Genomic DNA, 56,753 nt, shown 5'->3' with positions numbered 1-56,753 from the left:
GGTTGTAGAGGTCCAGACCGAACCGGTCCATCCCGAGGATCGCGCCCGTGTCGGCCAGCCGCATGAGGTAGTCGAGGTCGTTGCTGTCGCCCGCGTGCCCGACGACGACCTTCTCCAGGTTCACGCCCTCCTTGGCGAACAGGTCGAGCGCGATCAGGCCGCTCTGCGTGAACGCGTTCGTGTGGACGGTGATCGGCGCGCCGGTGCGCACGTGGGCCTGCGCCACGGCCCGGCAGATGCGCTCGACGCCGGGCGTGAGCCCCTTGGCCTCGACCACGCACTTGAGGAAGGCCGCCTTGACGCCGGTGTCGGCGATGCCGACGGTGAGGTCGCGGACGAAGTCGTCGATCATCGGGTCGGGCAGGTCGAAGGCCAGGCCGGGGCCGCGGTGCTCGTACTGGTGGGGCAGCTCCTCGAAGGCGTAGATGCCGGTGGCGGCGATGATGTGCAGGCCGGGCACCTGTTCGGCGATCCGCTGGACGCGCGGGAGGTAGCGGCCCAGGCCCCACACCGTCGGGTCCACGATCGTGCGCACGCCCTTCGCGGCCACCGCGGCGAGCTTGGTGATCGCGTCCGCCACCCGGAACTCCTCGTCCCACCAGGCGCCCCTGCCGTAGTTGTCCAGGTGCTCGGTGGACACCACGAAGACGTGCTCGTGCATCAGCGTCTGCCCGAGCTCGTCGACGTCCACAGGTCCGCGCAGGGTCTCGACGGTGGGCATGCACGCCTCCATACCGGCTGGTCGGTGTGGCCGCAAACCTAGGCTCTCCCAGGATTCCCGTCAACAGCCACACCGTGTGCCGCGCCGGATCAGCGCGCGTGCCGGGGGAACAGCGGCTCGGGCGCGGGCAGCCGGTCGCCGGAGACCGCCGTCGCCACGCGCGCCGCCGCCGTCGGCAGGAAGGGGGCGAGCTGCGCGGCCAGCGCCCGGCACGCGTGCACCAGCGTGCCCAGCGACTCCTCCTGCCCGCTCCTGGACTGCTGCCAGGGCCGGGTGCGATCGACGTAGCGGTTGGCCTGCTCGACGATCGTCCAGACCGCCAGCGCGGCCCGCCGGAAGTCGAGCCCGGCCAGCGCCTCGGCCACCCCGCCTGCCACCCCGCCGTCCAGCGGCTCACCGGCGGGCGGCACGTGCCCGTCCAGGAAGCGGTGCTCCATGGTGACCACCCGGTTGACCAGGTTCCCCAGGCCGTTGGCCAGGTCCTCGTCCGCCCTGGCGATCAGGCGCGCCTCGGTGAAGTCGGCGTCGCCCACCCGCGGCACCTCGCGCAGCAGCCACCACCGCACGGCGTCGGCCCCGTACGCGTCCACGAGCGCCGCGGGATCGGCGGCGTTCCCCGACGACTTGCTGATCTTGCGGCCGCCGGCCGTCAGGTAGTCGTGCACGAAGATCGCCGACGGCAGCGGCAGCCCGGCGGACAACAACATCGCCGGCCAGTACACCGCGTGGAAGCGGATCACGCCCTTGCCCACCAGGTGCACCTTGTCCGGCTCCCGCACCCACCACCGCTCGTAGTCCTCACCGAGGGCGGTCACGTAGTTGGCCAGCGCGTCCCACCACACGTACACCACCTGCCCGGGATCGCCCGGCACCGGGATCCCCCAGCCCCTGGCCCGGGCGGCGGAGCGGGAGATGCTGATGTCGTCCAGCCCCGCCTCGACGAACGCCAGCACCTCGTTGCGCCGCGCGGCCGGCTCGATCCTGAGCTTTCCCGTGCGGATGAGGTCGAGGAGCGCGTCCCGGTAGCGGGAGAGCCCGAAGAACCAGTTCTCCTCCGAGACCGGTTGCAGCGGCGCTTCGTGGCCGTCCGGGCAGGGCCCCTCGGGGTAGAACTGCTCGCAGCCCACGCAGTAGAGCCCCGCGTAGTGCCGCTGGTAGAGGTCGTGCGCGGTGGCCCGCCAGATCCGCTCGACCCCGGCGCGGTGCCCCGGGTGCGTGCTGGTCCTGACGAAGGCGTCGAAGGACAGGTCCAGCGTCTCGCGCAGCGCCTCGAACGCGGCGGCGTTCCTGTCCACCAGCTCCCGTACGGGCACGCCCTCCGCCTCGGCGGCCAGCACGTTCTTCAGCGAGTTGTCGTCGGTGCCCGTCTGGAACCGCACGGGCTCGCCCCGCCGCCTGTGGTGCCTGGCCAGCACGTCGGCCTGGACGAGCTCCAGCGCGTGGCCGAGGTGCGGCCTGGCGTTGACGTAGGGGATGGTCGTCGTGATGTACATCGGGTGCCTCCCGAGGGGCCCCGGACACGACGCGAGGCCCCGGCTAGCAGGGCCTCAACGTGGACGCGCCGATGAACCCCCTAGGGGGCCGTCATCACCGGGCACGCCGTCATGCCGCCATGGTACGCCCTACCGGCCGGCGCGCGCTCGCCGTACCGCGTAGATCGCCAGCCCGGCCGCGAACACCGCCAGGCCCGCCACCACCGAGGCCAGGGGCAGCGTGGCCGCCAGCGCCAGGCACAGCGCCAGCCCCAGCACGGGCACGGCGCGGTGCGGCGCGCCCTCGTCGCGGCGGAGCGTGAACGCGCAGGCGTTGGCCACGGCGTAGTAGACGAGCACGCCGAACGAGGAGAACCCGATCGCCTCCCGCAGGTCGGCCACGAGCAGCAGCACGATCACCGCGCCGCCGACCGCCAGCTCGGCCCGCCTCGGCACCTGCCGCACCGGGTCCACGGCGGCCAGCGCGCCGGGCAGGTCGCGCTCGCGCGCCATCGCCAGCACCGTACGCGAGACGCCCAGCAGCAGCGCCAGCAGCGCGCCCAGCGCCGCCACCGCCGCCCCCGCGCCCACCACGGGCGCCAGCCATCCGAACCCGGCCTGTCTGACCACCTCGGCCAGCGGCGCGGCGGACGTGGCCAGCAGCTCCGGCTGCAGGGTGCGCAGCGCGGCCACGGCGACCAGCGTGTAGACGGCCAGCGTGATGCCCAGCGCGATGCCGACGGCCCGTGGGATGGTGCGGGCGGGATCGCGCACCTCCTCGCCGAGGGTGGCGATCCTGGCGTATCCGGCGAACGCGAAGAACAGCAGCCCGGCTCCCTGCATCACCCCCCAGCCGTCGGCCTGGTACGGGCCGGCCGCGTTGCGCAGGAACACCTCGGTCTCCGGCGTGCGGGCGAACCAGCCGAAGGTGGCCGAGTCGTCGCCGGTCAGCCCGGCCAGGATCACGACGGCCAGCACCGCCAGCACGAACGCCACGATGATCCGGGCCACGCCCGCCGAGCGCTGCACGCCGAACAGGTTGAGCAGGGTCAGCACGGCCACCGCGGCGATCGCGAGCGGCCGTTCGAGGCCGGGCAGCACGTAGGAGCCGAAGGTGAGCGCCATGGCCGCGCAGGAGGCGGTCTTGCCGATCGTGAAGCCCCAGCCCGCCAGGTAGCCCCACAGGGGGCCGAGGCGGCGCCGGCCGTAGACGTAGGTGCCGCCCGACTCGGGATAGAGGGCGGCCAGGCGGGCCGAGGAGGTGGCGTTGCAGTAGGCGACGACGGCGGCCAGCGCCAGCGAGGCGAGCAGCCAGTGGCCGGCCGCCGCGGCCGCCGGGGCGAAGGCGGCGAACACGCCCGCGCCGATCATCGCGCTCAGCCCCACGACGACCGCGTCGGTGGTGCCCAGCCGCCTTGCCAGCTCCTCCGGCACGCCCGGCCTCCTCTCACGTTCTCAGGAGGCACCCACTCTGCCGCACCGCACCGGCGTCCCGCGCCAACGCCCGGGTGAACGCCTTGAGGCGACCTGTCGCCGCAGGTGGCGCCGGGGTCAGCCGCCCTTGCCGTTCGGGCCGGGGACCACCAGCACCGGCCGGTGCGCGTGGTGCAGCACCCGGTCCGAGGTGCTGCCCAGCAGCAGCGACCGCACCCCGCCCAGCCCTCTGGTGCCGGTCACGATGAGCTGGGCGTCGATCTCGTCCGCCACGTCCACGATGGTCGACCAGATGGCCACGGAGTCCGCGTCGCACCGCGGCGTCGCGTCCAGCCCCGCCTGGCGGGCCAGCTCGGCCCCCTGCCCGGCCAGCTCGCTCATCGCCTGCCCGATGGCCTCGTCCTCGACCCCTGACTGGTCGAGGGCCACCATGAGCCCGGCAGACGCCCTGGCCGAGGTCATCGCCAGCCGCTCCCACACCGTCAGCACGACCGCCTGCTGGCCGCGGAACAGCTCGCCGGCGAAGGCGATGGCGGCCTTGGAGTCGTCGGATCCGTCGTACGCGATCAAAATCGTCATCTCAGCCACTCCTGGAAAGAGGTCGGGGACCTTCCTCTTTCCAGAGCGGCGCAGTTCAAGCGTGGTGCGGCCTCACGCCATGACCGCCGACACCGCGCGCCGGGCCGACGGCTTGAGCAGCGCCAGCCCGGCCAGTGCCAGCACGGCGAGCTCGGTCACGACCACGAACCTCTGGGTCAGCCCCGCCGGGATGTCGTCGTTGCTCAGCGGGATGCCGAACATGCGCACCACGTACGGGATCACGACCAGCACCAGCGCGCCCAGGGCCAGCCCGCTGAGCAACCGCATCGCCCCGGCGTAGCGGATCCTCGCCCTGGCCAGCAACATCCCGGCCACCGGCATCACCAGGAAGGCGGCGAAGGCGGCGTAGCGATGGATGCCGCCCGACAGCGACAGCGGCACGCCGGGCCTGTCGGTCGGGAAGGCCCCGATCAGGAACATGCTCGCCCCCCACGCCAGCAGCAGCGCGACGATCCAGCGGCTCATGCCGGCCCGCCGCACCGCCTCGGCGATCAGCGCGGCGCCCGCGGCGAACAACGTCAGCGAGGCGGGCAGCAGCCAGCCGGCCGACTGCCACACGTACTCGCTGATCACGCTGTGGAACGGGTCCAGGTCGGAGCCGGCGTGCAGGCTCAGCATCGCGCCGCTCCCGGCGCCGATGGCCGCGAAACCACTGACAAGCAATCCCTTCATGCCTCCAAGCTCGTGGAACGCGGACTTTGCGAACATCGGAGATCGGCCCGAACCGGCCCTGAAGTACCCCCTAATACCTTGGTCTGACCGACCCCTAGATGGGGCCGATGACCTGCCCGTACGTGACCCCCGGTAGGGGCAGCCCCCTCAGGGTGGCGGCGGCTGCCCTGACGGCGATTTGACTTCGAGTGCGCTCTAAGGTCCACCCTGGACGCATGACGATCCAGCCTGTACGTCAGGGGGCAACCGGCATGAACAAGCGCACTCTCGGCAGGGAGGGCCTCCAGGTCTCCGCGCTCGGGCTCGGCTGCATGGGCATGTCCGAGTTCTACGGCCAGGGCGACGAGAAGGAGTCGATCGCGGTCATTCACCGCGCTCTTGACCTTGGCATGAATTTTCTGGACACCGCCGACATGTACGGCAGCGGCGCCAACGAGGAGCTGGTCGGCCGCGCCATCAGGGACCGGCGCGACGAGGTCGTGCTGGCCACCAAGTTCGGCATCAGGCGCGACGGCGCCACCCGCACGGTCGAGAACAACCCGGAGTACATCAGGGCCGCGTGCGACGCCTCGCTCCGGCGCCTCGGCGTCGACCACATCGACCTGTACTACATGCACCGCCGCAACCCCGGCGTCCCCGTGGAGGAGTCGGTCGGCGCCATGGCCGAGCTGGTCCGGCAGGGCAAGGTGCGCCATCTCGGCCTGTCGGAGGTGAGCGCCGACACCCTGCGCAAGGCCGACGCCGTGCATCCGATCGCGGCCCTGCAGAGCGAGTACTCCCTGTTCACCAGAGGGCTGGAGGCGGAGATCCTGCCGGCGGCCAGGGAGCTGGGGGTCGGGCTGGTGGCGTACTCGCCGATCAGCCGCGGCCTGCTGTCGGCCACGCTGCCGAGCGCCGACGAGCTGCCCGCCGACGACTTCCGCCGCCACCTCCCGCGCAACACCGGCGAGAACGCCGAGCACAACCGGGCGCTGGCGGCCGGGGTGAAGCGGATCGCGGACGCGGCCGGGGTCACGGCCGCCCAGCTCTCCCTGGCCTGGCTGCTCGCGCAGGGCGCGGACATCGTGCCGATCCCCGGCACCAAGCGGCTGAAGTACCTGGAGGAGAACGCCGCCGCGGCGGACCTCACGCTCACCCCCGAACAGCTCGGCGCGCTGGCCGCCGCCGTGCCCGCGGACGCCGTGCGCGGCACCCGCTACCCGAGCATGGGGGAGATCGAGCTCTAGGGCAGGTCGAAGTAGACGCGTACGGCGGTCGCGCCCGCGCGGGTGTGCACGCGTACGAGGTCGCCGAGGAGGTTGACGATGAGCAGGCCGCGCGAGCCCGCCTCACGCGGGTCGACCGGCCTGCGGCCCACCAGCGGGTCGGTGATGTGCCCCGCGTCGCTGACCTCGCACACCAGCCGGTCGTCCTCGGTCCACACCCGCAGCAGGCCGGAGCCGCCGCCGTGGTCGAGGCTGTTGGCGCCGAGCTCGGCCACCGCGAGCCGGATGTCGTCGAGCCTGTCTCCCCCGAAGCCCAGGGCGGCGGCCTCCCTGGCTGCCAGCGCCCGCACCGCCGACAGGTCGGTGTGGTCGAAGCGCAGCGAGACGGCCTTCTCCGGCTCGCGCAGCGGCCGGTTGTGCCCGTCGACGACCAGCTCGGGCGCGTAGTCGCCGCTGGCCCACTCCCCCGTCGCGTCACGCAGCACGGGGTGGGTGCGTTCGGCCTCGCGGATGACCTCGCCGGTCAGCCCCTCCAGGTCGTACGGGCACAGGATCGTCACCCTGCGCCCCGTGAACGCCAGGTTGATCAGCGCCTCGTGCTGGGCGCAGGCCGGATACTCCGTCTCGGAGCGCCCCGCCCAGATCGGCTCGCCGATGATCCGCACGTGGTGGTCGGGATGCCGGTCGGCGAAGGCCCGCAGCACGCCGGGGATGATCCGCCCGGGATTGCGCCCGGCCCGCGTCATGTCGAGCAGGAGCACGTCCCCGGCCTGCGTGCCGAGCTCCGCCTCGATCAGCGCGAGATTCCACGGCGGGACGGCCACGGCGACGGGCTCTCCGGCTGCCAGCCCCTCCCGGATGAAGGTCGTCGTGGCAGACACGTACTCACCGGCGCCCCGATAGAAGAGCGCCGGATGCACGAAAGGTTCCGGCCACATCAGAACCACGCTACCTAACGTTGATGACTTCACGGCAATCCGTTGGGTACCTATTGAGATGTGAAGAGAGTCCAGCTCATCCGCCGTCCCCGCCCCGAACGCCGTCCCGACCCCCTCGACCTCCGCACCCCTTCCGGACGACGCCTCCCGTTCTGACCCCGCCACGCCTATGCTCGGGACATGTCGGAATTGCAGATGCGGGTCTCCGACGAGGACCGGGAGCGCACCGCGCAGCAGCTCCAGCAGGCGTTCTCCGAGGGCCGGCTGACCCGGGCCGAGCTCGAGGACCGGCTGGAGGCGGCGCTGTCGGCGAAGACCTACGGCGACCTGCTCGACCTGATCACCGATCTGCCGAGCACACAGCCGCAGGTCGACGACGTGGTGGAGCTGGGCTCCAAGAACGGCAACGTCAGGCGCTCGGGCGACTGGGCCGTGCCGCGCCGGCTGCGGATCGCCTCCAAGTACGGCAGCGTCGAGCTCGACTTCACCGAGGCCGTCGTCCCCCACCAGGTCGTGGACATCGAGCTGGACCTCACGTACGGATCGGCCAGGATCATCCTGCCCGAGGGCGCGGTGGCCGACGTGGACGGCTTCCAGAGCGACTGGGGGCAGCCGACGTCCAAGGTGGCCGGCAGGCCCCGCCCCGGCGTGCTGTGCGTGGTCATAACCGGCCGGGCCAAGTACGGCGGCCTCACGGTGCGCTATCCGCGCAGGCGCTGGTTCACCCACTGATGGAACAGGGCGATGTGGTGCTCGCTCGGCACGAGCACCCCGCCCTCCCGGTACGCCCGTGACGACATGCCGGGCTGGGTGCGCTCGCAGGCGTCGAAGTCCTGCTCGTTGACCCGGTGGAAGAGCTCCACCGACCGCGTCAGGTCGGCCCCGGAGGCCACGACGTCGGGGTGGTAGAGCCAGTCGCACTCCACCACCGTGCGGTCCGCGGCCATGGGGAACATGCGGTGCAGGATCACGTGGTCGGGCACCAGGTTCACGAACACCTGCGGCCTGACGGTGATCGCGTAGTAGCGGCGGTCCTGCTCCTGCGACACGTCGGGCAGTTTGCCGAAGCCGGGGCCGCCGTCCACCGTGAACCCCTCGGCCCGCTCGGCGAACTCGGCGCCGTGCCCCACGTAGTACTGCGCCGCGTACCCGCCGGCGAACTCGGGCAGCACCGCGGTCAGCTCGGGGTGGATGGTGGCGCAGTGGTAGCACTCCATGAAGTTCTCGACCAGGAGCTTCCAGTTGGCCTTGACGTCGTAGACGATGCGGCGGCCGAGCGCGAGCCGGTCCACGTGGTAGTGCTCGATGGCGGCGGGGTCGCCGAGGCGCTCGGTGGCCGCGTACGTCACGCCCTCCTCGAACGAGGGCGGCTCGGCTGCCAGGCACACCCACGCGTACCCGAGCCATTCACGCAGGTGCACGGGCGCCAGCCCGTACGCGACGCGGTCGATGTCGGGCATCCTCGCCAGGTTGGGCGCGGCGGCCAGCCGGCCGTCGAGGTCGTAGGACCAGGCGTGGTAGGCGCATCTGATCGTCCGCCTGACCTCGCCCGACTCCTCCAGGCACAGGCGGGCGCCGCGGTGGCGGCAGACGTTGAGGAAGGCGCGCAGCAGGCCGTCGCGCCCGCGCACCACGATCACGCTCTCGCGGCCGACCTGGACCGTCCTGAACGCGCCCGGGCCCGGCAGGTCGCCGGATCTGACGGCGCAGAACCAGAGGCTCTCGAAGATCCTGGCCTGTTCCTCGGCGAAGATCTCGGGGTCGGTGTAGGCGCGGCCGGGAAGCGTGGAGATCAAGCTCGACGTGGTGGTCAACCGACACCCCTTGTTGCGTATTACGCACCGAGTTGCTCTATATGCGACATCGTCAGACGGCCTCAGGAGGCTGTCAAGAGGTAGTTGCTGTAGCCGCGCAGCATCGAGGCGTACACCTTCGTCGCGAGCCCGTCGGGGATGAACCGCACGATCGGCCCCTGCCTGTCGGTGAGCTCCGTGCCCGCCATCCTGGCGGGCCTGCGCACCACCTTCGACCTGGCCCGCTCGTACGCGCGCAGGTCACCGAGCGAACGGGCGAGCAGCCAGGCGTCCTCCAGCGCCTGGTTGGCGCCCTGGGCCATGGTGGGCGGCATGGTGTGCGCGGAGTCGCCGGCCAGCGTGGTCGGGCCCCTGCCCCACACGCCGGGGATCGGCTGCTTGTGATGGGGGAAGAAGTCGACGTCGGTCATCGTGCCGAGGATGCCGGGCACCGGGTCCACCCAGCCGCGGAACCGCTCCCGCAGCCGCTCCACCACGTGCGGGTCGTCGGCCCAGAACGGCTCGCCGGGCGCCGACCTGACGTCGAACCACCACAGCAGCCGCCCGCGCCCCGCCGGGATCAGCCCGCACAGCCCCTGCCTGCCCGCGATCATCACCGCCCGGTGGTCCTCCGTCAGCGCGGTCGGCCTGGTGGTGAACCCCTGCCAGGTGACCCAGCCGCTCAGCTTCGCCCGGTCGTCGCCCATCAGGGCCTCGCGCACCACCGAGCGGCGGCCGTCGGCGCCCACCAGCACGTCGCCGCGCACCGTGCGGCCGTCGGACAGCCGCACCTCGGCCCGCTCGGGCACCACGTGCTCGACCCGCGCGCCGTACGTCACCGGCATGCCGTCGGAGAGCAGCTCGACCAGCTCGCGCCGGGCCACGTGCACGACGGGGTGGCCGTAGCGGCGCTCGGGCACGGTGAGGTCGACGGTGAGCAGGCGTCGCCCGTCGGGGGCCCACGACTCCAGGGTCTCCAGCCGCCGGCCGACGCCGGCGTAGTCGGCCTTCAGCTCCTCCAGGATGGCCGTGCTGCCCGGCCAGAGCGTGACGGAGCCGCCCGCGGTGCGCAGCTCGGGGGCCTCCTCGTACACCTCCGCCTCGTGCCCGGCGTTGAGCAGGCCGCGCGCCAGGGCGAGCCCCGCGACGCCCGCGCCGACGACGATTACCCTCATTACGTCTCCCCATACTGAGACTCTGAATATCAGATACTAGGAGTATCACAATGTCTGCGCGCGGCCGCAAGCCCGACCCCACGGTCGACCATCGCATCAGGCAGGCCGCGGCCGGGCTGGTGCTCTCCCACGGCCTCGACTTCACCATGGACGACGTCGCGACGGCGGCAGGCGTGGGCAGGGCGAGCGTGTTCCGGCGCTACGGCTCCAAGCGCGACATGCTGCTCGAAACCCTCACCGGCCTCATGAACGCGCACGTCGCCATCCCCGACACCGGCTCGCTGGAGGGCGACCTGCGCGTGGTGGTCGCCGACACGCTCGGCCTGTGGCACCAGCCGGGCGTCGCCCGCATGGCCAGGCAGGTGTACGGCGAGGCGGGCCGCGACCCGGCGGTGGCCGAGCTCATCCGCACCTCGATGCGCACCCGGATGGAGCGGTCGTGGGTCGTGTACGAACGCGCGATCGAACGCGGCGAGCTGCCCCCGAACGCCGACCTGTGGCTGATGACGGACCTGTTCACCGGCCTCGTCGCCTACCGGGGACTGCTGGATCTTCCGCTGCCCGAGCCGGAGGAGATCGTCCACGTCCTGCTGCACGGCTTTACACCCGCTTGACACCCCTGGTGTTAGTGGGGTGCAAGCGGCGATCAAGTTTGGCCCCATAATGTTCCCTTCGTTCGCTAAACCTACGAAGGGCACGGAACATGACTCCCCCTCGTCGTCGCCTCGCCGTCGCGGCCGCGACGCTGACTCTTGCCGCCCTCACCACCGCCTGTGGTGCGATCGGCCAGGCGGTGGACTGCACGCAGGCCACCCAGGAGATCAACAAGATCACCACTGAGTACAGCAGCTCGCTGAGCAGCGCCGCCACCGACCCGAAGGCCATCGAGAAGGCGAGCCAGGAGACCGCCGACAAGCTCAAGACGCTCGCGAGCAAGTACGACGGGGACCTCGCCAGCGCGGTCAACGACATGGCGGCCGTCTTCGAGAGCATCAAGGTCGACGACATGTCCGGAGCCACCGAGGCGCTGGGCAAGCTCCCCGAGATCCAGGCCAAGGCCACCGCGGCCTGCGGCTGATCGGCTCGCGGCCGTCGCGCGACCGCCTGTGGGGGGCAGGTCGGAGTGGACGGCCGCGTCGTGGCGGGCGGGACGGCAGCGGCGCGCATGGGGGGCGCCATCGCCGAGGTCGTGGCGCAGCTTGGGGGAGAGCGCCACCTCCTCCCCCGCCACAGGCTCACCGGCCACCGCGTGCGAGCGTCGCGCTCGCCGCGGTGGCCGTCCGCGTTTCCGGACAGCCGGGCCCGGGCTGTCGCGCGCCTGCCGGCCGTGGTGGCGCTAGCGCTTCCCCGAGGGGCCCCGACGGCCGCGCGCCAGCTCGGACGCCTGCTCGTACGCCCGCTCGAACCCTTCCAGCACGGTGGGCCACGAACCGGCGGCCGGCACGGTCGCCCGGTTGTGCGCGGCGATCGACTCGCGCAGCCCCGCGTCGGTGCACAGCCGCGCCACCGCCCGGGCCAGCTCGCCGAGCGTACGCCCGAGCAGCCCCTCGGTGCCGTCCTTGACGAAGTCGGCCACCCCGCTCTGCGCCCTGGCGACCACCGGCACCCCCGCGGCCCGCGCCTCCAGCGCCGCGATGCCGAACGACTCGCGTGGCGCAGGCGCCACGAACACGTCGGCCGACTCCAGCACCTTCGCGATCTCCTCGCGGGTGTGCCGCCCCGGCAGGGAGACCCAGCCGGCCATGCCGTGCCGATCGAGAAAGCGCGCCATCTGGCCCCGAGCCGGCCCGTCGCCGACGATCGTGGCCCGCATGGGGATCCGGGACGGCACGCGCGCGCGGGCCGCCTGGAGCAGCTTCAGCAGGCGCACCGGCTGCTTGCGCGGCGCCAGCCGGCCCACGGCCACGATGTGCACGCCGTCGCGGGGGCCGGAGGCCGGGCTGCCGGGAGGCGGCGCCCAGCCCGACAGGTCGAGCCCGTTGGAGACCACCCGCACCGGCACGTCCGGCCCTGCCACGGCCCTGATGGGAGCCGCCGCCGCGGTGCTGACCGTGGTGGCCACCAGCCGCCACCGCTGCCAGCCGTACACCAGCCGCAGCAGCCGGTACATCGCCCGCGTCACCGGATCCCACATGCTGTGGACGGTCACCACGCACGGCACCCCCGCCCGGAACGCGGCGCGCACGCCCATCCACGCGAACGGCGAGACCGCCCCCGCGTGCACGTGCACCACGTCGGGACGCGCCGAGGTGATGCGGCGTGTGAGATGACCCACGCCGAACGGGTGCACGGGCAGGTCGAACGGCATCTTCGCGACGATCCTGTGCACCCCGGGCAGCGGCTCGCCCCTGGTCGCGGTGGCCACCGACACCTCGTGCCCCGCCTCCCGCTGCACCCGCACGAGATCGGCGACCTGGACCTCGATCCCTCCGAGTCGCGGCAGGTAACAGTCACTCACGTGAAAGATCCGCACCCCTCCCAGACTAATCTGGGCGTGTGCCTCCACGTACCGCTGTGTTCTTCCATGCCCATCCCGACGACGAGGCCTTGCTGACCGCCGGCACCATGGCGATGCTCGCGGCCGAGGGACACCGCGTCGTGCTCGTGGTGGCCACGGCGGGCGAGCGCGGCCTGGCCGAGATGGAGCCGGGCGAGGCGCTGGGCGAGACCCGGCTCAAGGAGCTGTACAAGTCGGCCGCGCTGCTCGGCTGCGCCCGCGTCGAATGCCTCGGCTACGGCGACTCCGGGCTCAGCCCCAAGGGCGGCAGCGCCGAGGAGCGGCCCGACAACGCCTTCATCGACGCCGACACCGAGGCGGCGGCCAAGGCGCTGGCCGCGATCCTCCAGGAGGAGCGGGCCGACCTGCTGGCGATCTACGATCCGGCGGGCGGCTACGGGCACCCCGACCACGTCCAGGTGCACCGGGTCGGCAAACGGGCGGCGAAGATCGCGGGAACGGAGATCGTCCTGGAGGCGACGGTCAACCGCGACCCGCTGCTGTGGCTGCTGCGGGTGGCGGGCCGGTTCTACAAGTTCCCGCCGGAGTTCGACGTACGGACGTTCGAGAGCGCGTACTCGCCCGGCGAGGCCATCACCCACCGCGTCAACGTCCGCAGGTACACCAGGCAGAAGCGCTCGTCCATGGCCGCGCACGCCTCCCAGGCCAGCGGCGGCGACAGCGACCGCACGCTGGCTGTCATGCTGAAGGTCCCCCGCCCCCTCTACCGCTTCGTCTTCGGCACCGAGTGGTACGTCCGCCGCGACCTGCCCCCGGGCGCCCGCCTCACTCATCCCTTCGACCGGTGGCCCACCTAGTACTTCAGAACGACGAGGCCGCCCGCCGCCACCCGGCAGACTGGACCCCGATGAAGAACAAGTGGCTACAGATCGCCCTGTCCGTGCTGTCGCTCGGCCTGGCCGTGCTGCTGGTGGTCTACCTCCCCCAGATCGTGCAGGCGCTCACCGGCAAGCCGGTCTCCTGGGCGGAGATCGGCAGGGTGTTCGGCACGCTCGACGCGGGCGAGATCGCGCTGATGGCCGCGCTGTGGCTGCTGAGCCTGCTGTCGTACACGTTCGTGCTGACCAACTCCCTGCCCGGGCTGAACAACCTCCAGGGCCTGACGCTCAACGCGGCGGGCAGCGCGGTCAGCAACCTGCTGCCGTTCGGCGGCGCGCTGGGCGTGGCGCTGTCGTGGGCGATGACCAAGGGCTGGGGGTTCACCAGCCGCGCCTTCGTGGTCATGACGCTGGTCAGCGGCGTGTGGAACACGTTGTTCAGGTTCATCCTGCCCGCCGTCGGGATCATCGCGCTGCTCATCGCCGGGCAGGCGCCGAACGCGACGGTCGCCAACGCCGGCTGGACGGGCGCGATCTCGATCATCGTGCTCTGCGTGGTCGTGGCGGCGGCGCTCTACTGGGAGCGCGCGGCCGTCTGGCTCGGCAAGGGCCTCGACGGGGTGACCCGGCTGCTGCGGCTGAAGATCCACGCGTCCGAGGCGTTCCACCGGCTGCGCGCCGACACGGCGGGCATCGTACGCGGGCGGTGGCCGGGGCTGTCGCTCGGCATGATCTTCTTCCTCGGCTTCCAGTGGGCGATCATGGCGGTCTGCATGCAGATGACCGGCGCCTGGCCCGGCCTGGCGCAGTCGATCGCCGTCTTCGCCCTGTCGCGCGTGCTCACCAGCGCCCTGATCACGCCCAGCGGGGCGGGGATCATGGAGGGCGGAGTGGTGCTGCTGCTGACCTCCGCCTTCGGCGTGGCGGCCGCTCCGGCGACCGCGACCGCACTGCTCTTCGGCTTCTGGACTTACACTATCGAGATCCCGTTCGGCGGCCTGGCACTGGGCGCATGGGCGCTGCTGCGCAGGCGCAACGGCCGGAACGCCGGCGCGGAGCCCCCGTCCGCGATCTCGAAGGCCACCCAGTGACAATCCCAAACCCATCGCGTGCTAATCGACCACGGGCCTTGTGCGTGATTCGCAGGCCCGCATAGCGTGGCGGCTGACATGGTGGCGTTCCGAGTTCTGGGGCCAGTCGAGGCGTACGAACACGACGACGAACTCGACCTCGGCGGGTTGCGGCAGCGGGCCGTCCTCGCCCGACTTCTCGTGGCCAGAGGTCAGGTCGTGCCGGTTGACACGCTTCTTTACGATCTGTGGGACGACGACGCGGCCAAGGGCGCTCAGTCGGGCCTGCAGGTCTACATCTCACGCCTGCGCCGGGTGCTGGAGCCCGGCCGCCCGCGCGGCGGGCCCAACCGGCTGCTGGTGACGGTCGCCTCCGGCTACGCGCTGCGCGTGGCGCCCGACCAGGTCGACGCGCTGCGGTTCGAGCAGCTCGTCCGGGCGGCCGGCGAGCACCTCGAAGAGGGCGACCCGCAGTCCGCGCGCGACCGCCTGGAGAAGGCGCTGGGGTTGTGGCGCGGCACCCCCTATTCCGACTTCGCCGACCAGGCGTGGGCCGAGGCCGAGGTCAACCGGCTCACGGAGCTGCGCCTGGTGTCCAGGGAGCGGCACGCGGACACGGGGCTGCGGCTCGGCCTGCACGCCGAGACCGTGCCCGACCTGGAGGCGCTGACCACCGAGCATCCGCTGCGCGAGGAGGGCTGGCGGCTGCTGGCGCTCGGCCTCTACCGCTGCGGCCGGCAGGGCGACGCGCTGGCCGCGCTGCGCCGCGCCAGGAACATCCTGGCCGACGAGCTGGGCATCGACCCGGGCCCGGCGCTGCGCAAGCTGGAGTCCGACATCCTGGCCCAGGCGCCCGAGCTGGAGCTGGCGCCCCCTCCCGCGCGGGCCCCGCGCCCCGCCGCGCCGGTCAGCGACACCTGGCCGCCGCGCCCCGCCGCGCCGATCGAGCCGCCGCCGCTGGAGCCCGAGCCGTTCGTCGGCCGCGACGCCGAGCTGACCAGGCTGACCACGGCCGCCTCGCGCACCGGCCGGTTCCAGGTCGCGATCGTGACCGGGGTCGCCGGCGCGGGCAAGACCACGCTGCTGCGCCAGCTCGAGAGCAGGCTGGGCGCCGACGGCTGGACCACCGCCTCCGGCGCCTGCCCCGACTCCAGCGCCACCCCGCCCGGCTGGGCCTGGGTGGAGATCCTGCGCACGCTCATCGAGGTGACGGGGCCGGGCGAGTACGCCCAGCTCCTCGCCCCGCTGCTCGACGACGCCGCCCCCGACCCCGACGAGGACGAGGCGTCCGGCGGGTTCCGGCTGCACCGCGCGGTCGGCGGCTACCTGGCGGGCGTCGCCCGGCGCAACCCCGTCCTGCTGACGCTCGAGGACCTGCACTGGGCCGACGACCAGACCCTCGCCCTGCTGCGCGCGCTGCCGAGCCTGCTGGCGACCAGCCGGGTGCTGCTCGTGGTGACGTGCAGGGAGAGCGAGCTCGACGACCGCCAGTCCGACGTGCTGGCCGCCCTGGCCAGGCTGGGCCCGTTGCGGGTGGGCCTGTCGGGGCTCGACCCGAAGGCCGTGGCCGAGCTGGTCAAGGCCACCTGCGTACGCGAGATCGACGAGGACGCGGTCGAGTCGATCGTCGAGCGCACGGGCGGCAACCCGTTCTTCGTCCGCGAGACCGTGCGGCTGCTCGACTCCGAGGGCGCGGCCGACCGGGCCAGCGCCACCGAGGTGCTCTCGCAGGTGCCGTCGGGCGTGCGTGACGTGCTGCGCCGGCGCATCTCGCGGCTGCCCGCCGGGGCGCAGCAGATCCTGCTGCAGGCCGCGGTGATCGGCCGCGACGTCGACCTCGACGTGCTGGTCGCGGTGGCCGTGGACGAGGAGTCGGTGATCGAGGCCGTCGAGGCGGCGCTGCTGGCCGGGCTGGTGACCGAGCCGGGCCCCGGGCTGCTGCGCTTCGACCACGACCTGGTGCGCGACACGATCTACTCCGACGCCTCCAGGCTGCGCCGCACCCGGTTGCACGCGGAGGTGGCGTCGGTCATCGAGCGGCGCACGCCGTCCGACGTGGCGGCGCTGGCCCACCACTACTTCCTGGCCGACGCCGCCGACAAGGCCGTCCACTACGCGGGCCTGGCGGCCGAGCAGGCCGAGCGGCGCTTCGCGCACCGCGAGGCGGCCACCCTGTGGGAGCAGGCCATCGCGGCCTTCGACCGCTCCCGCAGCGACGAGCAGGGCGGCGAACGGGGCGGCGAGCAGCGGCCCGAGCGGGCCAAGGAGCGGCTGCGGCTGATGCTGCGCCAGATCAGGGCCCTGGCGCTGTGCGGCGACATGCACGCCGCGCGGCTGCTGCGGCGCCAGGCCATGGACGCCGCGCTGCCGCTGGGCGACCTGGAGATCACCGCGAAGGTGGCGGCGTCGCTGGCCGTGCCGCACAAGGGCATGGCGCGCGACTTCACCCGCACCGCGTGGGAGATCGTGGACGTCACCGAGAAGGCGCTCATGGAGCTGCCGGCGGGCGAGCAGCGGCTGCGGGCGAGCCTGCTGACCACGCTGGCCCTGGAGCTGGAGGGCTCCTCCTCGCCCGAGCGGGGGCGGCAGGCGTCGCTGGAGGCGCTGGAGCTGGCCCGTCAGAGCGGCGATCCCGTGCTGATCGCGGCGGCGCTGAGCGGGCGGCTGCGACAGTCGTACGACATCCCTGCGGTCGACTCCCGCGAGAGCATCGGCAGGGAGCTGCTGGAGGTCGCCCAGCGCTCGGGGCAGATGGCCACGCAGGCGCTGGCCCACCTGGTGCTGCTGGAGTGCGCGGCGGCGCGCGGCGAGTTCGCCGTGGCCGACGAGCACGCCGCGGCGGCCGACCGCCTGGCCAAGCAGTATGACCTGTCGGCGCCCACCGCGGTCGTCGTCTGGTACCGGGGGCAGCGGCTGATGATCGCCGGCGACTACGAGGGCGCCGAGCGGGCCTACTCGGAGGCGGCCAGGATGACCGCGCGGGCGGGCATGCTGGAGGGCCGCCAGGACCTGCCGCTGATCACCAGGTTCTGCCTGCACCTGGTGGCCGGCCGGGCGGCCGACATGGTCGACCCGCTGGCCGAGGCGCACATGCGGGGCGCCAAGTGGACACTCGACGCGTACGCGCTGGCCCTGGCCTCGGCCGGGCACCAGAAGGACGCCAGAGCCGTGGCCGCGACCCGGCCGCCGGTGCGTCCCGACTTCCTGTACGAGCTGGCGATGACCTGGCGGGCGCTGGCCGGGATGCTGCTCGACGACCGGGAGCGGATGGTCGACTGCTACGACAAGCTCAAGCCGTTCTCCGACCGGGTGGCGGGCGCGGGGACCGGTGTGGTGGCGCTGTGGCCGGTGGCGCTGACGCTCGGCGACCTGGCCATCCGGTTGGGGCAGCCCGACGCCGCGCGGGAGCACTACGCGAAGGCTCTGGAGGTGGCCGAGCGGGTGGGGGTGCCGCGATGGGTGGAGGCCGCGCGGCAGTCGGTCGGCAGCTCGCTCGGAAACGGCCGCTCCTGATCGGTGAGCTCACTCGGGGCGGTCGCTTCGGATCGGTCAGCAGCTTGCCTGGAAGCGGTCGCTCCTGATCGGCTCGGCGCCTTCGATCGTCAGCTCGACGCGGTACCACCCCGGGTTGCCCGAGACCTGGGGGCGCCACTCGACCGTGCGCTCCGGGGCGGCGAAGCCGTCGTGGTCGGCCAGGTACGTGCGCCACGCCTTGGCCGACGGGCTCCAGCGGGCCAGTCTCCAGTGGTAGGAGACGGGCGCGGCCGGGTCCGGGTTGGCCACGAGGCTGCGGGCGACGTACGACTTGGCGCAGCCGGCGCCGCCGTCGGTCAGCACGCTCACGGTCACCTTGCCCGCCGTGGCGAGCTCCTCGGCCGGGGCGCTGATGGGCAGCTCGCGGGCCGACAGGGTGACCTGGGTGGTGGGCTCGGGTGTGGAGCTGGCGTTACTGTAGGCGGAGAGGCCGACGTACGCGCTGGTGAACGCCAGGGCCGCCACGAACAGCTTGGCGGCGGTGGTGGTCCCGCTGGTCAGGACGGCTGCGCTTCTCGTCGGCATCTTCAACACCCCTCTTGGCTCACCCCTAGAGTGGGGCCGGGCGGTTGAGCGCTGGTTGTCGGCGGGTTGCACCTTTTGCGGGAGGCTTGCACCCGGTGTGGCCTTCGCTTGCATCCGAGGGGTAAGGTAAGCCTGGCCTAAGGCTTGTGGAGGGGTGGTGGGTCCGGACATGTGGCATGCAGCGATCGCCGTCCCCGCGCCGACCTCCTCGTACTGGCTGGGGCTGCCGTACTGGCTGGTGGGGGCCATTCTGATCCTGGCGCTGTTCGGAGCGTTCCAGGTGTACTACTGGGTCGGGCGCAGGCTCGGCGAGAGGCTGTACGAGTCGCGCATCGGCGTCAAGGTGGGGCGCGAGCGGATCCAGAAGATCGAGGGCGTCGTCGAGCGCTGGGGGGCGCTGGCCGTCTACGGCTGCTTCTGGGTGCCGATGTTGCGGCACACGCTGCCGTGGGTGGCGGGGGCGCTGCGCGTGTCCTACCCCTGGTACGTCGTCGCCAGCGCGCTGGGCTGCCTGACGTGGGCGCCGCTGTGGTGGTTCGGCGGCACGGCGGCCGTGTTCGGGTGGCTGGAGCTGGCCAGGCGGTCACCGGTCATGGCGGCGGTCGTGGCCGTGGTCGTGGTGGGGCTCGTCGCCTGGTTCGTGATCCGGCGCAGGCTGAAGCGACGTCGCGCCGCCGACGACCAGGCCCTGACCTCCTGAACCCCCGCCCTCGCCGCCGACGACCGAGCCCTGGCCTCTTGAGCGCACCGGGCTTCTTCGTTGACGGCCCGTTCCCGCATCCCAGCGGGCCCGCTCCTGATCCCGAGGGGCCGCACCGCGTGCGGCGGGAAGGAGCGGGCGGGCGGGCCGGTCAGGCGCCGACGTAGTCGGCCAGGTGCTCCCCGGTGAGGGTGGAACGGGCGGCGACCAGGTCGGACGGGGTGCCTTCGAAGACGACCCGGCCACCGTCGTGCCCGGCCCCCGGCCCCAGGTCGATGATCCAGTCGGCGTGCGCCATGACCGCCTGGTGATGCTCGATCACGATGACCGACTTCCCGGCCTCCACGAGCCGGTCCAGCAGCCCGAGCAGCTGCTCCACGTCCGCGAGGTGCAGGCCGTTGGTCGGCTCGTCGAGGACGTAGACGCCGCCCTTGTCCGCCATGTGGGTGGCCAGCTTGAGCCGCTGCCGCTCGCCGCCCGACAGCGTGGTGAGCGGCTGTCCGATGGTGAGGTAGCCGAGCCCGACGTCGGCGAGCCGCTGGAGGATGACGTGCGCGGCCGGCGTGCGCGCCTCGCCCGCGCCGAAGAACTCCTCTGCCTCGGTCACCGGCATCGCGAGCACCTCGCTGATGTCGCGCCCGCCGAGCTTGTAGTCCAGCACCGCGGCCTGGAACCGCTTGCCCTCGCACTCCTCGCAGGTGCTGGACACGCTGGCCATGATCCCGAGGTCGGTGTAGACGACGCCGGCGCCGTTGCAGCCGGGGCAGGCGCCCTCGGAGTTGGCGCTGAACAGCGCCGGCTTGACGCCGTTGGCCTTGGCGAACGCCTTGCGGATGGGCTCCAGCAGCCCTGTGTACGTGGCCGGGTTGCTGCGCCGGGAGCCGCGGATCGGGCTCTGGTCTACCGACACCACGCCCGCGCCCTTGGGGATGGACCCGTGCACGAGCGAGCTCTTGCCCGAGCCGGCGACGCCGGTGATGACGGCGAGCACCCCGAGCGGGATGTCGACGTCCACCTCCCGCAGGTTGTGCGTCGTCGCGCCGCGGATCTCCAGCGTGCCGGTGCGCTCGCGCACCTCCTGCTTCAGCTTGGCGCGGTCGTCGAGGTGGCGCCCGGTGATGGTGCCGGCGGCGCGCAGGCCCTCGACGGTGCCCTCGAAGCAGACGGTGCCGCCCGCCGTGCCGGCGCCGGGGCCGAGGTCGACGACGTGGTCGGCGATCGCGATCACCTCGGGCTTGTGCTCGACGACGAGCACGGTGTTGCCCTTGTCCCGCAGTCGCAGCAGCAGGGTGTTCATGCGCTGGATGTCGTGGGGGTGCAGGCCGGCGGTGGGCTCGTCGAAGACGTAGGTGACGTCGGTGAGCGAGGAGCCGAGGTGGCGGATCATCTTGGTGCGCTGGGCCTCGCCGCCCGACAGCGTGCCGGCCGGCCGGTCGAGCGACAGGTAGCCCAGCCCGATCTCCACGAACGACTCCAGGGTCCGCAGCAGCGCGGTGAGCAGCGGCCGCACCGACGGCTCCTCCAGGCCGCGGACCCAGTCGACCAGGTCGGTGATCTGCATGGCGCAGGCGTCGGCGATGTTGATCCCGGCGATCCGCGACGACCTGGCAGCCTCGCTGAGCCGCGTGCCCTCGCACTCGGGGCAGGTGGTGAAGGTGACCGCCCGGTCCACGAACTCGCGGATGTGCGGCTGCATGCCCTCGCGGTCCTTGGACAGGAACGACTTCTGGATCCTCGGGATCAGCCCCTCGTAGGTGAGGGTCGAGCCCTCGACCTTCACCTTGGTCGGCTCCCGGTACAGGAAGTCCTGCATCTCCTGCTTGGTGAAGTCGCGGATGGGCTTGTTCGGGTCGAGGAAGCCCGACGCGGCGTAGGTCCGTACCGTCCACCAGCTGTCCGACTTCCAGCCGGGGATGGTGAACGCGCCCTCGGCGATCGACTTGGAGTCGTCGTAGAGCTGGGTGAGGTCGATGTCGGAGACCGTGCCGCGGCCCTCGCAGCGCGGGCACATGCCGCCCAGCCGGGTGTACGTCGCCCGCTCGGCCTTCTTGTTGCCGCGCTCGACGGTGATCGCGCCACTGGCCCGCACCGTGGGGACGTTGAAGGAGAACGCGTTGGGCGAGCCGATGTGCGGCTGCCCCAGCCGGCTGAAGAGGATGCGCAGCATCGCGTTGACGTCGGTGGCGGTGCCGACCGTGGAGCGCGGGTCGGCGCCCATCCGCTGCTGGTCGACGATGATCGCGGTCGTCAGCCCGTCGAGCACGTCGACCTCGGGCCGTGCCAGCGCCGGCATGAATCCCTGCACGAAGGCGCTGTAGGTCTCGTTGATCATCCGCTGCGACTCGGCCGCGATCGTGTTGAACACCAGCGAGCTCTTGCCCGAGCCGGACACGCCGGTGAACACCGTCAGCCTGCGCTTCGGGATCTCGATGCTGACGTCCTTGAGGTTGTTCTCGCGCGCGCCGTGCACGCGGATCAAGCCGTGGCTGTCGGCAACGTGCTGCGCGCTCCGCTGGGTGTCCGTCGTCGTATCCATGCTCATCGTGTCTCCATCCATCGGGCCCGGCTGGGAGGCGGGGCCGCTTTCACGGGCGCTCAGCGGTCCTGGTGCACACCGAGGACGTTGCCGTCGGGGTCGGTGAAGGTGGCCACCACGCGGCCGCCGCCCACCTCCCTGGGCTTGTCCTTGATCGTGGCGCCGGCGGCGGTCACCTCGGCCAGCTTCGCCTCGATGTCCTCCACCTGCCAGTACGCCACCGGCGCGGTCATGCCCTGTGCCGCGCCGCCCGGGACCAGGCCGATGTGCTGACCCTCGGCCTCGAACCCGACATAGTAGGACTCATCGGTCTGGGGCGGGAAGCCGAGGAGGGCGGTGTAGACCGCCTTGGCCGCCTCCAGGTCGGAGACGGGGTGCAGCACGGTCTTGATGCCCTGGGTGGATGAGTTCGCCATGGTTCGCTCCTGCAGTCGGGGGTCGGTTCGACCCGATGTGCGCCGCCGGGCCGCGAAGACCCGAACGTCGATGTATCTGCAGGTTAGGTGGGCCGCGGCGCGTGGCGCTTCTCGATTCCTGATCGGGTTCGCGGCCGGCGGAGAAGAGCTCGCGATCAGTCCGGTTCCGGGCCGCTCCGGTCGTCGATGGAGGCTTCGGGGGCGTTCCTGCGCACGGTCTCGATGCCGTTCACGCATGCCAGCTTGTTCGGGAACCCCTCGCCGACCGCCAGCGTCTGCCCGTTGTTCGCGACGAGCGCGAAACGGTAGCCACCCTGGCCGTCCTCGCTGATGATGAATCTTCCTGCCATGGCCCGCCGCCCCCCGCCATATCGGATCTATCAATGATTTACCCCCATCTGAGGGCGACGCGTGGCCCAGTCAGGCAAACGCAGCGTCCGGCTCTGTCAACATGATGGGCATGCGTATCGGGCGTTTGATGGGCTCTGTCGTGATCGCCTTGGTCGTGGGGGTCTCCTCCCCCGCCATGGCCGCCGACGAGCCGACCGTGGGGGCCAAGGCGGCGTACGTCATCGACTCCGCAGGAACGATCCACTTCGGCAAGCGGGAGACGAAGCGGGTGCCGGTGGCCAGCCTGGTCAAGATCATGACCGCGTACGTCGTGCTCAGCGAGGGCCGGCTGAGCGACACGATCACGATCACCGCGGCCGACGTCAAGTACGCCGCCAAGGGCGGCGCCGCCACGGCGGGGCTGCGCAAGGGCGAGCGCTTCACGACCAGGGACCTGCTGTACGCGCTCATGCTGCCGTCCGGCGCCGACGCGGCCAACGCCCTGGCCCGCCACTACGGGCCGGGCAAGACGGCCTTCATCGCCAAGATGAACCGCACGGCCCACACCCTCGGCCTCGCCGACACCCGCTACACGAACGCGGACGGCATGCCCACCCTGGCCGGCGGCTACTCCACGGCCGTCGACCAGGCCAGGCTGGCGCAGCACGCGTTGCGGAGCAGCGTCTTCACCACCGTGGTCGGCAGCACGGCGCACAAGGTGACCAAGAGCAAGGTGCACCGGGCGCACACGTGGCGGAACACGAACAAGCTGCTCACGCAGGCCGACGACGTGCTGGGCGTGAAGACCGGCTACACGGACGCGGCGGGCTACTGCCTGCTGTTCGCCGCCGAGCGCAACGGGCTCCAGGTCGTGGGCGTGCTGCTGGACGACCAGAACGAGCGCCGCTTCTCCACCGCGGAGAAGCTGCTGAACTACGCCGGCGACCAGATCGGCCTCGGCTGACGGCGCGCGAGGCCACGTCAGCCGAACACGATGCGGCCGCTGCCCGGCAGGGTGGCCATGCCCCGGGTGGCGCAGCCGAGGAGGGCGGTGGCGGGGCTGATGCCGCCGCTGACCCGCTCCTTGGCGAGCCGGCCCGCCGCGACGGTGCCGGTGAGCAGGGTGTCGGCCGGGCGCTGGGCCACCAGCCGGTCGGCCCTGACGCGCAGCCTCGAGGTGCCGACGGGGCGCCCGTTCACCCCGAACCAGGTGATCACCGCGCTGCCGCGCACCTGACGGGCACTGGTGCACGACGCCTGGGCGGTGGCTCGCACGCTGCCCCACCCCGAGCGCAGATACGTGGCCGTGCCGTCGGGCGAGGTGCACCCGGTGAGCTCCAGGTGCCCGCGCGCCTGGACGTGGCGGGGCGTGAGCCCGACCTCGGGCTCGAACACCAGCGGCCGCGCCGTGGGAGTGGCGACGGCGCAGCTCAGCGCGGCGGGCGCCGCGGTGCTTCCGGCGCCCGCCGCCGAGCTCAAGGACCCCGCTGTGGCGGTCAACGCGATGATCCAGGCCACGTTCATGGAGCCCCCGCTGCTGCACGTGTTTCTGTAATCGATCGCTCACATTGTGCATCATCGGGCCGCCCGCCACGCCGAATACAGCCGCCCAACCGGCACGAGAAGGGCGTCCTGCCCCTCTGACCTGGGGACCCATCCCCACGAGACGAACTAACCGGGAAATCCCCGCGAAATCCGGCCTCCCCCTCGTTTCCGCAGGTAGGGTGAGGTCCATACCTCTCCACTAAGGACAACTCATGGCGGAATTCGTCGAGGTCCGCATGACGATCGGGAGTCACGAGAGGGCGGCCGAGCTCGCGCACGGCATCCTCCTCGCGGGCCTGGCCACGTCGATCGACATCGCAGAAGCCCCCGACCAGGCCCTTCTCCGCGATGAGCTCGCCTGGCAGCTCACGCTCATCACGACGGACGAGCAGGTCCCGGCGCTGGAGCGGCACGTCAGGGACGCCGGCGCAGAGGGCCCCGTCGACTGCCGGCCGGTGATCCACGACTTCGAGGGACACCCCGACTGGCTCACGGGCGACCAGCAGTGACGGCGCCCCGGCTCAGTGGCCCCGGTGCTGGAAGGTCTGCGCGCCGGCGCGGTGCACGGCGGCCTTGACCAGCCCGAAGATCGCTCCTTGCAGGGCGGCGGCGACGAGGACCTCGGTCCAGCCGCGTTCGAGGTCGTCGGCGTCCGGGGCGTCGTCCTGACCTGACGCCACCTTCCAGGCCCGCTTGAACAGCGCGGACGCGAGCACGCCGCCCAGCAGACCCATTCCCAGCGACGTGGCTTTCTCTACCGGTTGCATGGCATCTCCTTACCGTGACGTGGTGTCTGCCAGTGCCCCGTGCCAGCCGCTTAAACCCTGATCACCCGACTCGGCGCATCAGGCCATGGCAGGCGATGGCCGCGGCGGCCACCACGTTCAGCGAGTCGACCCCGGCGGCCATGGCCTGCGCGCTCATCGGGATGCACACCGCCTGGTCCGCCTCCTCCAGCCAGTGGGACGACAGGCCGTCGCCCTCCGCGCCGAGCAGCAGCGCCACCCGGTCGCCCAGCTCGACGCCGTCGATGGGGGCGGCGCTCTGGTCGGGGGTGAGGGCCAGGGTGCGGTAGCCGGCCGCGCGCAACCGGTCGAGGCCGGTGAACCAGTCGTCCATCCGCGCGTACGGGATCGAGAAGACCGCGCCCATCGAGACCTTCACCGCCCGCCGGTAGAGCGGGTCGGCGCACCGGGGCGACAGGATGACGGCGTCCACCCCGAGCGCGGCGGCGGACCGGAAGATCGCGCCGACGTTGCTGTGGTCGACCAGGTCCTCCAGGACCAGCAGGCGGCCGGTGCCGCTCTTCACCAGCGACTCCATGGGAGGCAGCGGCAGGCGCTCCATCGAGGCCAGCGCTCCCCTGTGCACCTGGAAGCCCGCGATGCCCGACATGATCTCGTCGCTCACGACGTAGACGGCGGCCTCGCCGAGGACGTCCTCCAGCGAGGCGAGCCAGCGGCGGGTGGTCAGGACGGAGCGGATCGGGTAGCCGGCTCCGATGGCCCGTCGGATGACCTTCTCTCCCTCGGCCAGGAACAGGCCGCGCTCGGCCTCGAGGCTCTTGCGCAGCTCGACGTCCCTGAGCCGGGTGTAGTCGGTCAGGCGGGGGTCGTCGGCGTCGGTGACGTACTCAAGCACCTTCCGATACTGCCACGCGCCGCCTGACCTGCCAGACCACGGCGTAGCAGAGCAGGACCGCGGCCAGGCCGATCACCGTGCCCGCGCCGGTCTTGGTGATCACCGCGGCGATGCCGAACCTGGGGTCGGGTTCGTCGATCACGGGCCAGAACAGGGCGCCGGCCAGGACGCCGGCGCCGGCCGCCGCCAGCACGGCCCAGCGGGCGCGGGAGGGCATGCGCAACCGCTCCGGTACGGGCGCCGCCACCATGCGCGACAGCCCGCGCCAGCCCCACCACACCACCACGGCCAGGCCGACGGCGGAGGAGACGTACTGCAGGAGGCGGAAGAGCCTGATCACGCCGAAGACGGAGACCGACAGCCACGCTCCCCACTCGACGGGCCCCGTGGAGTGGGTGAAGGAGTCCCACAGCACGTGGGTGGCGGCGCCGATCACGGCCCCGGCCAGCATCGGGAGCAGCCGGAGGCGGTCGGGCACGAGGAGCGCGGCGCGTCCCGCCAGACCGGGCGGGAGCAGCGCGATCAGGGGGTCGCGCAGGACGGCGTGGAAGAGCGGCAGCAGGATCAGGACCGCGAGCGGGTCGATCGTGACCACGCCCACCCAGGAGTGCGTGTCGGTGTAGTCGGGCATGAACGGCAGGAAGACCGGCAGGTCGGGCACCATGGCCCCCAGCGCGAGCGCCCACGGGTCGACGAACCCGCGGATCCGCCGCGAGCCGATCATCGGCAGCACGGCGGCGACATGGCTGGGCGTGAACGGCACGGCGTCTCCCCCTCGTGGACATCCCCCAGCGATCATTATGCGGCCCGAATTTGACCTTGCTTTGCCGCCGCCCTACCAGGTCACGGGTGGTAGTGGGTACCTTACGTATCGCTGTCGACGGCCGGATAGCCGGGAGTTCGGGGGTTCATGGTGCCTGATCAGCGGATTCAGGAGCATCCGGCCGCGTCAGCCGAATGGTTGCGTGACGCGCGCGCCGCTCGTTCGCTCTCCGTGGTGACGCTGGTCTGGCTGGGCGTGGAGAGCACGCTCGGCCTGGCCGCGGGTCTGGCGGCGCACTCGGTGGCGCTCATCGGGTGGGGGCTGTCGGCGTTCGTGGAGGCGGCGGCCAGCCTGATCGTGGTGTGGCGGTTCACCGGGGCGCGCACGTTGTCGCCGAGCGCCGAGAGCACCGCCAGGAAGGCGGTGGCGGTGAGCTTCTGGCTGCTGGCGCCGTATCTGATCATTCATGTCGCGCACGACCTGGACGCGGGGCATCGGGCGGCGCCGAGCGTGCTGGGCATCGTGGTGACGGCGTTCAGCCTGGTCAGCATGCCGGTGCTGGGGGTGGCCAAGCGGCGGCTCGGAGCGCGGCTGGCCTCGGCGGCGACCTCGGGCGAGGGCACGCAGAATCTGATCTGCGCGGCCATGGCGGCGGGGGTGCTGGGCGGGTTGTGGCTCAACACCGTCGGCTGGTGGTGGGTGGATCCGCTGGTGGCGGTGCTGCTGGCGGCCGTCGCCGTACGGGAGGGCGGGCGCGCCTGGCACGGTCACGACTGCTGCCATTGACAGCAGATCACGATCACGCTCTCCATAGCTCACAACCACATAACGTAATCGTCGCACCAAAAGGGCGGTTTTGCCACATAGACCGCACCGAGTATCGTTCCCGAAGTATTGCGGAGCATCTCCCGCTAGGGTCTCCGGAAGGTCACGAGAACACCTAAGAGGACATCGTGGGGCGACACCGCACAGACGATCTCGACGGCGGATACAGAGCCAGCGAACCGCCACCACCGCGCAGACGCGCCCGGCGCGGCCGCGGCAGAGTGCTCGTACCGCTGGCCGGTGCCGTCGCCCTGGCCGTGCTCCTCGGCGTCGCCGCGTTCGTGATCTTCAACCGGGACCATGACTGCTCGGGAGGCAAGCTGCCGCTGCGCGTGGTCGCCACCCCCGACATCCAGCCGTCCCTGAACAAGATCGCCAGCAACTATAACAAGGCCCTGCACTCCATCGACAGCAAGTGCGTCGAGGTGACGGTGGCCAAGGAGGCGGCGGCCAGGACGGCGAACTCGCTGGCGGCGGGCAAGGTCGGCGCCGACTTCTGGGTGGCCGACTCCAGCCTGCTCATGGAGAGCATGCGCAGCAGCGGGGCCGGCGACGCGCTGCCGCAGGTGGAGGGGTCGATCGCGACCTCCCCCGTGGTGCTGGCGGCGGCCAAATCGGCCGCGTCGAAGCTGACCGGCACGCTCCAGCCGAGCTGGGTCTCCATGATCTCGGCCGCCAACGTGGCCAACGTGGACGGCCCCGGCAGGAAGGTCCGGGTGCTCGCCCTCGACCCGCAGAAGAACTCCGCCGGCCTGGCGGCGCTGCTGGCCGCGGCCGGCACGGCCAGGGAGGCGAAGCAGGACAAGGCCCTGGTCGGCGCGCTGAAGGAGCTGTCGGGCCAGCTCGCCTCCGACTCGACCGCGCTGCTGGCCAGCCTCACCGTCAAGTCGGGCAGCAGGGTGCCGGTCGGCGTCACCTCCGAGCAGGCCATCTACGCGCACAACACCAAGAAGCCCGAGTCGCCGGTCGTCGCCCTCTACCCCAAGGAGGGCACGCTCAGCCTGGACTACCCGGTCACGATCCTGACCAAGGACCCCGAGGTGCTGAAGGCCGCGGCGGACTTCAAGCAGGCCCTGACCGCCGAGTCGGCCAAGAAGATCCTGCGTGACGCCGGCTTCCGCGGCACCGACGGCAAGGCCGGCGACGCGCTGACCGAGGACAAGGGCTTCACCGCGGAGACCCCGGCGGCCCTGGACCCGCCGGACGGCGCGACCGTGGCCCGCATGGTCCAGACCTGGACCCGGCTGAACCTCGGCACCCGCCTGCTCACCCTGCTCGACGTCTCCGGCACGATGGCGCTGCCCGTCCCCGGCACGAGCATGACCCGCATGCAGGCCATCAACCGGATCGCCACCGAGGGCCTCGGGCTCTTCCCGCCGGGCTCCGAGATGGGGCTGTGGTCGTTCTCCACGCATCTGGACGGGCAGGGCAAGGACTACAAGGAGCTTGTCTCGGTCGGGCCGCTCAGCGAGTCGATCGACGGGGCGACCCGCAAGGAGATGCTGGTCAGGACGTTCGCGCAGCTCCAGGCCAAGTCCACCGGCGACACCGGCCTGAACGACACGATCAAGGCGGCCTACACGGAGCTGACCAAGACGTTCCAGGAGGACAAGGTCAACACCCTCCTGATCCTCACCGACGGCGCCGGCAACGACGACCCGGACGGCGGCGTCAGGAACGCCGAGCTCCTGCAGTTCCTGAAGAAGACCTACAACCCGAAGCGGCCGCTGACCATCCTGCTCATCGCGTTCGGGCCGGACGCCAAGAAAGGCAGGGCGCAGATGGAGGCCGTGGCCAAGGCGACGGGCGGCGAGGCGTACATCGCCGAGGACATCCTCCAGGTCCGCGACTTCTTCCTCCAGGGCATGGAGCGCCGCCTCTGCATGCCGAACTGCGACGGCTGACGACCGCAGGCCCGCCATGCTCGTTGGGCATGGCGGGCGAACCTGGCCGATCGAGGCGGCGTCCTCTCCGCGTGGGGCTTGAGTGAGCGTCCTACCTGCGGGGAGGGAAATCCGTGCCTGGATGGCCGACCGTCGATCGCGCGGGCGATCAGGAGCTGGTCGAAGCTCTGCGGCGCGCGGAGACCGCCGCTCCCGCCACGCTCTACGACTCCTACGCCGAACGGCTGCACGACTACGCGTTCACCCTGTCCGGCCAGAGCGACGTGGCGGCCGACTCCGTCCATGACGCGCTGGTCACCGCGCAGGGCTGCGCGGCCAGGCTCAGGGAGCCCGCCCGGCTGCGCGCCTGGCTGTACGCGCTGACCAGGTTCCAGGTACGGGCCAGGATGGCGCGCCGCTCCGGCACCCCGTCGGGCGGCATGCCGCTGCCCGAGTTCCCCGAGCCCGGCGAGCACGGCGACACCGAGCTGGCCGACCTGGTCCACGAGGCGCTGGGCGAGCTGAGCAAGGGCCAGCGCGAGGTGCTGATGCTGTCGCTGCGCCACGACCTGACCCCCTCGGAGGTCGGCGCGGTGCTCGGCCTGACCTCCAGGCAGTCGGCCGCCAGGCTGGGCCGGGCCCGCGACCATCTGGAGAACGCCGCCGCGGCCGTGCTGCTGGCCAGGACCGGGCGGGCGCACTGCCCCGACCTGTCCGCGATGCTGGACTCCTGGGAGGGGCCGCTCACCCCGCTGCTGCGGCGCCGGCTGTCGGGGCACATCAGCGGGTGCGAGGTGTGCACGGAGGGCAGGCACCGGCAGGTCTCGGCGACCAAGCTGCTCGACATCGTGCCGGTCGCCCATCCGCCGATCTCGCTGCGCCGCCGGGTGATCGACACGTGCGTCAGGCCCGAGCTGGACGACACCCGCGTCCTGATCACCGATCGCGGTGACAGCCTCGACCGGTCGGGGTTCCCGGTGCCGGCCGATCGCCGCTCGCGCCGCAGGCCGCGGCGGCTGGCGCCGCTCGTGCTGGCGGGCGCGTGCCTGCTGGCCGCGACGGGCGCGGTCGTGGTGCTGAACGGCGGCGGCAGCTCCGGGACGACCACGCTGCGGCCGGTCCCCTCCACCGCCACGACCTCCCTGGAGGAGAGCCCCACGCCGGAGCCGGTGGCCGAGGAGGACGAGCCCGGCCCGTCGCCGACGCCGAGCGCGACCCCGAGCCGCACCCCGTCGGCCAGGCTCACGCCGCCGGCCGCCGCCCCGCGCAGGAGCAGCAGGCAGGCCGCCGCGCCCACGACCTCCCGGCGCAGGCCCGTGCCGGAGGCCCGGCTGCGCGTCTCGTGCCCGCAGGCCATCGTCGGCGTGGCACGGATCGGGATCGGCGCCCGCAACGCCGCCGTCTCCTGGGTGGCGACGGCCTCGCAGGGCCTCGACGCGCACCCGGCGAGCGGTTCGGTCAAGGCGGGCGGATCGGCCACGGTCCTGGTGACGGTCGTCGAGCCGAACGCCTCCGGCACCGGCCGCGTCACCTTCACCTCGAACGGCGGCACCGCCACGTGCTCCCTGTCCTGGCAGGGCGACGACGCCCCCGAGCCGCCGACCGACGACCCGCCCGCGACCGAGGAGCCGACCGAGTCGCCGAGCGCCGGCGTGGCCACCACATCGGCCGGTGGAGCCGTGGAGGAGCCGAGCGCGGACTCACAGTAACTCCACAGTTTTAACACGACAAACAGCTATAAATCGGACCCTGACTCGTGAACCCTAGGCTACATAGGGCATTCTGGTGTGCTTGGGGAACGCGCCGGAGCAAGCCGATCTCTTGACCATGTGGCGAAGGTCACATGAGAAACCTCGGCATGCCGGTAAACCGAAGCGCGTCGCCAAGCGTCGGCATTGACGTGTCCTAGCGTGGATTGGTCCCATGAACTGCGATCAGAACGCGCTACAACCAGCAAGGGCAGGAGAGAGACAGGAGATGCTCAAGCAGCACCGCAGAGCGCTGGCCTGGCTGGTCGCGCTCGCCTGCATCGCGGGAGCGGTCATCGCGCTGTTCGATATCGAGACACCGCTGCGTCCGTTCCTGATCTCCTTGTTCCTTCTGGTCGTGCCAGGAGCGGCAGTGGTGGGACTGTTGCGTGATCGTGACCCCCTCGCCGCCCTATCCGTAGGAGCCGCGGCGAGTCTCGTACTCAATGTGCTCCTCGCCGAGGCCATGCTGCTCTTCAACGCGTGGTCGCCCCGCGCCGGCGTCGCGACGGTCGCCGTGCTCGGAGGGTTCATGTACGTGCTTCGGGTGTTGTACCGGGGGAAGAGCATGCAGACCGAACAGGGGGCCAGGGCAAGGTGAACATCCAGGTAGTTCGGCCGGGAGAGCTCGGGGACTCCGAGCGGGCCCGATGGCGGGAGCTGCAGAAGGCCGACCGCAGTCTGGACAACCCGTTCCTGTCCGTCGAGTTCGCCGTGGCGATGGACCGCTTGCGCGACTACGTGAGGGTGGCGGTCATCTCCGACGGGCGCGGCATCCAGGGGTTCTTCCCCTACGAGCGGCACAGCTTCGGCATCGGCAAGCCGCTCGGCGGATTCCTCACCACGTGTCACGGTCTGATCTCGGTTCCTGAGCTGAAGCTCGACGCCAAGGCTCTGCTGCGCGCCTGCAAGCTCAGCGTCTTCGACTTCGACCACCTGGTCGCGGGGCAGCCGACGTTCGCCGAGTACGAGTCGGACGTCCGGCCCGCGCCGGTCATGGACTTCACCGCCGGCTTCGAGGCCTGGATCGAGCAGGTCAAGGCCAACTCGCCGAAGAACCTCAAGACCGTCCGCTACAAGGAACGCAAGATGGGGCGGGAGCAGGGCGACCTGCGCCTGGAGTGGGCCTCGGCCGACCCCGAGGTGCTGCGCACGCTGCTCGCCTGGAAGTCCGACCAGTACCAGAGGACTGGCCGTGTGGACAGGTTCGCCCAGCCGTGGATCGTCGAATTGACGAACATGATGCATGCCGAGAACTCATCGGACTTCGCGGGTGTCCTGACCATGCTTTATGCCGGTGACGTCCCGGTGGCGGGGCATTTCGGCCTTCGTACGGCGACCACGCTTGTAGGGTGGTTCCCCGCCTACGACACCGAGTACGCCCGTTACTCGCCGGGCATCGTCCACCACCTCCAGATGGCCGAGGCCGCCGCGAACGCGGGTCTGCACATGGTCGACATGGGCAAGGGCGGCAAGGAGTATAAGGACTGGCTGAAGAGCGGGACCCTGTACGTCGCCGAAGGCCGCATCTCGCGTCCGTCCGCCTCCGCGGCCGTTCACTGGATGGGCCGAACTCCTTTCAACAAGGCCCGAACAATTGTCATGGATCGGCCGTCTCTTTATAGGGCGGCCGACCGTGTCCTGAAGGGCTTCGGTCGGGTGCGCACCTCGATGCAACGTCAGGAGCCATCCAACGCAGTGACCCAGGAACCAACGGGAGCGCGCTAGCGATCCCGGACCCACCCCCCGGCACCAGCACCAACACCCTCACACTCCACACAGGACCCTTCGATGCACCGTTCGCCGGCTTCGCCGTTCCCGCAGCACCCGGGGGTGGTTCCGTCCGGCCCGCAACGCGGGGTCCCGGAAGGATTTCCCTCGCCATGAGTCCCGAGATAACCAAGCACAACGGCAAGGTTCACTCCTCGCCCCTGCGGTCGATGCCGCCGCCCACCAGCTTCACGCCGGTGACCCCGCACCTGGCCATCTCCCCGACGGTCAGCGTGGTCGTGCCGGCGATGAACGAGGCGGAGAACTTGCCGCACGTCTTTGCCACCATCCCGCAGTGGGTTGATGAGATCGTGCTCGTCGACGGCAACTCCGTCGACGACACGGTGGCCGTGGCCAAGCGGCTGCGGCCGAACGTCAAGGTGGTGACGCAGACGGGCAAGGGCAAGGGCGACGCCCTGTCCGCCGGTTTCGCCGCCTGCACCAGCGACATCATCGTGATGATCGACGCCGACGGCTCGACCGACGGCCGCGAGATCATCAACTTCGTGGGCGCGCTGGTGACCGGTGCCGACTTCGTCAAGGGTTCGCGCTACGCCGCCGGGGGCGGCAGTGACGACCTGACGCTGAACCGGCGTCTTGGCAACAAGGTGCTGACCGGCATCGTGAACGTGATGTACCGCACCCAGTACACCGACCTCTGCTACGGCTACAACGCCTTCTGGGCGCGCCACCTTGATGTGCTCGACCTCGACTGCGACGGCTTCGAGGTGGAGACGCTGATGAACGTGCGCGCGGCCAAGGCCGGGCTGAAGGTGCACGAGGTGCCCAGCCACGAGCGCAACCGCATCCACGGCGAGAGCAACCTGCACGTCGTACGAGATGGCTTCCGCGTGCTCAAGACCATCCTGAAGGAGTGGCGTCGCCAGCCCACCCCCTCTCAGCCTGAGCCCGCCGCCACTCCTGCCGCTGACCGAGGCGTCGCATAAAAAAGGGATCGTTGTGAACACGTCTGTTGTCATCTGCGTCTACACCGAGGAGCGGTGGGAGGACATCAGGCAGGCAGTCGAGTCGGTCGAGAACCAGACGCGCCCGGCACACGAGCTGATCCTGGTGGTCGACCACAACCCCGACCTGCACCTCAAGCTCAAGCACGAGTACCCGCAGGCCATCGTGGTGGAGAACACGCACGAGCAGGGGTTGTCCGGTGGCAAGAACACCGGCGTGGCCACGGCCAACGGTGAGATCGTCGCCTTTCTCGACGACGACGCGGTCGCCGATCCCGGGTGGCTGGAGGCTTTGGAGGAGGGCTTCCAGGAAACCGGTGTCGTCGGCGTGGGCGGCCGTACCGACCCCATCTGGGCATCGGGGCGGCGGCCTGGCTGGTTCCCGTACGAGTTCGACTGGACGGTCGGCTGCACCTACCGCGGCATGCCCGCGGTCAGGGCGCCGATCCGCAACGTCATGGGCGGCAACGCCGCCTTCCTGCGTGAGGCCGTCTCCGAGGTGGGCGGCTTCCACAGCGGCATCGGCCGCAGCGTGCAGGGCCGCAAGTCGCGCCCGCTCGGGTGCGAGGAGACCGAGTTCTGCATCAGGCTGAGCCAGCGCAAGCCGGGCTCGGTCATGCTGTTCGAGCCGCGCGCGGTGATCGGGCACAAGGTGTCCAAGCAGCGCGAGCGGTTCGCCTACTTCAGATCCAGGTGCTACGCGGAGGGGCTGTCGAAGGCCCTGGTGACGCGGGAGGTCGGCACCCAGGACGGCCTGTCCAGCGAGCGCGCGCACGCGATGAAGACGCTGCCGCTCGGGGCGCTGCGCGGGGTCGGCGAGGCCGTGCGCGGCGACGTGGGCGGGCTCGGCAGGGCCGCCGCGATCGTGATCGGGCTGGCCTGGACGACCTGGGGTTACGTCGTGGGTTCCGTACGGCTGAAGGCGGCACGATCATGATCCGCGTACCGATCCTGATGTACCACTCGGTCACCGACGCGCCCAACGACGAGACCAAGCCGCACGCCGTGCGGCCCTCCGACCTGGAGGAGCAGCTCGCCTACCTGGCGGAGAGCGGCTTCACGCCGCTCACGCTGGGTGACCTGGTGGCCAGGTTCAACAAGAACAACGGGCTGTCGCTGCCGGACAAGCCGATCGTCGTGACGTTCGACGACGGCTACGCCGACTTCCACAGCCGCGCGCTGCCGCTGCTGGAACGCCACAATTTCCCGGCCACGGTCTTCCTGACCAGCGGCTGGGTGTCCGACGCGGGCAGGGACGCGGCGGGCCGGCCCCTCGACGACATGCTGTCGTGGGGCCAGGCCCGCGAGGCCGCGCAGACCGGCGTCGAGATCGGCGGCCACAGCCACAGCCACCCCCAGCTCGACCAGCTCCGCACCGAGGACCTGCGGCAGGAGCTGCGCAGGAACAAGGGCCTGCTGGAGGAGAAGATCGGCACTCCGGTCGCCACCATGGCCTACCCGTACGGCTACTCCAGCGCCCGGGTCCGCCGTGAGGTGCGCAAGGCCGGCTACTTCGCCGCCTGCGCCGTGAGTAACACGATCGCCGCCGATCGTCATGACATGCTCGCCATCCCCCGGTTGACGGTCGGCAAGAACACGACCATCAACATGTTCAAGCGCGCCGTCGAAGGCAACGCCGTACCTCTCATCTACATGCGCGAGCGCATCCTCACCAAGGGGTACGCGGTCGTCCGCAGGACGAGGTACGGGCTGCAGCGGGTGCGCGGAAATGTCTGACCTCCGGGGGAAGATCCTTCGCGACCTGCGTAACCCGCTGTTCCTGCAGGGTTACGCGCTGATGGCGAACACCGTGATCACCGGTGTGCTCGGCATGGGCTACTGGCTGCTGGCCGCGCACTTCTACTCGCCCGAGGAGTTCGGCCGCGGGCAGGCCGTGATCACGGCGATGCGGCTGTTCGCGTCGCTGACCGCGCTCGGCTTCGTGGGCGCGCTGGCCCGGTTCCTGCCGGTGGCCGGCCGCCGCACGCCCGAGCTCATCCTGCGCGGGTACGGCCTGGCCGCCGCCACGGGCGGGGTCGCGGCGCTGGGGTTCCTGCTGACGCTGCCCATGTGGGGCAAGACGTACTCGGTGCTGGCCGGGTTCGGGCCCGGGCTGTTCTTCCTGGCGTCCGTGGTGGTGTGGGCCGTGTTCACGCTCCAGGACGTGGTGCTGACCGGCCTGCGCAGGGCCACGTTCGTGCCGTTGAACAACCTGATCTTCGGCCTGGTCAAGATGGGCCTCCTGGTGGCCGTGGCCGGGGCGCTGCCGTCCGGCGGGATCTTCGTCTCGTGGGTGATCCCGACGGCGCTGGCCCTCATCCCGGTCAACTGGCTGATCTTCGGCGTCGTCGTGCCGCGGCACGTCAAGCAGGCCGATCCCGTCCAGGAGCCGCCGAAGCTGCGCGAGGTCGGCCGCTTCCTGGCCGGCGACTTCCCCGGCACGCTGTCGATCCTGGCGATCGTCTACCTGGTGCCCGTGGTGATCGCCACGCAGGTGGGCGAGGCCACGTTCGGGCGGTTCTCGATGGCGCACACGCTGGCCAGCATGATCGAGCTGCTGGCCATGAACATGGCGGTGTCGCTGACCGTCGAGGGCTCCTTCGACCGTGCCCGGCTGGCCGAGAACTGCCGGCGGGCGCTGCGGCGGGCCTTCATGATCGTCACTCCGATCATCGCGGTGGCGATCCTCGGGGCGCCGCTGATCCTGACCATCTTCGGCTCGGCCTTCGCCGAGGAGGGCACGACGCTGCTGCGGCTGATGGCGCTGGCGGTGCTGCCCCGCGTGCTGATCGAGGTGTACCTGAGCGCGCTGCGGGCGCAGAGCAAGGCGCGGACGCTGGCGATCGTCCAGATCGGGCTGGCGGTGCTCGTGCTGGTGTCCACCGTGGCACTGTTCCCTCACTTCGGGGTGAACGCCGTGGGGTACGGATTGCTCTTCAGCGAGGTGCTTGTCGCACTTTTGATTTTTGGAAATCTACGTAAAATTCTCAAATTCGACGAAAGCGGTAGGTCGACTGTCACCCAGGGGTCGTCCGGGGCTTCATGATGGTCAACGTGAGGCAACGGGACGGCGATGGCATGCAAACGGGGATCACGGGCTCCTCGGACGTGCGGGGGGACAAGGAGGAGTCAGACGTGCCCTTCGATCCGGAAGCGACGGGAGTCATCCCCAAGCTGACGTTCCCGCCCGCGGGCGAGGAGGCCGGCTCGGCCGAGGACTCCGCGGAGAGCTCCGGCGGCGAGGGAACGGCCCCGCCGGAGGCGGAAAGGACGACGGCCATCCGGCTGCCCGGGCCTCTGCACATCGGGCATCCGCCCACGGCCGACGACACCGCCGACCCCTCGGCGGCCGGCACGGTCTCCATGCCGATCCAACCGGCGACCGGCGGCCCTGAGGCGTCCGACGAGGGCGACACCTCCCCCGGCCTGCGCCCCCAACCGGCCAGCGGCCCCCAGCCCGCAACCGGCACCGGCACCGGCACCGGCACCGGCACCCAGCCCGGCACGGGTACCCGGCCCGCGAGCGGGACCACGCCCGGCACCGGTGCTCAGCCTGTCTCTGGTGCCCGGCCTGCTGTGGGTGCCCAGCCCGCCAGTGGGCCGCAGCCTGCCGGTGGGCAGGGCGCGGCTGCCGGTGAGGCGGGCGCGACCGGGGCCGGTGCGACGTCCGGCGCTGCCGGCGCTGGTTCTGCCACGCCCAGCGCTGCACCTGGCGCTTCCGGCGCGAAGCCGGGCGCTTCGGCTGCCAAGCCGGGCTCTGCGGGTGCGAAGCCCGCGACCGCTGCACCGGCCGGAGGGACGGCCGCCGCAGCCGGTGCCGGAACGCAACCCATGAGCACGCATCCCACGGGAGCGCCCACCACCGGCACTCCCGGTGCGGGCGGGCCCGGCACCGGAGGACCTGGTGCCAGCGGGCCCGGCGCTGGAGGAGCCGGTGCCGGAGGGCCCGGTGGTGGGGCGCGGCCGGTGGCCGGGTCGCAGGGGTTGGCGAATCTGGTGCAGCCGTCCCCGGGCGCCTCCCCCGCGCCGGGCATCGCGCCGCAGGGTCCGTCAGGGCCGCAGGCCGTGCCGGGTATGGCGCCCCAGGGCCCGTCGGGGCCGCAGGCCGTGCCGGGGCAGGCGCAGCAGGCCGCGTACCAGCAGGCGCCGCCGCGGCAGGCCCAGCCCGCGCAGGCGCCGGGGCAGGCCCCCGGGCAGGCGCCCGCCAAGCCCCGCGCGACCAGGGGCAGGGTCGGGGCGTTGGTGGCCAGTGCGCCCAAGTGGCTGCCCGTGCTGCTGGTCCTAGAGGGCCTCATCATGTACGTCCTCGCCCTCAAGGTCCCCCCGGGCCCGCTGCGCGGCGTGAATCCGTCCGACATCGACGGCCTGGGCCTGATCTCGGCGCTGCCGACGACGGCGTTCATCGCCATCCTGATCATGATCGTGTCGTTCTTCATCACGGTCACCCAGAGCACCGACCGCAAGTTCCTGCTGCTGTTCCAGATCGCCGCCATCACGTTCGCCCTGCACGGCGCGGGCGCGCTGGTGGCCGACGAGCCGCGCTTCCCGACCGCCTACATCCACGCCGGTTTCGTGGAGTTCATCGGCAGGACCGGCGAGACGGCGATCAACATCGACGCCCGCATGGGCTGGCCGGGCTTCTTCGCGTTGTTCGCGTTCGTGACGAAGGCCGCCGGGATCACCGACCTGACGCCGATCCTGCAGTGGACGCCGCTGCTGTCGAACCTGCTCTACCTGCTGCCGTTCGTGCTGATCCTGCGCCAGGTGGTGGCGACCACGCGGGCGCGGTGGTTCGCGGCGCTGCTGTTCGTGCTGGTGCAGTGGATCGGCCAGGACTACTTCTCGCCCCAGGGCTTCACGTTCGCGCTGTATCTGGCGTTCGTGGCGATCCTGCTGAGATGGTTCGGGCGCGTGGAGACGCGCACGAAGCCGGTCCCGCCCAAGGGCCTGCGCAAGCTGATCGGCAAGCTCGACGCGATGACACCGGGCGAGCTGGCGAACACCGGCACGTTCAGGGCCGACAAGCTGCTCATGCTGATGATGCTGGTGGCGCTGTTCGTGGCGTCGGTGGCCTCGCACCAGATCACGCCGTTCATGATGCTCGGCGTGGTGACGGCGTTCCTGATCTTCAAGCGGACCACGCTGACCTGGGCGCTGCCGTTCTTCCTCGGGCTGGTGGTGCTGGCCTGGATCAGCTACATGACAGTGGGCTTCTGGGCCAGCCAGATCGACACGATCTTCGGCGGCCTGGGCAACATCCTGCAGAACCTGCGCAGCAACACGGGTGACCGGATCGAGGGCACCGACCCCGCGCACGCGATGGTGCTGCAGGCCCGGCTGGGCATCCTCGCGGTGATCCTGGCGTGCGCGGCGGTGGGCATCTTCCGCCGGTTCCGGCGCGGGGTGTTCGACCGGTCGGCGCTGATCCTGCTGTGCGTGCCGGTGCTGGCGCTGGGGCTGCAGAGCTACGGCGGCGAGATCGGGCTGCGCATCTACATGTTCGCGCTGCCCGGCGCCTGCCTGCTGGCCGCGTACGCGTTCTTCCCGAACCTGCCGGCCGACAGCGCGGACGTGCGCGAGGAGACCGTGCCGCTGCGCAAGCGGAACGTGCGCTTCAACCCGGAGCTGACCAAGAAGATCTCGCTCGTGCTGGCGGCCTGCTTCGCGGTCGTGTTCGCGTTCGCGTTCCTGGTGGCCAGGTACGGCAACGAGAAGTTCGAGCGGGTCACCACCGGCGAGGTGGCCGCCCTGCACTACGTCTACGACCACGACGAGCCCAGCGCCCGGGTGCTCTACCTGGTGCCCAAGGAGGGGCCGGAGGTCACGCCGACCCTGCCGTGGGGCGAGCGGGACGTGGAGAAGGTCAGCTTCAACCTCCAGGCGCTGGTGCACAAGGATCCGGCGCAGATCGCCGACGCCGTGCAGGCGCTGAAGGAGGCGTCCAGGAACTCGTACCTGATGGTGAGCCGGGGCCAGGTCAGCTACCTGCAGCTCAACGAGGGCTTCCCGGCCGACTGGGGCGAGAGGTTCCGCGCGGCGCTGGACAAGTCACCCGATCTCAAGCGGGTCTACTCCAACGAGGACGCGGCGCTCTACACCTGGAAGAACTTCGTCAGAGGCACCGAGATCCCCGAACCGAACCCCTACAAGGGCCGCGGCGACCCCACCTCACCGTGGACGCCGGTGGGCCTCGGCGCGCTCGCTGTGACCTGGGTCGCACTCTTCGGGTACGAGATCATCCGGTTGAACGGCCCGAACCGGGCGCCGAAGGCCCGCAAACGCCTGCTGTTCCTGGCGATCCCGGCCTTCGCGGTGGCCCTGGCAGTGATCATCGAGCGGTTCATCTATATCGCGCAAAATAACTGAATTCACAGGAAACACTCAGGTTGTGCGGGATGATGCTCTCCGATGAGGACACAGGAGACACATCCCGCCAGGCCGGACGTACGCCTCGCCGCAGCGAGAATCGCCTCCGTCGACGCCTTACGGGGTTTCTCGCTGCTGGGCATCCTCGTCGTGAACATCGCCTTCCTGGCCTCCGGCTACCGGATGGCCGGGCTGGCGGAGCCCGCGTTCGACTCGTCCCTCGACTGGGGCGTGCGGTGGGTCGTGACGCTGTTCCTGGAGAACAAGTTCTACCTGCTGTTCTCGTTCCTGTTCGGGTACAGCTTCACGCTGCAGGCCGACTCGGCCCGGCGGCGGGGGCGGCCGTTCACGCCGATGTTCCTGCGCCGGCTGGCCGGGCTGTTCCTGCTCGGGCTGGCGCATGCCGTGCTGCTGTTCCCCGGGGACATCCTGACGACGTACGCCGCCGTGGGGCTGGCGCTGCTGCTCTTCCGCCGGGTCCGGCCGAGGACGGCGGTGGCGCTGGCCGTCGCGCTCACGCTGCTGCTGGCGCTCGCCTTCGTGCTGCTCGCGCTGCTGGCCACGGCGGGCCTGGACCTGTCGGGCCGGGTCGCCGACGGGCAGGCGCAGGCCGCCGCCTCGGACTCGGCGCTCGGCGGGGTGTTCTGGCAGATCGTCTCCGAGCACCTGAGGAAGCTGTCGCTGATCATCGTGGCGCGGGTCTTCTTCCAGGGCCCGGCGGTGCTGGCCGCGTGCCTGATCGGGCTGGCGGTCGGCAGGCTGGGCGTGCTGCGCGACGTGTCCGCGTACACGGGGACGCTGCGCCGGCTGCAGTGGACCGGGTTCACGGTGGGGCTGGGTGGCGCGCTCTTCTACACGGCGTCGGTGTGGAACGGCTCGGTGCACAAGTTCTGGGGCGAGGCGGTGGACCTGGTGACGGCGCCGCTGCTGGCGGCGGCGTACGCGGCCACGTTCCTGCGCGTGCTGCCGCACGTGCCGCGGCTGGCGCGGGCGCTGGCGGCGCCCGGCAGGATGGCGCTGTCGAACTACCTGGCGCAGTCGCTGGTCTGCTCGCTCATCTTCACCGGGTACGGCCTGGCCCTGGTGGACCGGGTCAGCCCGCCGCTGGAGGTGCTGATCGCGCTCGGCATCTTCGCGCTCCAGGCGGCCTGCAGCCGCTGGTGGCTCAAGGGGCACCGGTACGGGCCGGTGGAGTGGCTGCTGCGCCTGCTGACGTACTGGCGAAGGCCCGGGATAACCAGGTGAGGCGGGCGGGGCCGGCCGGGAAGAATGGGCAGGCATGCGCAACTGGCCCGTGCACGACCTGAGACTGACCACGCCCCGCCTCACGCTCCGGCTCCCCACCTTCGACGACCTCGACGAGCTGGCCGACCGTGCCGTTGAGGGGGTGCACGACCCGGACCGGATGCCGTTCGGGGTGCCCTGGACCGACGTGCCCGCTGCGGAGCTGCCCGCGAAGGTCGTGCTCTACCACCTCGGGGTCATGGCGGCGTGGCGGCCCGAGGAGTGGTGCTGCAACTTCGCCGTCGTCCACGAGGGCCGGGTGATCGGCGTCCAGGACGTCAAGGGGGTCGACTTCGCGCTCACCCGCGAGGTGCACACGGGCTCGTGGCTGGGGCGCGCGTACCAGGGCGAGGGGTTCGGCACGGAGATGCGCGCCGCCGTCCTGCACCTGGCCTTCGCCGGGCTGGGGGCGCTGACGGCCACCTCCAGCGCCTTCCTCGACAATCCGGCCTCGCTCGGCGTCTCGCGCAAGCTCGGCTACCGGCCCGACGGGCTGGCGGTCCAGTCGATGCGCGGGCGGCGGGCGACGCAGCAGCGGCTGCGGCTCGACCGTGAGGACTTCGGCTGCCCGGTGCCGGTGGAGATCCACGGGCTGGCCGCCTGCCTGCCGCACTTCGGGCTGGAGTGAGCGGGCCGTCCCCGTAGTACTCCAGAGCTACGTCGCAGATCCACTCCCAGGCGGGACGCCGACGACGGGGCGTGATCCATAGGTTCGCCGCATGTCCACCCGTTCGCGCCGCCCCCCGTCCGCCCGCCTCCGCGGGAAATTCTTCACCGCCGTCCTGGCCACGTCGGTGGTCGTGCCCCTGTCGGGCTCCGAGGTCGCCGCTCCCGCGCCGAACCGGCCCTCCGGAGGTCTGACCGAGGCCCGGTACGCCGCCGTCCGCCAGGACATCCTGGCGGCCGGGCGGATGGCCGCCGCGCGCGGGCAGTCGCGCCGGGCCGGGACGCTGCGCGCGATGGCGGAGCCGGGGCGGCGGTTCCTGTTCTTCGACGGGCGTGACGGGGGGCGCTCGGCTGAGGTCTTCGGCGACCTGGCCGGGGCCGCGCGGGTGGCCGTGCTGGTGCCCGGCTCGGACACCGGCCTCGGCAGCGGGCGGCTGCGCGCCGGCGCGCTGGCGCTCCAGCGGGAGCTGGGCGACGGGGCCGCGGTCGTCGCCTGGCTCGGCTACCGGACCCCGAGCACGCTCGGCGCCGCCGTCCTGACCACCGGCCGGGCCGACGAGGCGGTCCCCGGCCTGCGGGCGCTCGTCCGCGAGCTGGGCGCCGCCAGGGTGTCGCTGCTGTGCCACTCCTACGGCGCCGTCGTGTGCGGGCGGGCCGCGGCCGGGCTGGGCGACGTGGCGAACATCGTCCTGTACGGCGCCCCCGGCACCGGCACGAGCTGCCCGCTGCGCACGTCCGCCCCCGTCTGGGCCGCCCGCGGCACCGGCGACTGGATCGCGAACGTGCCCCACGTGCAGGTCCGGCTGCCGTTCCTCACCCTGGGGCCCGGTCTGGACCCCGTCTCGCCGACCTCCGGCGCGCGCGTCCTCGCGGCGGGCGACGGCGGCCACAGCGACTACCTGCGGCCGGGCTCCCTGTTCCTGCGCAACGTCGCCGCCGTCGTGTCGGGGGCGGCTCCGCATGCGTGACCTGCTCGAACGCGTCGAGAAGGCGACCCCGGCGGATCGCGACCGCGGGCTGGACGGGCTGCGCGCGCTGGCCATCCTCGGGGTGGTGCTCGGGCACTGGCTGGTGACGGCCCTGGTGACCGACAGCGGCACCGTGCGCGCCGCCAGCCCGCTGCGGGAGCTGCCGCACCTCGCGCCCGTCTCCTGGCTGTTCCAGACGCTGGCGGTGTTCTTCCTGGTGGGCGGGATGGTGGCGGCGCGAGGCCGGGCCGCCGGCCACCGGGCGTGGCTGGGGCGGCGGATGGCTCGCCTGTTCCGGCCGGTGGCCGCCCTGGTGCTGGTGTGGGCGGTGATCGCGGTCGCGATGCTCGCCGCCGGCGTGGGGCCGGGGAGCGTGACCTCGCTGGCCAGGCTGGTGTGGTCGCCGCTGTGGTTCCTGCTGGTCTTCGCCGTGCTGACGGCCGCGACCCCGTGGGCCGCCAGGCTGGGCCCGGCGTGGCCGCTCGCCGTCGTCGCGCTGGTGGACCTCGTCCGGTACGGCCTGGACGGCCCGGCCTGGCTCGGCGGGGTGAACGTGGTGGCGGGCTGGGCGGTGCCCTACTGCCTGGGCGCGTCCTGGGGCCGGAGCGGCGGCCTTCCCGGCCGCGGGACCGGATGGGCGCTGCTGCTCGGCGGGGCAGGCGCCACCGCCGGGCTCGTCCTGTGGGCGGGCTACCCGGCGGCCATGGTGGGCGTGCCGGGGGCGGAGATCTCCAACCTGGACCCGCCCACGCTCGCCGCCGTCACCTTCGGCCTGGCACAGTGCGGAGCGGCCCTGCTGCTGCTCGGCCCCCTGCGCCGGGTGCTGCGGCGCCCGGCCGTCTGGGCCGCCGTGGCGCTGGCGAACCTCTCGGCGATCACGATCTTCCTCTGGCACCAGACTGCCATGATCGCCGTCACCGCCCTCGGGCTGCTCTCCGGCCAGGCCCTGCCCGGCCTGCACACCGTCCCGGACTCGGCCGGTTGGGTGGCGGCCAGGCTGGCCTGGTTGCCGGTGTTCGCCGTGGCGCTGGCCGCGTGCTGGGCGGCCTTCCGCGGCCACGAGCGCCCGCGCCGCGGCTCACGGACTCACGCGCCCCCGCGCCCCGACCACTTGATCTCGTAGGGCCGCAACGTGACCTGCCGCCCGTCCACGGTGGCGGAGACCTCCTGGTCGGAGGTGTTCACCATCACGACCTGGCTGGCCTGGCCCAGCGCCTTCACCTTGGGGTCGGAGGTCTGCACCTCCTGCACCTCCACCCCTGAGGGGAACCACTTGGTGAACCCGCTGAGCAGCCCCGCCATGGGCAGCTCGCCGCCCACCTTGGGCCCCCACAGGCATCCGGCGCACTCGCCCTCACCCTTCATCTGCGGGTTCCAGTAGAGGGCGGTGGTGACCCCGCTCTTGGCGAACTCCATGAGCGCGGCGGCCTGGACGGCGGTGCGCTTGTCCTCGGTCCACTGCGAGTTCTCGGGCTCGACGTACCACTCGGCCCACCACACCGGCAGGTCGTCGCTCTCCTCGCGCAGCCAGGTGGTGATGGCGCTGAACTTGCCCTGGGCGGCGAAGTCGTTGGGAACGTTCCCCTTGTCGTTGGTCATCGAGGCGCCGTCCACGACGATGAAGTCGGCGCCCTTCTTGTGCTCGATCCAGTACTTGACGGCGTCCAGCGCCCGCTGGTCCACCGTGCCCCACGGGCCGCTCAGCTCGGACGGGCCCTCGGCGCGCGCGGTGCTCACGATCGGCACGTAGGGGCCGCCGATCTGGATGTCCTTGTTCACCTTCTTCAGCGCCGTGTAGACCTTGTTGTACAGCTCGGTGTACGCCTCGGCGTCCCACCGGTTGGTGGCCGGGTCCCAGAAGCCCTTGAACTCGTTCCACACCATGTAGTGCTTGACCGTCGGGTACTGCTTGGCCACCCGCACCGCGAGCTTGGCGAAGTCGTCGAAGTGCTCCCGCTCGGGCGCGACCGTGTGGTTCTTGCTCCAGTCCGTACGCCCTGCCTGCCCGCCCTTCATCCAGTCGGGCGCGCAGCAGAGCGTGATCACCGGGACGCCCCGCGAGGACGAGACGAACGTCATCCGCCGGTCGAGGTCGACGAAGTTGAACTGCCCGGGGCTGGGCTCCGGGTTGCCGACGCCCCAGCCCATGATGTGCTGGTTCTGCAGCATGGGGACCCGGCCGAGCACGCCTCTGGCCTCCTCGACGACCGCCTGCGGCTCGTTGTCGGCGCTGTACTGCGTGTGGGTGATGCCCCAGCGCGGCCAGTTGTCCAGCGCGGGAGGCTCCGAGAGCTCGGGCGCGGGCTCGGTGGGCACCTTCGTGGCGACCTCGCCGCCCCTGAACACGCCGCGCTCCTTGGTCCGGATCGCGGCGTACACCATGATGCCCGCCACCAGTACGACCGCGAGAATGCCGGCTCCTAGAGCGATCGGCCATGGCGATCGTCGGCGCGCGTGTCGGCCGTCGGTCGGAATCACTGAAGGCTCCTCATCCTCGCAAGACGTCGGGGGGAACCACGAACCTACAAGGTTCGCGAACGTACAAGGGCTGGACAGAAGTCCAGCCCTGTTTACGCTAATCGTCCCGCTTGCAAGCCACTTACGGTCAATCTTGACGTGGCGGCCGCTGCCCACCCGCCGGACCGGGTACGCCGGCGTAACGATACGGGACGGGCTGCCGGCCCGGCTGCACGATGAGGAGCGTGCCGGGGGTCTCGGCGTAGAAGGCGCTCTCGACGGCGGCGGCCACGTCCTCGACGTTGAGCAGCGGGAAGCCGGCGTTGACGAACATCTCCCGCGCGTCGGCCACCAGCGGAGTGTCGGTGAAGCCGGGGCAGACCGCGCCGATGCGTACGTTCTGCGCGGCCAGCGGCTCGGCCAGCGCCCTGACCAGGCCGACGACGGCGTGCTTGGTCATCGTGTAGATCGGGTCGCCGGAGAAGGCGGCGAGCCCGGCCAGCGAGGAGGTGACGACGATCGCGCCGCCGCCCGAGCGCAGGAGCAGCGGCATGGTGGCCCGTACGCCGAAGACGACGCCGTCCATGTTCACCCCGACGACCTTGCGGTAGCGGGCCAGGTCGAAGTCGGCCAGGTCCACCCGCCCGGAGATGCCGGCGTTGAGGTGGACGAGGTCGAGCCGCCCGTATCGCTGCTCGGCCAGCGCCACCGCCTCCAGGGAGGCCTCCTCGGTGCTGACGTCGGCGGCCAGCCACGCGCCGTCGAGCTCCTTGGCCAGCCGTTCGGCACCCTCGCCGTCCATGTCGACGAGGACGCACTTGACGCCGCCCGCCGACAGGCGCCGGGCCACGGCGGCACCGATGCCGCTCGCGGCTCCGGTGATCAGTGCAACAGTGCTCATGACGCTCCTTGCGGGGGATGGAGAGGCCGAGGTGGTCAGTGCTGGTCGAGCATCCGGTGCGCGCGGGCGATCAGAGTGGGCACGGCCGCGCCGATGCGGTCGAACCCCTCCCCCACGGTCTTACCCTGCCGGAAGCGGGCGTGGATACCCTCCACGATGACGGCGAGCTTGAAGTTGCCGAAGGCCACGTAGAACCCGAGGTCCGAGATGTCCCGTCCGGACACCTTCGTGTAGTGGGCGGCGAACTCCGCGGCGTTCATGAACCCGGGCGCCACCGTCACGTCCCCCGCCACCGGGATGCTCGCCCGCTCCTCGTCCCCGCGATCGTGCCAGTACGTCAGCGTCAGCCCCAGGTCGGCCAGCGGATCGCCGAGCGTGGACATCTCCCAGTCGACCACGGCCGCGATCTCCAGGTCGCCGAGCCGCAGCAGCGTGTTGTCCAGCCGGTAGTCACCGTGCACCAGCGTGCCCGCCGCCTCGGCGGGCAGCCGCTCCCGCAGCCGCGCCACGAGCCGGTCGTAGTCGGGTAGGTCGGCCGTCTTCGAGCGCTCCCACTGCTGGCACCACCGGTCGAGCTGCCTGGCCATGTACCCCTCGGGCCGCCCGAAGTCGCCGAGCCCCACCTCGCGGTAGTCCACGGCGTGGATGCCGGCCAGCACCTCGGCCAGCCGTTCCGACAGCCGCCGCGTCTGCTCGGGCGTGCGGTCGCCGAGCTGCTCCCGGCTCCGCACGGCCTCCCCCTCGACGTGCCCCATGAGGTAGAACGGCGCGCCGATCACGTCCTCGTCGCCGCAGAACGCGACGGGCTCGGGCACCGGCACGGGCGTCGGCGCGAGCGCCGAGATGACCCGCCACTCGCGGCGCATGTCGTGGGCGGTCGGCAGCACGTGGCCCAGGGGCGGGCGGCGCAGCACCAGCCGGCGTTCCCGGGCCTCGACCAGGTAGGTCAGGTTCGACCGTCCGCCGGAGATCAGCGAGACGGACAGGGGCTCGCCGGCGTCGGGCACGTTCCGGCCCATCCAGGCGACCAGCTGGGGGTGGTCGATGCCAGGTACGGTCATGGTCACACATTAGAACGTCACTCGGTCCTGAAGACATACTGGGAGTTCTGTAACGTTCCGGAGCTGCGGCTATGGCATCCGGTGAGATCCTTTAATCTGGCAGTACACCCTGGCCCTCCCCTTGCCCAGAGAGTGTGCTGACAGTAGGAGCCCATGCACGTCACCCTTGCCCTACCCCGTGAGCTGGGCGAAGTCGAAGTGAGTCGCTGGCGTGCCCTGCAAGAGGCGGACACCGCCTTCGACAATCCCTTCTTGTCCCCAGAATTCACCCTCACTGTGGGCGAACTCCGAGATGTCGTACGTGTCGCCGTCGTCCACGACGGCCCGGAGATCGTGGGATTCTTCCCCTTCGAACGACATCCGCTGGGCATCGGCAAGCCCGTCGCCGCCGGGCTCACGGACGCGCAGGGCCTCGTGCACGTCAAGGACGTGCGGATCCATCCGCTGTGGCTGCTGAAGCAGTGCGGGCTGGCGGTGTACGAGTTCGACCACCTCGTCTCCGGGCAGCCGCTGCTGGGGGCGCGCCACGAGCGTCACCCCTCACCGATCATCGACCTTCGTGACGGCTGGGACGACTACACCGAGTCGCTCCGCAGGCACTCGGGAAAGACGTACAAGACCACCCTGGCCAAGTCGCGCAAGCTGCAGCGCGAGGCGGGGCCGCTGCGCCACGACTACGCGACCACCGACGTCGAGCCGCTGCGCACGCTGCTGGGCTGGAAGACCGACCAGTACCGCCGCACCGGCCGCGCCGACCGGTTCGCGCACCCGTGGATCGTGGAGCTGGTCGAGCGGCTGCTGGCCACCCAGTCCGACAGCTTCGCCGGCGTGCTCGACATGGTGTACGTGGACGGCCGCCCGATGGCCGGGCACTTCGGGCTGCGCACGCGTACGACGCTGGCCGGCTGGTTCCCCGCCTACGACACCCACTTCGCGAAGTACTCCCCCGGCCTCATCCACCACCTGGCGATGGCCGAGCGCGCCGCCGAGGCCGGCATCGAGGTCATCGACATGGGGCGGGGCCAGAAGGAGTACAAGGACAAGCTCAAGAACGGCGAGCTGGAGGTGGCCGAGGGCCGGGTGGCCAGGCTCGGCCCGGCGGCGGGCGTGCACTGGGTGATGCGGGTGCCGGTGCGCAAGACGCGCGCCACGGTCATGGCCAACCCCTTGCTGCTCAAAACGGCGGACAAAACCTTGAAAACGTACGGAAGACTGCGTACCGTCCTACAACGGTGAAACACATCGCAGAGCGAACGGGCCGTCACTGCCTGTCGCTACCGTCCAACCGCCTGGGGCTCTACCTGGCACTACGCCACTGGTGCCTGCCCGGGCAGCGGCTGCTGATGTCCCCGATCTCCGCCGACGAGATCCTCTTCCTCGTGCTCGCCGCCGGCCTGCACCCGGTGATCGCGCCGCTGTCCCCGCGTGACGGCAACATCGACGTCTCCCGGGTGAACCTCGACACGGTCGACGCGGTCCTGACCACCAACCTGTACGGCCTGCCCGACGACGCCCCCGCCTTCGCCGGGAAGATCCTCATCGAGGACGTGGCGCACGCCATGGAGAGCGACCTCGACGGCCGCCCGCTCGGCACGTTCGGGCACGCCTCGGTCTTCAGCCTGTCCAAGCATCCGAGCGCGGGCTCGGGCGGGGTGCTCGCCGTCGAGGACGAGTCCGACCTGCGGGCCCTGACCCGCGCCCGCGACGAGCTGCTGACCCGCGGCTCCCTGCGGGCCGACCTGCGGAGCGTGGCCACCTCCACGGCCCGCCAGGCGGCGCTCAAGCTCGACCTCGTGCGCCCCGCGCTCAAGCTCATGCGCCGCCTCGGCATGCAGGAGCCCCGCGAGGGCTACCGCATCTCCGTGCGCGCCGAGGAGCTGGAGCTGGCGCTCAAGCAGGCCCCCTCGCTGCCGCCCTTCGACACCTGGGTACGCGCCGACCTGCACCACTACCGCGCCCGCCGCGGCCGGCTGGTCCGCTGGTACCAGGAGCGGCGGGTGGCCCGGGTGCCCCGCGACCGGGCCCGCCGGCTGGCCGGCGTGCAGCGCCTGGCCGAGCTGCCCACGGTCGCGCCCGCCGTGCTCGACGACCTGTCCCGGCCGCTGTTCCGGGTGCCGCTGCTGGTCCGCGACAGGGACACGGCCATCGAGGAGCTGGAGCGGCACGGCGTGTCCACGGGCTACCTGTACGACCCCGCCTACGACGACTACGCCCCCGGCTACACCGAGCACTCCCACGACCCCGCCCCGGCCCGCTGGTGGGCCCGGCACGTGCTGCCGGTGGACCCGATGTACACCGCCCGCTCGCTCCCGGTCCTGCGCCGGCTGGAGCCGCCTACGAGCCTGCCCGCGATCGGTCCTGCGACCGGGCCTCGCGGATGAGCTCGGCGACGATCTCGCAGCCCCGGCGGACGTCGGGCAGCGAGGCGGAGCCGTACCCGATCACCAGGCCGTGCAGCCGGGTGCGGCCGTGGTGGTGGCGCTCGGTGGAGTCGAGCATGACACCGCGCTGAACCGCCCGGTCGACCACGCCGGGCACCAGCGCCGCGGGCAGCTCCGCCAGGACGTGCAGCCCGGCCGTGTCGCCGCGCAGGCGGCAGGCGGGGCCGAGCAGCTCGACGACGACGGCGCGGCGGCGCGCGTACTCCAGGCGCATCCTGCGCAGGTGCCGGTCGATGTCGCCGCGCTCCAGGAGGGTGGCCACCGCCTGCTGGACGGGGCCGCTCGTGCGGTCGGCCACCGCCCAGCGCAGGGCGGCGATCCTGCTCACCAGCCCCGGCTCGCCCACCAGCCAGCCCACGCCCACGTCCGGGGCGAGGATCTTGGACAGCGTGCCGAGCAGCACCACCCGCGAGGGGTCGAGGCCGTAGAGCGCGGGCAGCGGGGCGACGTCGTAGCGGAACTCGGCGTCGTAGTCGTCCTCCACGATCGTCGCGCCCGTGCTGCCCGCCCAGGCCAGCAGCCGCTCCCTGCGCGGGATCGGCAGCCGGCCGCCCAGCGGGAACTGGTGGGCGGGCGTGGTGTAGAGCACGCGCAGATCTTCCGGCAGGCCGTCCACGATCACGCCGTCCTCGTCCACCGGGCAGGGCACCACCTCGGCGCCCCTGGCCTCGAACACCGTGCGCGCCACCCGGTAGCCGGGGTCCTCCACCCCGGCCCTGGCGCCCGGGGCGAGCAGGGCCATCGCGCACAGGTCGAGCCCGTTGCCGGTGCCCCGGGTGACCAGGATGTTGTCCGGGCCGACGGCCATGCCCCTGGCGCGCCTGAGGTGGTCGGCGAGCAGCTCGCGCAGGCGCGGCAGGCCGTAGGTGTCGGGCGAGTCGCCGGGCGGCAGGTCGGCCGCCCTGCGCCAGGCCCGCCGCCACGCCGCCTGGTCGTAGTCGCGCACCCAGGGGGAGCCGGACGTGAGGTTGATCAGGCCCTCCGGCGGCTGCTGGGCCGGCACGTACGCGTCCTTGGCCGGCGGCCGGGGCGCCCGTCCCGTGCCGGACCCCGTGCCGGACCCCGTGCCGGACCCCGTGCCGGACCCCGTGCCGGCCTCGATGTCGGCCACGAACGTGCCCGACCCGTGCCGGCCGTCCAGCCAGCCCTCGGCGTAGAGCTGCTGGTACGCCTCCGTCACCACGGTCCTGCTCACCCCGAGCTGGGCGGCCAGGGCCCGCGTGGACGGCAGCCGCTCGCCGGACGCGAGCGTGCCGTCCAGCATGGCGCCGCGCAACCAGGTGACGAGCTGCGCCGTGAGCGGTTCGGCCGCGTCGCGGGAGAGCGAGACCGGCAGGTCAACATGGGTACGCATGGAAGTGGTCTCTTGAAAGGGGCTGGTAGTGACCCTACAGGATAGGTCCACTTCGTCGTTACCGTCGAATCATGCTCTCCACCACACCACGCACCACGCTGGGCCGCTCGAAGGAACGCGGCAGCACCGACAGGACCGACCTGTACGACGTGCTCGACACGGGCCTGATCTGCCACCTGGGCGTGGTCGTGAACGGTCACCCCATGGTCGTGCCCACCGGCTACGGGCGCATCGGCGACACGCTCTACCTGCACGGCTCCACCGGCGCGGCCTCCCTGCGGGCCGGCGGCGGCGGCGCCGACGTCTGCGTCACCGTCACCCACCTGGACGGCATCGTGCTGGCCCGCTCGATCTTCCACCACTCGGTCAACTACCGCTCGGCCATGATCTACGGCACGGCCCGCCTGGTGACCGACCCCGACGAGCGCATGGCGGGGCTGCGCGCCCTGGCCGAGCAGCTCGCGCCCGGCCAGTGGGACTACGTGCGCCGGCCCTCGCGCAAGGAGCTGGCCGCCACGGCCGTGCTGGCGCTGTCGCTGGAGGAGGCGTCGGTCAAGATCAGGCGTGGCGCGCCGAAGGACGAGGAGGAGGACTACGACCTGCCGGTGTGGGCGGGGGTGCTGCCCCTGGTCACGAGCTGGGGCACGCCCGAGCCGGATTCGGTGCTCCCAGAAGGTATCGAGGCACCCGTTCACATCCTCCATCGGGAGTAGTTCCATAAATCCGGAACCACCTGGAAAACCTGACTCCTTGATCGTACGTCTCATCAGGTGGGCCGGCTCCTGATGGGAGAGGCAAATGGAGTGGAGCGCTCCCGGTTATACGGAAATCAACCAGCTCGGGGCGGGCGCGAGCGGACGCGTCGTCCTCGCCGTGCACGACGAGACCGGCGTCAAGGTCGCGATCAAGTACCTGTCCCAGGAGCTGTTGCGGGATCCCTCCGCCCTGGCCAGGTTCCAGTCGGAGGCCCGGCTGCTCACCACGCTGCGCGATCCGAACATCGCCACGATGTGGGAGTACATCCAGGACGACGGCGGCGCCGCCATCGTGATGGAGCTGGTCAACGGCGTCTCGCTGCGCGCCCTGTTGCGCGAGAGCGGGACGACCGAGCCGGAGGCCGCGCTCGTCGTGCTGAAGGGCTCGCTGCTGGGCCTGGCCCGGGCGCACGCCATGGGGCTGGTGCACCGCGACTACAAGCCCGAGAACGTGCTCGTCCGGGACGACGGGGCCAGCAAGCTCGTCGACTTCGGGATCGCGGTGCGCCAGGGCACCGCCGTGCATCCGGAGGGCACGCCGCCGTACATGGCGCCGGAGCTGTGGGAGGGCGGGACGGCCTCCCCCGCGACCGACGTGTACGCGGCCACGGCCGTCTTCTTCGAGTGCCTGACCGGGCACCGGCCGTACCGGTCCACCGAGCCCAGCGTCCTGGGGTACCAGCACGTCCACGCCCCGGTGCCCTTCCACGACGCGCCGGAGCCCGTGCGTGACCTGATCCGGCGCGGGCTGGCCAAGGACCCGGCGCGGCGGCCCGACGGGGCGCTGACGTTCGTGGCGGAGCTGGAGGCGGCGGCCGCGGCGGCGTACGGGGAGGACTGGGAGGAGCGGGGAAGGCGGCGGCTGGCCGCGCTCGTGGCCCTGCTGGCCCTGCTGCTGCCCATGCCCCAGCCGGCCCCGCCCGAGACCGCCACGTCGCTGGCCAGGACCGTGTTCGACAGCGTGCGCGGGAGGATCGGCGGGAGCGCGCGGCGCATGGTGCGCACGAACGCCCGGCGGCTGGCCATGGGCGGCGCGGTGAGCGCGGTGGCGGCCGCGGCGGTGGTGGTCGTCCTGACCAACAGGCAGCCGCCCGAGCAGCCGGTCGGGGCGGCGGTGGCCGTGCCGCCGAGCCGCATCGCGACCGCGCCGGTCGCCGGGACGCCCAGCACGGACGAGCCCGCACCGCCCGAGTCCTCACCTCCCGGATCGGCGGATCCCGACCCCTCGCTCCCGGAGCCCGGCCTCACGCCCCAGGTCGTGCCGCAGACCTCGCCGGAGGCGGACCCGCCGGAGGATGACCCGGAGACCTCCCGGCCGCAGCCTCCTGCCGGCGCCACCCGCCCCGCGACCAACCGGCCCACCACCAGCACGCCCACCACCCCCGCCACCACCCCGACCACCACGGCTCCCACCACCCCGACCACGACACCTCCCACCACGCCGACCACGACACCTCCCACGACCCCGACCACGACACCTCCCACGACCCCGACCACCACGCCTCCGACCACGCCGCCCACCACGCCCACCACCGAGGAGCCACCGCCGGTCACGTCGGTGCTGGCGGTGACCGTGGGCGAGATCACGATCGGCGAGAACGGCGTGGCCGCCGCCACGATCGGCCTGCGCACCAGCGGCACCGGCGCCGTCACCGCCGTCGCGACCTGGACGGCGACCGGCGAGGACGGCCGCACCGAGCGCGTACGCCTCAGCGGCGCGAGCACCTACAGCCGGCGGCTGACCTGGTCGATGGGCGAGCGCCCGTGCGGCGGGACGGTCACGCTGACCGTCACCACCACCCCCGCGCCCGCCGGCGGCCCCCGCTCGGCCTCCGTGACCCTGCCGGCCTGCCCGACCAGGGTGACCGCGCTGAACGTCACGCTCAGCGTGCCCGCCGCCCCCGCCCGCACCGCCACCGCGCGGGTCCGGGTCACGGCGAGCGGCACCGGCGAGATCCCGGTCAGCGCCCGGTTCGCGGTCAACGGCGACCCGGTCTCCACCCGGTCCGCGACGTTGTCGGGGCGCACCTCGTACAGCGAGACGTTCAGGCACGTCTTCAGGGCCCGCCCCTGCGGCTCCACGCTGTCGGTGCAGGTGAGCGCGGGCGACAGGACCGACACCGCGCGCTTCTCGGTGCCCTGCCCGCCGCAGGTGCGGCGGGTCGCGATCGGCGAGGTCGGCACCAGGGGCGGGCTGACCGCGCCCGTCAGCGTCACGACGGGCGACACCCGGCCGGTACGGCTCACCGTGAGGTTCAGGGCCGGCGAGTCCACGAACACCCGGACGGTCACCCTGTCGGGCGAGACCTCCTACAGCCGGACCCTCGGCTACGAGGTGCGGTTGCCGTGCGGCACGAGCTGGTCCGTGACGGCCTCCACCGCTCCCGCGGCGGCCAACGGCACCGCCACCCGCAGCGGCACCACGCCGAAGTGCCCGGAGGAGGAGCCCACCGAGGAGCCCACGAGGCAGCCGACGAAGGAGCCCACCAAGGAGCCCACCAAGGAGCCCTCCAAGGAGCCGACGAGGGAGCCGAGCCCTGACTCCACGGACACCATTGAGTGATATTCCTCCAGTTGTCGTATATCGGTAGCGGGAAAGCGGTTCCCTCTGGTTAAGCTACGGACCGTTTGATGAGGGTGGGGGCCCACTGAACTCCAGAGGAGTCCGTTATGTACGGGATTGGGCCATGGGGGGTCCCCGGCTACACCGAGGTGCGCGAGCTCGGCTCGGGCGCGGCCGGTCGGGTGGTCCTGGCCAGGCGTGACCACGACGGCGCGGAAGTCGCCATCAAGTACCTCAGCGACGAGCTGAGGGCCGACGTCGGATTCGTCGCACGCTTCCGGCACGAGGCCCGCTTATTGGCCACGCTGCAGAGCCAGTACCACGCCAGGCTGATCGACTACGTCGAGGCCGGCCAGGGCGCGGCCATCGTCATGGAGCTGATCAACGGCGTGTCACTGCGCGAGCTCCTCCGGTCCGAGGGCCCCACAGGCCCCGAGGCGGCGCTGGCCGTGCTCAAGGGCTCGCTGCTCGGCCTGGCCTCGGCGCACGCGATCGGCGTCGTGCACCGCGACTTCAAGCCCGAGAACGTCATGGTGCGCGGCGACGGCACCAGCAAGCTCGTGGACTTCGGCATCGCCGTCCGGGTCGGGGAGGACGCCAACGCCGCGGGCACGCCGCCGTACATGGCGCCCGAGCAGTGGTCGGGCTCCCCGTCGGGGCCCGCGACCGACGTGTACGCGGCCACCGTCGTGTTCTTCGAGTGCCTGACCGGCATGCGGCCCTTCCGCGCGCCCAACATGGCGGCGCTGGCCCGCCAGCACCAGAGCGCGCCGCCGCCCGTCGAGGAGGTTCCCGGGCCTCTGCAGGGGCTGGTCGAGCGCGGCCTGGCCAAGGACCCGGCCGAGCGGCCGCCGTCCGCCGAGGCGTTCCTGACCGAGCTGGAGGCCGTCGCGGCCGAGGCGTACGGACCTGACTGGGAGGAGCGCGGACGGCGGCGCCTGGCGGCCCTGGCCGGCCTGCTGGTGCTGCTCTTCCCCAGCGCGCTGGAGGAGCCGGCCGAGACGCAGACCTCACTCGCCGAGACCCGCTTCGCCGAGCCGACGCGGCTGCTGAGCAAACTGCCCGCCAAGCTCGCCCTGGCGGGGGTGGGCGTCGGCGTGCTGGTCGCGGCGGTCGTGGTCATCCTCACCGCCGGGTCGGCCGAGCCGGTGCTGCAGGCGGGGACCAGCACGGTCACGCCGGCCACCACGGAGGCGTTCACGCCCGAGCCCGAGGAGACGGCGCCCGAGGAGACCACCGAGCCCACCCTCGACCAGACCACTCCCGACCCCACCCCGACGGACACGGCCACCGCCGCGCCGCCGGTCGTCCAGCCGACGAGCGCCACGCCCACCAGGACGGCCACCCCCACCCCGGTGAAGACGCCGCCCAAGACCAGGAAGCCCACGCCGACCCGCACGGCCACGCCCACGCCGACCCCCGAGCCGGACGTCAGCGGCGACGTTGAGGACCGCACGCCCTCCACCAGGCCGACCACCCCGCGCGCGACCCCGACCCCGGTCCCGGTGCCCCCGACCCCGACCCCGACGCGCACGACCTCCTCGCCCACGCAGACCCCCACGAGCGAGCCGACCGAGGAGCCGGGCGGCGGCGGTCAGGAGCCCACGTTCACGCCCGAGGAGCCCCGGCTGACGGCCGCCGGTGCGCTGGCCGGGCTGGGCCTGGTGACGACGGGCGCGCTACCGGTCACACTTGCGGTGAGGCGCCGCATGGCGGGACGCCACAGAAGGAAGCGCTAGACGCGGCCGGGGGGCAACGGCGATGGACAACCCTGGAAACGGTATCGCCGGATTCCGGCTCACCGAGCACACCTGGATGACCGAGCTCGGCAACTGGATCGACGCCATCTCTCCCGACGGCCGCAGGGCGGGCGCCCTGCTGTTCGACCCCAAGGTCATCGGCCTGCCCGGCGTGCGCGACCGCGTCGTGCAGGCGGTGATGACCGACCAGCGGCTCGTGCTGGCCGGGCTGACCGGGCTGATCCCCGTGGCCGACGTGGTGGCGGCCGGCGACCAGGTGTGGCTGCTCACCGCGCAGGCGGTCAGCCCCACGCTGGCCGACCTGATGGCCGCCGCGCCCATCGACCCGAACGGCGCGGCGTCCCTGCTGGTGGAGACCGCCCAGACGCTGCTGGCGCTGCACGCGGCCGGGATCACCCACGGCTCGGTGCACCCGGGCACGGTGGTGATCACCGCGGAGGGCGTCTCGCTGCTGTCGGAGCGCGGCCTGTCCGACGCCATCCGCGCCCGGGTCTCGCCGCGCGAGCGGGACGCGGCGGGCTGGTCGTCGCTGGCCCGCGGCCTGGCCGCCTCCTTCGGGCGCGGCGCTCCGGAGTCCGCC

Annotated in this window: 52 protein-coding genes (2 of these 52 running past the window's edge); 31 read left to right on the top strand and 21 right to left on the bottom strand. The window is 71.8% G+C overall.

Annotation, left to right across the window (positions count from 1 at the left end; translation table 11 throughout):
* The 5 genes from HD597_RS61100 to HD597_RS61080 all read right to left on the bottom strand — a co-directional run.
* Positions 1-721: the 5' portion of a phosphotriesterase family protein gene (locus tag HD597_RS61100; protein ID WP_253758390.1), read on the bottom strand. It extends 257 nt beyond the left edge of the window; 721 of the gene's 978 nt are visible here — the first part of the coding sequence; it begins with the start codon at positions 719-721; its stop codon lies beyond the left edge, outside the window.
* Positions 722-810: 89 nt separating this feature from the next.
* Positions 811-2,214: a methionine--tRNA ligase gene (locus tag HD597_RS61095; RefSeq protein WP_253758388.1), complete on the bottom strand. Its 1,404-nt coding sequence runs from the start codon at positions 2,212-2,214 to the stop codon at positions 811-813.
* Positions 2,215-2,343: 129 nt separating this feature from the next.
* Positions 2,344-3,627: an APC family permease gene (locus HD597_RS61090; RefSeq protein ID WP_308210938.1), complete on the bottom strand. Its 1,284-nt coding sequence runs from the start codon at positions 3,625-3,627 to the stop codon at positions 2,344-2,346.
* A 117-nt stretch (positions 3,628-3,744) separates the two neighbouring features.
* The gene (locus HD597_RS61085; RefSeq protein WP_253758386.1) at positions 3,745-4,206 is read right to left on the bottom strand and encodes a universal stress protein; all 462 of its coding nucleotides are present in this window, start codon (positions 4,204-4,206) and stop codon (positions 3,745-3,747) included.
* A 72-nt stretch (positions 4,207-4,278) separates the two neighbouring features.
* Positions 4,279-4,899 (bottom strand): DUF998 domain-containing protein, encoded by a 621-nt coding sequence (locus HD597_RS61080; RefSeq protein ID WP_253758384.1) that lies wholly within the window; start codon positions 4,897-4,899, stop codon positions 4,279-4,281.
* Between the two features lie 251 nt (positions 4,900-5,150).
* Between HD597_RS61080 and HD597_RS61075 the strand changes: the two genes are divergently transcribed.
* Positions 5,151-6,125, top strand: a complete 975-nt coding sequence (locus HD597_RS61075; RefSeq protein WP_253758382.1) for an aldo/keto reductase — start codon at positions 5,151-5,153, stop codon at positions 6,123-6,125.
* On the opposite strand, the gene HD597_RS61070 is transcribed toward HD597_RS61075, so the two are convergent.
* On the bottom strand, positions 6,122-7,042 hold the full coding sequence (locus tag HD597_RS61070) for an anti-sigma factor RsbA family regulatory protein (protein WP_253758380.1): 921 nt from the start codon (positions 7,040-7,042) through the stop codon (positions 6,122-6,124). The genes HD597_RS61075 and HD597_RS61070 overlap by 4 nt on opposite strands.
* Positions 7,043-7,222: 180 nt before the next feature.
* Here HD597_RS61070 and HD597_RS61065 point away from each other — a divergent pair, with 180 nt between their 5' ends.
* Positions 7,223-7,774, top strand: a complete 552-nt coding sequence (locus HD597_RS61065; protein ID WP_253758378.1) for a DUF1707 SHOCT-like domain-containing protein — start codon at positions 7,223-7,225, stop codon at positions 7,772-7,774.
* Here HD597_RS61065 and HD597_RS61060 read toward each other — a convergent pair.
* Together HD597_RS61060 and HD597_RS61055 are read right to left on the bottom strand one after the other, a co-directional pair.
* A complete protein-coding gene (locus HD597_RS61060) occupies positions 7,744-8,856 on the bottom strand; it encodes an aromatic ring-hydroxylating oxygenase subunit alpha (RefSeq protein WP_253758376.1) in 1,113 nt (370 codons plus the stop codon). The genes HD597_RS61065 and HD597_RS61060 overlap by 31 nt on opposite strands.
* A 62-nt stretch (positions 8,857-8,918) precedes the next feature.
* On the bottom strand, positions 8,919-10,010 hold the full coding sequence (locus tag HD597_RS61055) for an FAD-dependent oxidoreductase (protein WP_253758374.1): 1,092 nt from the start codon (positions 10,008-10,010) through the stop codon (positions 8,919-8,921).
* 50 nt (positions 10,011-10,060) lie between these two features.
* Here HD597_RS61055 and HD597_RS61050 point away from each other — a divergent pair, with 50 nt between their 5' ends.
* Together HD597_RS61050 and HD597_RS61045 are read left to right on the top strand one after the other, a co-directional pair.
* On the top strand, positions 10,061-10,624 hold the full coding sequence (locus HD597_RS61050) for a TetR/AcrR family transcriptional regulator (protein WP_253758372.1): 564 nt from the start codon (positions 10,061-10,063) through the stop codon (positions 10,622-10,624).
* Positions 10,625-10,713: 89 nt separating this feature from the next.
* Positions 10,714-11,088, top strand: coding sequence for a DUF8711 family protein (locus HD597_RS61045; protein WP_253758370.1), 375 nt, complete (start codon positions 10,714-10,716; stop codon positions 11,086-11,088).
* A 258-nt stretch (positions 11,089-11,346) separates the two neighbouring features.
* Here the strand turns inward: HD597_RS61045 and HD597_RS61040 are convergent, their stop codons facing one another.
* Complete coding sequence (locus tag HD597_RS61040) at positions 11,347-12,468, bottom strand: glycosyltransferase family 4 protein (protein ID WP_253758368.1); 1,122 nt, start codon at positions 12,466-12,468, stop codon at positions 11,347-11,349.
* 38 nt (positions 12,469-12,506) lie between these two features.
* Here HD597_RS61040 and HD597_RS61035 point away from each other — a divergent pair, with 38 nt between their 5' ends.
* The 3 genes from HD597_RS61035 (at position 12,507) to HD597_RS61025 (ending at position 17,929) form a co-directional block, all read left to right on the top strand.
* Complete coding sequence (locus tag HD597_RS61035) at positions 12,507-13,325, top strand: PIG-L deacetylase family protein (RefSeq protein WP_253758366.1); 819 nt, start codon at positions 12,507-12,509, stop codon at positions 13,323-13,325.
* A gap of 50 nt (positions 13,326-13,375) precedes the next feature.
* Positions 13,376-14,437, top strand: a complete 1,062-nt coding sequence (locus tag HD597_RS61030; RefSeq protein ID WP_253758364.1) for a lysylphosphatidylglycerol synthase domain-containing protein — start codon at positions 13,376-13,378, stop codon at positions 14,435-14,437.
* Positions 14,438-14,515: 78 nt separating this feature from the next.
* Positions 14,516-17,929, top strand: coding sequence for an ATP-binding protein (locus HD597_RS61025; RefSeq protein WP_253758362.1), 3,414 nt, complete (start codon positions 14,516-14,518; stop codon positions 17,927-17,929).
* Positions 17,930-17,965: 36 nt separating this feature from the next.
* Here the strand turns inward: HD597_RS61025 and HD597_RS61020 are convergent, their stop codons facing one another.
* Positions 17,966-18,475 (bottom strand): hypothetical protein, encoded by a 510-nt coding sequence (locus HD597_RS61020; protein ID WP_253758360.1) that lies wholly within the window; start codon positions 18,473-18,475, stop codon positions 17,966-17,968.
* A 169-nt stretch (positions 18,476-18,644) separates the two neighbouring features.
* On the opposite strand from HD597_RS61020, the gene HD597_RS61015 reads away from it, so the two are divergent.
* Complete coding sequence (locus HD597_RS61015) at positions 18,645-19,175, top strand: DedA family protein (RefSeq protein WP_253758358.1); 531 nt, start codon at positions 18,645-18,647, stop codon at positions 19,173-19,175.
* Positions 19,176-19,326: 151 nt separating this feature from the next.
* On the opposite strand, the gene HD597_RS61010 is transcribed toward HD597_RS61015, so the two are convergent.
* From HD597_RS61010 to HD597_RS61000, 3 genes are all read right to left on the bottom strand, one after another.
* Entirely contained in the window at positions 19,327-21,711 is a 2,385-nt protein-coding gene (locus tag HD597_RS61010) for an ATP-binding cassette domain-containing protein (RefSeq protein ID WP_253758356.1), read from the bottom strand.
* A gap of 59 nt (positions 21,712-21,770) precedes the next feature.
* Positions 21,771-22,127, bottom strand: coding sequence for a VOC family protein (locus HD597_RS61005; protein ID WP_253758354.1), 357 nt, complete (start codon positions 22,125-22,127; stop codon positions 21,771-21,773).
* A gap of 155 nt (positions 22,128-22,282) precedes the next feature.
* A complete protein-coding gene (locus HD597_RS61000) occupies positions 22,283-22,477 on the bottom strand; it encodes a YegP family protein (RefSeq protein ID WP_253758352.1) in 195 nt (64 codons plus the stop codon).
* A 128-nt stretch (positions 22,478-22,605) separates the two neighbouring features.
* Here HD597_RS61000 and HD597_RS60995 point away from each other — a divergent pair, with 128 nt between their 5' ends.
* On the top strand, positions 22,606-23,421 hold the full coding sequence (locus HD597_RS60995) for a D-alanyl-D-alanine carboxypeptidase family protein (protein ID WP_253758350.1): 816 nt from the start codon (positions 22,606-22,608) through the stop codon (positions 23,419-23,421).
* A gap of 17 nt (positions 23,422-23,438) precedes the next feature.
* Here the strand turns inward: HD597_RS60995 and HD597_RS60990 are convergent, their stop codons facing one another.
* Complete coding sequence (locus HD597_RS60990) at positions 23,439-23,852, bottom strand: hypothetical protein (protein ID WP_253758348.1); 414 nt, start codon at positions 23,850-23,852, stop codon at positions 23,439-23,441.
* A gap of 13 nt (positions 23,853-23,865) precedes the next feature.
* On the opposite strand from HD597_RS60990, the gene HD597_RS60985 reads away from it, so the two are divergent.
* Together HD597_RS60985 and HD597_RS60980 are read left to right on the top strand one after the other, a co-directional pair.
* Positions 23,866-24,012: a hypothetical protein gene (locus HD597_RS60985; RefSeq protein ID WP_253758346.1), complete on the top strand. Its 147-nt coding sequence runs from the start codon at positions 23,866-23,868 to the stop codon at positions 24,010-24,012.
* A gap of 202 nt (positions 24,013-24,214) precedes the next feature.
* Complete coding sequence (locus HD597_RS60980) at positions 24,215-24,511, top strand: hypothetical protein (protein ID WP_253758344.1); 297 nt, start codon at positions 24,215-24,217, stop codon at positions 24,509-24,511.
* Positions 24,512-24,523: 12 nt separating this feature from the next.
* Here HD597_RS60980 and HD597_RS60975 read toward each other — a convergent pair whose 3' ends face one another.
* The 3 genes from HD597_RS60975 to HD597_RS60965 form a co-directional block, all read right to left on the bottom strand.
* Positions 24,524-24,769, bottom strand: coding sequence for a DUF4235 domain-containing protein (locus tag HD597_RS60975; RefSeq protein WP_253758342.1), 246 nt, complete (start codon positions 24,767-24,769; stop codon positions 24,524-24,526).
* A gap of 61 nt (positions 24,770-24,830) precedes the next feature.
* A complete protein-coding gene (locus HD597_RS60970; RefSeq protein ID WP_253758340.1) occupies positions 24,831-25,643 on the bottom strand; it encodes a TrmH family RNA methyltransferase in 813 nt (270 codons plus the stop codon).
* The gene (locus HD597_RS60965) at positions 25,636-26,406 is read right to left on the bottom strand and encodes a DUF4184 family protein (protein WP_253758338.1); all 771 of its coding nucleotides are present in this window, start codon (positions 26,404-26,406) and stop codon (positions 25,636-25,638) included. Before HD597_RS60965 ends, HD597_RS60970 begins: the two co-directional genes overlap by 8 nt.
* Before the next feature lie 234 nt (positions 26,407-26,640).
* Between HD597_RS60965 and HD597_RS60960 the strand changes: the two genes are divergently transcribed.
* The 14 genes from HD597_RS60960 (at position 26,641) to HD597_RS60895 (ending at position 44,004) form a co-directional block, all read left to right on the top strand.
* Positions 26,641-27,192 carry a cation diffusion facilitator family transporter gene (locus HD597_RS60960; RefSeq protein WP_253758336.1) on the top strand — a complete coding sequence of 184 codons (552 nt, stop codon included), beginning with the start codon at positions 26,641-26,643 and terminating at the stop codon, positions 27,190-27,192.
* 260 nt (positions 27,193-27,452) lie between these two features.
* A complete protein-coding gene (locus HD597_RS60955) occupies positions 27,453-29,135 on the top strand; it encodes a substrate-binding domain-containing protein (protein ID WP_253758334.1) in 1,683 nt (560 codons plus the stop codon).
* Positions 29,136-29,248: 113 nt separating this feature from the next.
* Positions 29,249-30,823, top strand: coding sequence for a sigma factor-like helix-turn-helix DNA-binding protein (locus HD597_RS60950; protein ID WP_253758332.1), 1,575 nt, complete (start codon positions 29,249-29,251; stop codon positions 30,821-30,823).
* A gap of 268 nt (positions 30,824-31,091) precedes the next feature.
* Positions 31,092-31,463, top strand: coding sequence for a hypothetical protein (locus HD597_RS60945; protein WP_080045753.1), 372 nt, complete (start codon positions 31,092-31,094; stop codon positions 31,461-31,463).
* On the top strand, positions 31,460-32,590 hold the full coding sequence (locus tag HD597_RS60940) for a GNAT family N-acetyltransferase (RefSeq protein ID WP_253758330.1): 1,131 nt from the start codon (positions 31,460-31,462) through the stop codon (positions 32,588-32,590). The genes HD597_RS60945 and HD597_RS60940 overlap by 4 nt, the downstream gene beginning before the upstream one ends.
* A 155-nt stretch (positions 32,591-32,745) precedes the next feature.
* Positions 32,746-33,579, top strand: a complete 834-nt coding sequence (locus HD597_RS60935) for a glycosyltransferase family 2 protein (RefSeq protein ID WP_253758328.1) — start codon at positions 32,746-32,748, stop codon at positions 33,577-33,579.
* A gap of 13 nt (positions 33,580-33,592) precedes the next feature.
* Positions 33,593-34,534, top strand: a complete 942-nt coding sequence (locus HD597_RS60930) for a glycosyltransferase family 2 protein (protein WP_253758326.1) — start codon at positions 33,593-33,595, stop codon at positions 34,532-34,534.
* A complete protein-coding gene (locus HD597_RS60925) occupies positions 34,531-35,334 on the top strand; it encodes a polysaccharide deacetylase family protein (RefSeq protein WP_253758324.1) in 804 nt (267 codons plus the stop codon). The genes HD597_RS60930 and HD597_RS60925 overlap by 4 nt, the downstream gene beginning before the upstream one ends.
* Positions 35,327-36,643, top strand: a complete 1,317-nt coding sequence (locus HD597_RS60920; RefSeq protein WP_253758322.1) for a lipopolysaccharide biosynthesis protein — start codon at positions 35,327-35,329, stop codon at positions 36,641-36,643. Before HD597_RS60925 ends, HD597_RS60920 begins: the two co-directional genes overlap by 8 nt.
* A gap of 1,028 nt (positions 36,644-37,671) precedes the next feature.
* Positions 37,672-39,963 carry a hypothetical protein gene (locus tag HD597_RS60915; RefSeq protein ID WP_253758320.1) on the top strand — a complete coding sequence of 764 codons (2,292 nt, stop codon included), beginning with the start codon at positions 37,672-37,674 and terminating at the stop codon, positions 39,961-39,963.
* Positions 39,964-40,005: 42 nt separating this feature from the next.
* Positions 40,006-41,208: a DUF418 domain-containing protein gene (locus HD597_RS60910; RefSeq protein ID WP_253758318.1), complete on the top strand. Its 1,203-nt coding sequence runs from the start codon at positions 40,006-40,008 to the stop codon at positions 41,206-41,208.
* Positions 41,209-41,242: 34 nt separating this feature from the next.
* Positions 41,243-41,875: a GNAT family N-acetyltransferase gene (locus tag HD597_RS60905; RefSeq protein ID WP_253758316.1), complete on the top strand. Its 633-nt coding sequence runs from the start codon at positions 41,243-41,245 to the stop codon at positions 41,873-41,875.
* Between the two features lie 91 nt (positions 41,876-41,966).
* On the top strand, positions 41,967-42,881 hold the full coding sequence (locus HD597_RS60900; protein WP_253758314.1) for an alpha/beta hydrolase: 915 nt from the start codon (positions 41,967-41,969) through the stop codon (positions 42,879-42,881).
* On the top strand, positions 42,874-44,004 hold the full coding sequence (locus tag HD597_RS60895) for an acyltransferase family protein (RefSeq protein WP_253758312.1): 1,131 nt from the start codon (positions 42,874-42,876) through the stop codon (positions 44,002-44,004). Before HD597_RS60900 ends, HD597_RS60895 begins: the two co-directional genes overlap by 8 nt.
* Here HD597_RS60895 and HD597_RS60890 read toward each other — a convergent pair.
* From HD597_RS60890 to HD597_RS60880, 3 genes are all read right to left on the bottom strand, one after another.
* Positions 43,968-45,275: a GH39 family glycosyl hydrolase gene (locus HD597_RS60890; RefSeq protein WP_253758310.1), complete on the bottom strand. Its 1,308-nt coding sequence runs from the start codon at positions 45,273-45,275 to the stop codon at positions 43,968-43,970. The two genes, HD597_RS60895 and HD597_RS60890, sit on opposite strands and share 37 nt — an antisense overlap.
* Positions 45,276-45,486: 211 nt before the next feature.
* The gene (locus tag HD597_RS60885) at positions 45,487-46,239 is read right to left on the bottom strand and encodes an SDR family oxidoreductase (RefSeq protein WP_253758308.1); all 753 of its coding nucleotides are present in this window, start codon (positions 46,237-46,239) and stop codon (positions 45,487-45,489) included.
* A 35-nt stretch (positions 46,240-46,274) separates the two neighbouring features.
* Positions 46,275-47,300 (bottom strand): phosphotransferase family protein, encoded by a 1,026-nt coding sequence (locus tag HD597_RS60880; protein ID WP_253758306.1) that lies wholly within the window; start codon positions 47,298-47,300, stop codon positions 46,275-46,277.
* A gap of 252 nt (positions 47,301-47,552) precedes the next feature.
* Between HD597_RS60880 and HD597_RS60875 the strand changes: the two genes are divergently transcribed.
* Both HD597_RS60875 and HD597_RS60870 read left to right on the top strand, forming a co-directional pair.
* The gene (locus HD597_RS60875; protein WP_253758304.1) at positions 47,553-48,536 is read left to right on the top strand and encodes a GNAT family N-acetyltransferase; all 984 of its coding nucleotides are present in this window, start codon (positions 47,553-47,555) and stop codon (positions 48,534-48,536) included.
* Positions 48,533-49,681 carry a DegT/DnrJ/EryC1/StrS family aminotransferase gene (locus tag HD597_RS60870; protein WP_253758302.1) on the top strand — a complete coding sequence of 383 codons (1,149 nt, stop codon included), beginning with the start codon at positions 48,533-48,535 and terminating at the stop codon, positions 49,679-49,681. Before HD597_RS60875 ends, HD597_RS60870 begins: the two co-directional genes overlap by 4 nt.
* On the opposite strand, the gene pdxR is transcribed toward HD597_RS60870, so the two are convergent.
* Positions 49,635-51,095 (bottom strand): MocR-like pyridoxine biosynthesis transcription factor PdxR, encoded by a 1,461-nt coding sequence (pdxR, locus tag HD597_RS60865; protein ID WP_253758300.1) that lies wholly within the window; start codon positions 51,093-51,095, stop codon positions 49,635-49,637. The genes HD597_RS60870 and pdxR overlap by 47 nt on opposite strands.
* 71 nt (positions 51,096-51,166) lie before the next feature.
* On the opposite strand from pdxR, the gene HD597_RS60860 reads away from it, so the two are divergent.
* The 4 genes from HD597_RS60860 to HD597_RS60845 all read left to right on the top strand — a co-directional run.
* Positions 51,167-51,808: a pyridoxamine 5'-phosphate oxidase family protein gene (locus tag HD597_RS60860; RefSeq protein WP_253758298.1), complete on the top strand. Its 642-nt coding sequence runs from the start codon at positions 51,167-51,169 to the stop codon at positions 51,806-51,808.
* 85 nt (positions 51,809-51,893) lie between these two features.
* Positions 51,894-54,413 carry a serine/threonine-protein kinase gene (locus tag HD597_RS65575; protein WP_276083319.1) on the top strand — a complete coding sequence of 840 codons (2,520 nt, stop codon included), beginning with the start codon at positions 51,894-51,896 and terminating at the stop codon, positions 54,411-54,413.
* 107 nt (positions 54,414-54,520) lie between these two features.
* Positions 54,521-56,152: a serine/threonine-protein kinase gene (locus tag HD597_RS60850; RefSeq protein ID WP_253758296.1), complete on the top strand. Its 1,632-nt coding sequence runs from the start codon at positions 54,521-54,523 to the stop codon at positions 56,150-56,152.
* A 22-nt stretch (positions 56,153-56,174) separates the two neighbouring features.
* A protein-coding gene (locus tag HD597_RS60845; RefSeq protein ID WP_253758294.1) for a hypothetical protein crosses the window boundary here: on the top strand, positions 56,175-56,753 show its beginning. It continues 834 nt past the right edge of the window; the window shows 579 of its 1,413 coding nt (coding positions 1-579); its start codon is at positions 56,175-56,177; its stop codon lies off the right edge, out of view.

Origin of the sequence: Nonomuraea thailandensis (genome assembly GCF_024172165.1) — a bacterium.
Lineage (GTDB): Bacteria > Actinomycetota > Actinomycetes > Streptosporangiales > Streptosporangiaceae > Nonomuraea > Nonomuraea thailandensis.
Note: the sequence above shows the minus strand (reverse complement) of the source record. Positions and strands in the feature narration are given on the sequence as shown.

Coding starts and splice junctions, on each gene's coding strand:
- HD597_RS61095 (WP_253758388.1), bottom strand. CDS start 2,214: ATGTACATCACGACGACCATCCCCTACGTCAACGCCAGGCCGCACCTC.
- HD597_RS61085 (WP_253758386.1), bottom strand. CDS start 4,206: ATGACGATTTTGATCGCGTACGACGGATCCGACGACTCCAAGGCCGCC.
- HD597_RS61080 (WP_253758384.1), bottom strand. CDS start 4,899: ATGAAGGGATTGCTTGTCAGTGGTTTCGCGGCCATCGGCGCCGGGAGC.
- HD597_RS61075 (WP_253758382.1), top strand. CDS start 5,151: ATGAACAAGCGCACTCTCGGCAGGGAGGGCCTCCAGGTCTCCGCGCTC.
- HD597_RS61070 (WP_253758380.1), bottom strand. CDS start 7,042: ATGTGGCCGGAACCTTTCGTGCATCCGGCGCTCTTCTATCGGGGCGCC.
- HD597_RS61065 (WP_253758378.1), top strand. CDS start 7,223: ATGTCGGAATTGCAGATGCGGGTCTCCGACGAGGACCGGGAGCGCACC.
- HD597_RS61055 (WP_253758374.1), bottom strand. CDS start 10,010: ATGAGGGTAATCGTCGTCGGCGCGGGCGTCGCGGGGCTCGCCCTGGCG.
- HD597_RS61050 (WP_253758372.1), top strand. CDS start 10,061: ATGTCTGCGCGCGGCCGCAAGCCCGACCCCACGGTCGACCATCGCATC.
- HD597_RS61045 (WP_253758370.1), top strand. CDS start 10,714: ATGACTCCCCCTCGTCGTCGCCTCGCCGTCGCGGCCGCGACGCTGACT.
- HD597_RS61030 (WP_253758364.1), top strand. CDS start 13,376: ATGAAGAACAAGTGGCTACAGATCGCCCTGTCCGTGCTGTCGCTCGGC.
- HD597_RS61025 (WP_253758362.1), top strand. CDS start 14,516: ATGGTGGCGTTCCGAGTTCTGGGGCCAGTCGAGGCGTACGAACACGAC.
- HD597_RS61020 (WP_253758360.1), bottom strand. CDS start 18,475: ATGCCGACGAGAAGCGCAGCCGTCCTGACCAGCGGGACCACCACCGCC.
- HD597_RS61015 (WP_253758358.1), top strand. CDS start 18,645: ATGTGGCATGCAGCGATCGCCGTCCCCGCGCCGACCTCCTCGTACTGG.
- HD597_RS61010 (WP_253758356.1), bottom strand. CDS start 21,711: ATGGATACGACGACGGACACCCAGCGGAGCGCGCAGCACGTTGCCGAC.
- HD597_RS61005 (WP_253758354.1), bottom strand. CDS start 22,127: ATGGCGAACTCATCCACCCAGGGCATCAAGACCGTGCTGCACCCCGTC.
- HD597_RS61000 (WP_253758352.1), bottom strand. CDS start 22,477: ATGGCAGGAAGATTCATCATCAGCGAGGACGGCCAGGGTGGCTACCGT.
- HD597_RS60995 (WP_253758350.1), top strand. CDS start 22,606: ATGGGCTCTGTCGTGATCGCCTTGGTCGTGGGGGTCTCCTCCCCCGCC.
- HD597_RS60980 (WP_253758344.1), top strand. CDS start 24,215: ATGGCGGAATTCGTCGAGGTCCGCATGACGATCGGGAGTCACGAGAGG.
- HD597_RS60975 (WP_253758342.1), bottom strand. CDS start 24,769: ATGCAACCGGTAGAGAAAGCCACGTCGCTGGGAATGGGTCTGCTGGGC.
- HD597_RS60945 (WP_080045753.1), top strand. CDS start 31,092: ATGCTCAAGCAGCACCGCAGAGCGCTGGCCTGGCTGGTCGCGCTCGCC.
- HD597_RS60935 (WP_253758328.1), top strand. CDS start 32,746: ATGAGTCCCGAGATAACCAAGCACAACGGCAAGGTTCACTCCTCGCCC.
- HD597_RS60925 (WP_253758324.1), top strand. CDS start 34,531: ATGATCCGCGTACCGATCCTGATGTACCACTCGGTCACCGACGCGCCC.
- HD597_RS60920 (WP_253758322.1), top strand. CDS start 35,327: ATGTCTGACCTCCGGGGGAAGATCCTTCGCGACCTGCGTAACCCGCTG.
- HD597_RS60915 (WP_253758320.1), top strand. CDS start 37,672: ATGGCGCCCCAGGGCCCGTCGGGGCCGCAGGCCGTGCCGGGGCAGGCG.
- HD597_RS60910 (WP_253758318.1), top strand. CDS start 40,006: ATGAGGACACAGGAGACACATCCCGCCAGGCCGGACGTACGCCTCGCC.
- HD597_RS60905 (WP_253758316.1), top strand. CDS start 41,243: ATGCGCAACTGGCCCGTGCACGACCTGAGACTGACCACGCCCCGCCTC.
- HD597_RS60900 (WP_253758314.1), top strand. CDS start 41,967: ATGTCCACCCGTTCGCGCCGCCCCCCGTCCGCCCGCCTCCGCGGGAAA.
- HD597_RS60895 (WP_253758312.1), top strand. CDS start 42,874: ATGCGTGACCTGCTCGAACGCGTCGAGAAGGCGACCCCGGCGGATCGC.
- HD597_RS60885 (WP_253758308.1), bottom strand. CDS start 46,239: ATGAGCACTGTTGCACTGATCACCGGAGCCGCGAGCGGCATCGGTGCC.
- HD597_RS60880 (WP_253758306.1), bottom strand. CDS start 47,300: ATGACCGTACCTGGCATCGACCACCCCCAGCTGGTCGCCTGGATGGGC.
- pdxR (WP_253758300.1), bottom strand. CDS start 51,095: ATGCGTACCCATGTTGACCTGCCGGTCTCGCTCTCCCGCGACGCGGCC.
- HD597_RS60860 (WP_253758298.1), top strand. CDS start 51,167: ATGCTCTCCACCACACCACGCACCACGCTGGGCCGCTCGAAGGAACGC.
- HD597_RS65575 (WP_276083319.1), top strand. CDS start 51,894: ATGGAGTGGAGCGCTCCCGGTTATACGGAAATCAACCAGCTCGGGGCG.
- HD597_RS60850 (WP_253758296.1), top strand. CDS start 54,521: ATGTACGGGATTGGGCCATGGGGGGTCCCCGGCTACACCGAGGTGCGC.